This window comes from Ferdinandcohnia sp. FSL W7-1320, assembly GCF_038050315.1.
In the GTDB taxonomy this organism is placed as follows: domain Bacteria; phylum Bacillota; class Bacilli; order Bacillales; family Bacillaceae_L; genus Ferdinandcohnia; species Ferdinandcohnia aciditolerans.
Genome location: NZ_JBBPAM010000001.1, coordinates 230,687 through 288,357 on the forward strand (window position 1 = coordinate 230,687; position 57,671 = coordinate 288,357).

General features: G+C 39.1%; 50 protein-coding genes, 1 pseudogene and 1 other annotated feature (2 of these 52 running past the window's edge). Of the genes and pseudogenes, 41 read left to right on the forward strand and 10 right to left on the reverse strand.

The features are described 5' to 3' along the window. From NST91_RS01185 to manA, 10 genes are all read left to right on the forward strand, one after another. On the forward strand, window positions 1-274 hold the end of the coding sequence (locus tag NST91_RS01185; protein ID WP_341329674.1) for a sensor histidine kinase. Its footprint begins 1,523 nt before the window's first position; 274 of the gene's 1,797 nt are visible here — the last part of the coding sequence; the start codon falls outside the window, past its left edge; it ends in the stop codon at window positions 272-274. Further along, window positions 267-1,772 carry a response regulator transcription factor gene (locus NST91_RS01190; RefSeq protein ID WP_341329675.1) on the forward strand — a complete coding sequence of 502 codons (1,506 nt, stop codon included), beginning with the start codon at window positions 267-269 and terminating at the stop codon, window positions 1,770-1,772. The genes NST91_RS01185 and NST91_RS01190 overlap by 8 nt, the downstream gene beginning before the upstream one ends. Window positions 1,773-1,791: 19 nt before the next feature. Then, entirely contained in the window at window positions 1,792-3,204 is a 1,413-nt protein-coding gene (gmuD, locus tag NST91_RS01195; RefSeq protein WP_341329676.1) for a 6-phospho-beta-glucosidase GmuD, read from the forward strand. A gap of 381 nt (window positions 3,205-3,585) precedes the next feature. Further along, window positions 3,586-5,472: an endo-beta-N-acetylglucosaminidase gene (locus NST91_RS01200; RefSeq protein WP_341329677.1), complete on the forward strand. Its 1,887-nt coding sequence runs from the start codon at window positions 3,586-3,588 to the stop codon at window positions 5,470-5,472. Window positions 5,473-5,478: 6 nt separating this feature from the next. Continuing rightward, window positions 5,479-6,582, forward strand: a complete 1,104-nt coding sequence (locus tag NST91_RS01205) for an FIMAH domain-containing protein (RefSeq protein ID WP_341329678.1) — start codon at window positions 5,479-5,481, stop codon at window positions 6,580-6,582. A gap of 112 nt (window positions 6,583-6,694) precedes the next feature. Beyond that, window positions 6,695-9,817: an alpha-mannosidase gene (locus tag NST91_RS01210; RefSeq protein WP_341329679.1), complete on the forward strand. Its 3,123-nt coding sequence runs from the start codon at window positions 6,695-6,697 to the stop codon at window positions 9,815-9,817. Between the two features lie 45 nt (window positions 9,818-9,862). After that, a complete protein-coding gene (locus NST91_RS01215; RefSeq protein WP_341329680.1) occupies window positions 9,863-12,145 on the forward strand; it encodes a glycoside hydrolase family 3 N-terminal domain-containing protein in 2,283 nt (760 codons plus the stop codon). Window positions 12,146-12,278: 133 nt separating this feature from the next. Then, window positions 12,279-13,184 (forward strand): ROK family protein, encoded by a 906-nt coding sequence (locus NST91_RS01220; RefSeq protein WP_341329681.1) that lies wholly within the window; start codon window positions 12,279-12,281, stop codon window positions 13,182-13,184. Window positions 13,185-13,201: 17 nt separating this feature from the next. Next, a complete protein-coding gene (locus NST91_RS01225) occupies window positions 13,202-14,095 on the forward strand; it encodes an ROK family protein (RefSeq protein WP_341329682.1) in 894 nt (297 codons plus the stop codon). Between the two features lie 78 nt (window positions 14,096-14,173). Next, complete coding sequence (gene manA, locus NST91_RS01230) at window positions 14,174-15,118, forward strand: mannose-6-phosphate isomerase, class I (protein WP_341329683.1); 945 nt, start codon at window positions 14,174-14,176, stop codon at window positions 15,116-15,118. 459 nt (window positions 15,119-15,577) lie between these two features. On the opposite strand, the gene NST91_RS01235 is transcribed toward manA, so the two are convergent. Then, window positions 15,578-16,288, reverse strand: coding sequence for an MOSC domain-containing protein (locus NST91_RS01235; RefSeq protein WP_341329684.1), 711 nt, complete (start codon window positions 16,286-16,288; stop codon window positions 15,578-15,580). Between the two features lie 191 nt (window positions 16,289-16,479). Here NST91_RS01235 and NST91_RS01240 point away from each other — a divergent pair, with 191 nt between their 5' ends. The 4 genes from NST91_RS01240 to NST91_RS01255 all read left to right on the forward strand — a co-directional run bounded on the left by NST91_RS01240 (window position 16,480) and on the right by NST91_RS01255 (window position 21,253). Beyond that, window positions 16,480-17,457: an asparaginase gene (locus tag NST91_RS01240; RefSeq protein ID WP_341329685.1), complete on the forward strand. Its 978-nt coding sequence runs from the start codon at window positions 16,480-16,482 to the stop codon at window positions 17,455-17,457. A 320-nt stretch (window positions 17,458-17,777) separates the two neighbouring features. After that, window positions 17,778-18,632, forward strand: coding sequence for a pyrroline-5-carboxylate reductase (gene proC / locus NST91_RS01245; protein WP_341329686.1), 855 nt, complete (start codon window positions 17,778-17,780; stop codon window positions 18,630-18,632). Window positions 18,633-18,727: 95 nt separating this feature from the next. Continuing rightward, entirely contained in the window at window positions 18,728-19,849 is a 1,122-nt protein-coding gene (proB, locus tag NST91_RS01250) for a glutamate 5-kinase (protein ID WP_341329687.1), read from the forward strand. A 141-nt stretch (window positions 19,850-19,990) separates the two neighbouring features. Further along, window positions 19,991-21,253, forward strand: coding sequence for a glutamate-5-semialdehyde dehydrogenase (locus NST91_RS01255; protein ID WP_341329688.1), 1,263 nt, complete (start codon window positions 19,991-19,993; stop codon window positions 21,251-21,253). A 60-nt stretch (window positions 21,254-21,313) separates the two neighbouring features. On the opposite strand, the gene NST91_RS01260 is transcribed toward NST91_RS01255, so the two are convergent. Continuing rightward, on the reverse strand, window positions 21,314-22,138 hold the full coding sequence (locus tag NST91_RS01260) for a TetR/AcrR family transcriptional regulator (protein WP_341329689.1): 825 nt from the start codon (window positions 22,136-22,138) through the stop codon (window positions 21,314-21,316). A gap of 98 nt (window positions 22,139-22,236) precedes the next feature. Between NST91_RS01260 and NST91_RS01265 the strand changes: the two genes are divergently transcribed. The 13 genes and pseudogenes from NST91_RS01265 to NST91_RS01325 all read left to right on the forward strand — a co-directional run bounded on the left by NST91_RS01265 (window position 22,237) and on the right by NST91_RS01325 (window position 37,093). Continuing rightward, window positions 22,237-25,320, forward strand: coding sequence for an efflux RND transporter permease subunit (locus NST91_RS01265; protein WP_341329690.1), 3,084 nt, complete (start codon window positions 22,237-22,239; stop codon window positions 25,318-25,320). A 133-nt stretch (window positions 25,321-25,453) separates the two neighbouring features. Further along, a complete protein-coding gene (locus tag NST91_RS01270) occupies window positions 25,454-26,221 on the forward strand; it encodes a MerR family transcriptional regulator (RefSeq protein WP_341329691.1) in 768 nt (255 codons plus the stop codon). Window positions 26,222-27,543: 1,322 nt separating this feature from the next. After that, on the forward strand, window positions 27,544-28,389 hold the full coding sequence (locus tag NST91_RS01275; protein WP_341329692.1) for a 2OG-Fe(II) oxygenase: 846 nt from the start codon (window positions 27,544-27,546) through the stop codon (window positions 28,387-28,389). A gap of 162 nt (window positions 28,390-28,551) precedes the next feature. Continuing rightward, complete coding sequence (locus NST91_RS01280) at window positions 28,552-29,007, forward strand: flavin reductase family protein (RefSeq protein ID WP_341333458.1); 456 nt, start codon at window positions 28,552-28,554, stop codon at window positions 29,005-29,007. An 85-nt stretch (window positions 29,008-29,092) separates the two neighbouring features. Then, window positions 29,093-29,575: a DUF1189 family protein gene (locus NST91_RS01285; RefSeq protein WP_341329693.1), complete on the forward strand. Its 483-nt coding sequence runs from the start codon at window positions 29,093-29,095 to the stop codon at window positions 29,573-29,575. Between the two features lie 158 nt (window positions 29,576-29,733). After that, window positions 29,734-30,660 carry an ABC transporter ATP-binding protein gene (locus NST91_RS01290; protein WP_341329694.1) on the forward strand — a complete coding sequence of 309 codons (927 nt, stop codon included), beginning with the start codon at window positions 29,734-29,736 and terminating at the stop codon, window positions 30,658-30,660. Next, window positions 30,653-31,891, forward strand: a complete 1,239-nt coding sequence (locus tag NST91_RS01295) for an ABC transporter permease (protein ID WP_341329695.1) — start codon at window positions 30,653-30,655, stop codon at window positions 31,889-31,891. The genes NST91_RS01290 and NST91_RS01295 overlap by 8 nt, the downstream gene beginning before the upstream one ends. Before the next feature lie 28 nt (window positions 31,892-31,919). Then, window positions 31,920-32,207, forward strand: a complete 288-nt coding sequence (locus tag NST91_RS01300) for a DNA-binding protein (protein WP_341329696.1) — start codon at window positions 31,920-31,922, stop codon at window positions 32,205-32,207. 269 nt (window positions 32,208-32,476) lie between these two features. After that, entirely contained in the window at window positions 32,477-33,334 is an 858-nt protein-coding gene (locus tag NST91_RS01305; RefSeq protein WP_341329697.1) for an MBL fold metallo-hydrolase, read from the forward strand. Between the two features lie 202 nt (window positions 33,335-33,536). After that, complete coding sequence (gene cls / locus NST91_RS01310; protein WP_341333459.1) at window positions 33,537-34,988, forward strand: cardiolipin synthase; 1,452 nt, start codon at window positions 33,537-33,539, stop codon at window positions 34,986-34,988. Window positions 34,989-35,111: 123 nt separating this feature from the next. Further along, window positions 35,112-35,675: an undecaprenyl-diphosphatase gene (locus NST91_RS01315; RefSeq protein WP_341333460.1), complete on the forward strand. Its 564-nt coding sequence runs from the start codon at window positions 35,112-35,114 to the stop codon at window positions 35,673-35,675. Between the two features lie 109 nt (window positions 35,676-35,784). Next, window positions 35,785-36,091 (forward strand): annotated as a pseudogene (locus tag NST91_RS01320) (response regulator); the annotation flags it as partial. Window positions 36,092-36,250: 159 nt separating this feature from the next. Then, window positions 36,251-37,093 (forward strand): SAM hydrolase/SAM-dependent halogenase family protein, encoded by an 843-nt coding sequence (locus tag NST91_RS01325; RefSeq protein WP_341329698.1) that lies wholly within the window; start codon window positions 36,251-36,253, stop codon window positions 37,091-37,093. Window positions 37,094-37,129: 36 nt separating this feature from the next. Here the strand turns inward: NST91_RS01325 and NST91_RS01330 are convergent, their stop codons facing one another. Both NST91_RS01330 and NST91_RS01335 read right to left on the reverse strand, forming a co-directional pair. Further along, on the reverse strand, window positions 37,130-37,297 hold the full coding sequence (locus NST91_RS01330; RefSeq protein WP_165918242.1) for a hypothetical protein: 168 nt from the start codon (window positions 37,295-37,297) through the stop codon (window positions 37,130-37,132). 148 nt (window positions 37,298-37,445) lie between these two features. Further along, window positions 37,446-38,192, reverse strand: coding sequence for a metallophosphoesterase family protein (locus tag NST91_RS01335; RefSeq protein WP_341329699.1), 747 nt, complete (start codon window positions 38,190-38,192; stop codon window positions 37,446-37,448). A gap of 147 nt (window positions 38,193-38,339) precedes the next feature. Here NST91_RS01335 and NST91_RS01340 point away from each other — a divergent pair, with 147 nt between their 5' ends. Further along, window positions 38,340-39,227 (forward strand): polysaccharide deacetylase family protein, encoded by an 888-nt coding sequence (locus tag NST91_RS01340; protein ID WP_341329700.1) that lies wholly within the window; start codon window positions 38,340-38,342, stop codon window positions 39,225-39,227. 50 nt (window positions 39,228-39,277) lie between these two features. Here the strand turns inward: NST91_RS01340 and NST91_RS01345 are convergent, their stop codons facing one another. The 3 genes from NST91_RS01345 to NST91_RS01355 form a co-directional block, all read right to left on the reverse strand. Continuing rightward, complete coding sequence (locus NST91_RS01345; protein WP_341329701.1) at window positions 39,278-39,679, reverse strand: DUF6220 domain-containing protein; 402 nt, start codon at window positions 39,677-39,679, stop codon at window positions 39,278-39,280. A gap of 50 nt (window positions 39,680-39,729) precedes the next feature. Beyond that, the gene (liaG, locus tag NST91_RS01350) at window positions 39,730-40,581 is read right to left on the reverse strand and encodes a LiaG family protein (protein WP_341329702.1); all 852 of its coding nucleotides are present in this window, start codon (window positions 40,579-40,581) and stop codon (window positions 39,730-39,732) included. A gap of 154 nt (window positions 40,582-40,735) precedes the next feature. After that, window positions 40,736-41,053: a winged helix-turn-helix transcriptional regulator gene (locus tag NST91_RS01355; RefSeq protein WP_341329703.1), complete on the reverse strand. Its 318-nt coding sequence runs from the start codon at window positions 41,051-41,053 to the stop codon at window positions 40,736-40,738. A 133-nt stretch (window positions 41,054-41,186) separates the two neighbouring features. Between NST91_RS01355 and NST91_RS01360 the strand changes: the two genes are divergently transcribed. The 3 genes from NST91_RS01360 (at window position 41,187) to tyrS (ending at window position 44,572) form a co-directional block, all read left to right on the forward strand. Then, window positions 41,187-42,038 (forward strand): VOC family protein, encoded by an 852-nt coding sequence (locus NST91_RS01360; protein WP_341329704.1) that lies wholly within the window; start codon window positions 41,187-41,189, stop codon window positions 42,036-42,038. 248 nt (window positions 42,039-42,286) lie between these two features. Next, window positions 42,287-42,706 carry a GreA/GreB family elongation factor gene (locus tag NST91_RS01365; RefSeq protein WP_341329705.1) on the forward strand — a complete coding sequence of 140 codons (420 nt, stop codon included), beginning with the start codon at window positions 42,287-42,289 and terminating at the stop codon, window positions 42,704-42,706. A 120-nt stretch (window positions 42,707-42,826) separates the two neighbouring features. Beyond that, window positions 42,827-43,050: a binding site (T-box leader), on the forward strand. A gap of 277 nt (window positions 43,051-43,327) precedes the next feature. Further along, window positions 43,328-44,572: a tyrosine--tRNA ligase gene (gene tyrS / locus NST91_RS01370; RefSeq protein ID WP_341329706.1), complete on the forward strand. Its 1,245-nt coding sequence runs from the start codon at window positions 43,328-43,330 to the stop codon at window positions 44,570-44,572. A gap of 80 nt (window positions 44,573-44,652) precedes the next feature. On the opposite strand, the gene NST91_RS01375 is transcribed toward tyrS, so the two are convergent. Then, window positions 44,653-45,489 (reverse strand): CAP domain-containing protein, encoded by an 837-nt coding sequence (locus NST91_RS01375; RefSeq protein WP_341329707.1) that lies wholly within the window; start codon window positions 45,487-45,489, stop codon window positions 44,653-44,655. A 171-nt stretch (window positions 45,490-45,660) separates the two neighbouring features. Between NST91_RS01375 and kynB the strand changes: the two genes are divergently transcribed. Beyond that, complete coding sequence (kynB, locus tag NST91_RS01380) at window positions 45,661-46,290, forward strand: arylformamidase (protein ID WP_341333461.1); 630 nt, start codon at window positions 45,661-45,663, stop codon at window positions 46,288-46,290. A gap of 73 nt (window positions 46,291-46,363) precedes the next feature. On the opposite strand, the gene NST91_RS01385 is transcribed toward kynB, so the two are convergent. Next, on the reverse strand, window positions 46,364-46,510 hold the full coding sequence (locus NST91_RS01385; RefSeq protein ID WP_341329708.1) for a hypothetical protein: 147 nt from the start codon (window positions 46,508-46,510) through the stop codon (window positions 46,364-46,366). A 318-nt stretch (window positions 46,511-46,828) separates the two neighbouring features. Between NST91_RS01385 and nagE the strand changes: the two genes are divergently transcribed. The 5 genes from nagE to NST91_RS01410 all read left to right on the forward strand — a co-directional run bounded on the left by nagE (window position 46,829) and on the right by NST91_RS01410 (window position 53,426). Continuing rightward, a complete protein-coding gene (gene nagE / locus NST91_RS01390; protein ID WP_121448450.1) occupies window positions 46,829-48,274 on the forward strand; it encodes an N-acetylglucosamine-specific PTS transporter subunit IIBC in 1,446 nt (481 codons plus the stop codon). A gap of 1,568 nt (window positions 48,275-49,842) precedes the next feature. Further along, the gene (nagA, locus tag NST91_RS01395; protein ID WP_341329709.1) at window positions 49,843-51,012 is read left to right on the forward strand and encodes an N-acetylglucosamine-6-phosphate deacetylase; all 1,170 of its coding nucleotides are present in this window, start codon (window positions 49,843-49,845) and stop codon (window positions 51,010-51,012) included. 3 nt (window positions 51,013-51,015) lie between these two features. Then, entirely contained in the window at window positions 51,016-51,810 is a 795-nt protein-coding gene (gene nagB, locus NST91_RS01400) for a glucosamine-6-phosphate deaminase (protein ID WP_341329710.1), read from the forward strand. Next, window positions 51,767-52,492: a UTRA domain-containing protein gene (locus tag NST91_RS01405; protein ID WP_121448453.1), complete on the forward strand. Its 726-nt coding sequence runs from the start codon at window positions 51,767-51,769 to the stop codon at window positions 52,490-52,492. The genes nagB and NST91_RS01405 overlap by 44 nt, the downstream gene beginning before the upstream one ends. Before the next feature lie 16 nt (window positions 52,493-52,508). Then, window positions 52,509-53,426, forward strand: a complete 918-nt coding sequence (locus tag NST91_RS01410) for a DUF7916 family protein (RefSeq protein ID WP_121448454.1) — start codon at window positions 52,509-52,511, stop codon at window positions 53,424-53,426. A gap of 37 nt (window positions 53,427-53,463) precedes the next feature. Here NST91_RS01410 and NST91_RS01415 read toward each other — a convergent pair whose 3' ends face one another. Next, on the reverse strand, window positions 53,464-53,913 hold the full coding sequence (locus tag NST91_RS01415; RefSeq protein ID WP_341329711.1) for a VanZ family protein: 450 nt from the start codon (window positions 53,911-53,913) through the stop codon (window positions 53,464-53,466). Window positions 53,914-54,193: 280 nt separating this feature from the next. On the opposite strand from NST91_RS01415, the gene NST91_RS01420 reads away from it, so the two are divergent. The 4 genes from NST91_RS01420 to NST91_RS01435 all read left to right on the forward strand — a co-directional run. Then, complete coding sequence (locus NST91_RS01420; protein WP_341329712.1) at window positions 54,194-54,595, forward strand: rhodanese-like domain-containing protein; 402 nt, start codon at window positions 54,194-54,196, stop codon at window positions 54,593-54,595. Between the two features lie 280 nt (window positions 54,596-54,875). Further along, entirely contained in the window at window positions 54,876-55,277 is a 402-nt protein-coding gene (locus NST91_RS01425; RefSeq protein ID WP_099355750.1) for a MerR family transcriptional regulator, read from the forward strand. 368 nt (window positions 55,278-55,645) lie between these two features. Further along, on the forward strand, window positions 55,646-56,968 hold the full coding sequence (locus NST91_RS01430; protein ID WP_341333462.1) for a hemolysin family protein: 1,323 nt from the start codon (window positions 55,646-55,648) through the stop codon (window positions 56,966-56,968). Window positions 56,969-57,210: 242 nt separating this feature from the next. After that, window positions 57,211-57,671, forward strand: partial view of a D-alanine--D-alanine ligase gene (locus tag NST91_RS01435; RefSeq protein ID WP_341329713.1) — the 5' portion only. The gene runs 625 nt beyond the window's last position; the window shows 461 of its 1,086 coding nt (coding positions 1-461); it begins with the start codon at window positions 57,211-57,213; the stop codon falls past the right edge of the window.

Genomic DNA, 57,671 nt, shown 5'->3' on the forward strand with positions numbered 1-57,671 from the left:
TGAATTAATTATACGAGCTTCTAATCTGGGAGAAAAAATTGAAATATGTGTAGAAGATAATGGCAAGGGCATGTCTGAAGAAGAATTGAACAATATTGTACAACATATTAATCGTGAAGATGGTGATGAAATGCAATCTATTGGGTTGAGAAATATACATCAACGTTTGAAACTGAGATATGGGAACAAGTATGGTATTACCATAAAGAGTAGCAAAAACACGGGAACAATGGTCACTTTGTCTATTCCAGTGGAGGGGATTTCTTATGTTTAAGGTTCTATTGGCTGATGATGAACCCATCATCACAAAAGGATTATCAGCGATCTTGGACTGGGAGGATTACGGTTTTGAAATTGTTCATACAGCAGAAAGCGGAGAAGAGGCGCTCTCCTATATTAAACAGCATCCCATCGACATTCTGATTACAGATATTTTAATGGGGGAAATGTCCGGCTTGGACTTAATTCAAGAGGTTAAGAGTGTACGGCCAGAGGTTAAAAATATTGTCCTAACAGGTTATCAAGAGTTTGAGTTTATTAAACGAGGGTTGTTACTAGGGGTTGAAAACTATTTGGTGAAACCTGTCGATGAAGAGGAATTGTTGACAACGATTCAAGCCGTAGGACGAAAACTTAGGGCTAATCTGGCAGGAAGTCGGCCAGAGGGAACGACTACATTATTGGATAATACATTATGGCGCTTTCTGACAGGGGAAATAGATCAGCATGATTTTCTTGAAAAATTGGCATTATACAATATCGAATTAAACCAACCGTCATATAATGTTTCAATCTTAAATCTTGAACATTATCAGAAGTCTGAAGTGGTTAAGTACGTTAGACACTTTATTGCAGAGCAATACTCGGCAATATCTTTCTGTAGTCCTGATCAAGAGATCGTGGTTATTTTTGGAGGTGTAAGTGAAGAAGAGTTGGTAAAGCAAAACCAAAGTCTTCTTGATAAACTCTGTAATGAGCAAAAAGAGGCAGGCTTATTCTATTTGGCTATGGGCAAGCCGGTTTATGAGATTGATAAGCTAGAAGAAAGTTTTGCGATTGCTAGGGAACATAGCCTTCTGCAGATATATTCAGAACCAAATGTGCTGATCTCAGATAAAGAAATAATTGATCATCAGGAGGAGTTAAAACGGCAGCAGGAATTTAAGGGGAATATTGTTAAACAACTAATGAATGCAGAGGAAGAACCTTTAGAACTGATTGATTGTTATCTTAAGGATTTAACAAAGAAATCAAATGTTATCTCGCCCCTAGTGGTAAAAAAGTATGCACTGGATTTAATTTCTTATATCCATTATTCACTACAACCCGAGGATTTCTCCCTTTATACAGGTGTTGTCGAACGAATGTTTTATAGCTCGGATATCGCGCAGATAAGGGTCATTATAACCGAATATTTTTATGAATTAATCCTGACCATTCATAACCATGTTCATTTACGAAGTCCGATCGTACAAAATGTGCTTCAGTACACCCATGCCCATTATGTCCAAGGGCTATCATTAAAAACACTAGGGCAGCAGTTTCATGTAAATGCTATTTATTTGGGACAATTATTTCAAAAAGAAGTAGGGGTCGTCTATTCTGAATATCTGAATCGCTATCGATTGGAAAAAGCAAAAGAATTACTGAAAACCACCCATTTTAGGGCTGGAGATATTGGGAAAAAAGTAGGGTATTCTGATACCACTTATTTTTATAAGCAATTTAAAAAAATGATTGGCACGACACCGAGTGAGTGGAGGAAAATTTAAAAGAGTGAAGGTGAAATCTATGGGAAAAGTATTCGAAGAACAAAATATCCACTATCGTTTTCCTGAAAACTTTTGGTGGGGAAGTGCAGCATCCGGTCCACAAACGGAAGGCGCAGCACTGAGTGCTGGAAGAAAACAAAGTATTTGGGATTATTGGTACGGCATCGAGCCCGAATGTTTTCATAATGGAGTTGGCCCAGAGCATACATCGGATTTCTATCATCGATTTAAACAGGATATTCAGCTAATGAAGGAGACGGGCCATAACTCATTTCGGACCTCAATTCAATGGTCACGATTAATTCCGGATGGCACAGGGGAAATAAATGAGGAGGGCGTTTCCTTCTACAATCAAGTCATTGATGAGTTATTGGCTAATGACATTGAGCCGTTTATTAATTTGTATCATTTTGATATGCCAATGTGCATGCAGGAAAAAGGAGGCTGGGAAAGCAGGGAGGTAATCGATGCCTATGTAAATTATGCACAAAAATGCTTCCGCTTATTTGGTGACCGTGTGAAATATTGGTTTACATTTAACGAACCGATCGTGCCTGTCGAGGCAGGTTATTTATATAATTGGCATTATCCTAATGTGACAGATTTTAAACGTGGGGCAGTTGTTGCACATCATACCATTGTTGCCCATGCAAGGGCGGTAGAGGCATTTAAGGAATTGAATCTTGATGGCAAAATTGGTATCATTCTAAACTTAACTCCAACTTATCCAAGAAGCAGGGATGCGGAGGATGTAGCCGCAGCGCATATTTCGGACCTATTCTTTAATCGTAGTTTTCTTGACCCTGTCACAAAAGGGAACTATCCAAAGGACTTAGTTGATATTTTACTAGAAAGAGATTTGCTTCCAACCATAGAAACCGGTGATTTGGAAGTTATTAGAGATAATCCTATTGATATTTTAGGAGTTAACTACTACCAACCGCGCCGCGTTAAAGCCAAAGAGGAGTCTGAGCCGGAGAATGCACCGTTTATGCCGGAACATTTATTTGATCCTTACATCATGCCAGGGCGGAAAATCAATCCACACCGTGGATGGGAGATTTGCGAAGAAGTTATCTATGACATAATGGTCGATCTTCGTAAAAATTATGGTAATATTCCCTTTTTCATCTCAGAGAACGGTATGGGGGTTGAAGGCGAGGAGAAGTTTCGTAACGAAGAGGGATTTATTGAGGATGAATACCGGATTGAGTTTGTGAAGGAACATTTAAAATGGGTGCACAAAGGAATTGAGGAAGGGGCCAATTGCCTTGGGTATCATATCTGGACATTTATGGATAACTGGTCATGGACAAATGCTTATAAGAACCGCTATGGATTGGTAGAGGTAGATTTAAAAAATGGTTTGGAAAGAACCATTAAGAAATCCGGCAGATGGTATAAACTGTTAGCAGAGAACAATGGGTTTTAATCCTATCGAAATTAATAAAATATAAATAATTCCATGAATCAAAAACGTACCAACCTATGAAGTGGTACGTTTTTTTCTATGTATATATCAATCTTTTCTTGATCCACAGTGTTCTTTATTTTAACCAATGAATCTATGTTTTTACCAATAGGATGGACAGTAAAGTACTGCTAAAATGATGGAAGGGCTTACATCAATGTCGCTTAGGGCATTAAACGAATCTTTTATGTATAAAAGGACGGTGAAACTTATTAGTCATTCATTCGCGTGATGCATTACACAGAGAGTCATTTGTAAGGGTGCCATTGGTTAGAACAGAGTGAGATTAATTTACTTCTTTTGCGCAAACTACAGCAGTTTATAAATAAGGGAGGAAAAAGAATGTTTTCTCGATTGGGAAGAATAAAAAAAACATTAATCGTAACACTTTCTATGCTTCTTATCTTGCAGATTAGCTTTTCATCTACGGCTTTGGCAGGGGACACACTACCGTATACAGGCAAAAGTGCAACTGGATTAAATCAGCCTACACAGCATGGGTATACAGCAAATGACATTATCGAATGGGACCCGAAAACGGATAAATATGCCGAAATGCTAAGGGCGAAAGTACCATTACAAGAAAGAATTGAACCGTTTGCCTCTACACAGGCAAACCCTGAATTGAGCCAGGAAACACAAATGTTTAATCTTGCTGGTGATTATGGGAATTCCTTTATGGATAGTACGGCCTATACGAATAAATTTGGGGAATACACGTTTCCATTCTGGCAGTATACAGACTATTATTCCTACTGGCACGGAATGGCGTCGGCGGATGTTCCGAGAGACTTATATAATCCTAGCCTACCGTGGTATGAAAGATGGTTTGAATTTGGTGTATTAAACATTCCAAATCCTGCTTACACAAATGCCGCACATAAAAACGGGGTAAAATCTCTTGCCGTTATTTTCTTCTCAAGCAATGACAGGGGACCTCAAACCTATACACAAATGTTTGTTAAGGATGAGAATGGAAATTTCCCTGCTGCTGAAAAATTGATTGAAATTGCTGGTTATTTTGGTTTTGATGGTTATTTCTTTAACCAAGAAGAGATTACCGGGGTAGCGGTCGAGGATATCCCTACATATAAAGAGTTTTTAAAGGTGTTGAGAAATAGTGGTCTATATGTCCAGTGGTATGATTCCGTCCATAATGAAACTGGCAAAACGAGATACGAAAATGAGTTTACCGAGGTTAATAGTCCTTTTTTAAAGGACCCACAATATGGCGATCTTGCCCATTCAATTTTCTTAAACTACCTTTGGAATAATGACAAGATGAAAAATTCTAAAGCACATGCAGAGAGTTTAGGTTTAGATCCCCTTGAAACGGTATTTGCAGGTGTTGAGGCTGGCGGCGACCGATTTAAAAAACACCGGAATGATTTACGAAATAATTTAGATGAAAGTGGAAAACTGATGAATAGTATTGCAATGCTTGGCTCCGACTTTACACATCACGGATTAGATGAGGACCTTGGCGGAGAAGATACGATGCGGAGGAATAACAGCGATTATCAATGGATGTCGTTCATTCGTGATCGTGCATGGTGGACTGGTCCGAATCAGGACCCAACCCGTACTGGCAGAAATGCAGACGTTGACCTGTCTGATGTAGCAGCAAAAGGAGACAACTGGGATGGCGTTGCTGCATATATAGCGGAACGAAGTGTTATTCAAGGCTCCAATTTTGTATCCAATTTTAACATTGGCCGTGGGTTGGCCTATTATGTCGATGGAAAGGTCAGCAATTCTGAAGAATGGTCCAATATTAATATTCAGGATATTCCTATTACTTGGCAGTGGTGGATTGATACGACAGGTACACCACTACAGGTAGATTTTGATTTTGGTCCTAACTACAATGCAGGTCCACGCTACGATTATGAAAAGGTAGGTGCCTATAACGGAGGTAACTCGCTTGTAGTTAACGGTACATTAGATGCTGAAAACTACCTACGCCTCTATAAGACCGATTTGCAGGTAAAAGAGGGTTCCGAATTCTCACTTACGTATCAGAAAACCTCACAAGATGACACATCCGTTATGAGTATCGGTTTACACTTTAAGGACTCTCCTGAAGAGGTAGTAAAACTGGCAGTATCCAACTCGGGTAAACGGACCGATGGCTGGGTAACAGCAAAAATTGACTTATCTCAATATGCAGGTAAAGAGATTGCTGCATTTGGGCTAGTTTTTGAAAATGGCGATGTAGCGGTTGATTAGTACCAGATGAATATTGGGCAAGTAAAGATTACCGATGGATCGATTGCAAAACCAGAGGCACCAACCGGTCTGCAGATAACAAAAGCTCTCCGCGATTCCAATGAAATGTATATTTCATGGGATTTAAAAGGATATGATGAAGTCAATCAATACAATATCTATAATAACGGAGCTTATGTTGGTGGGATTTATGATGAAGTGTTTTATATCAAAAACCTGAAGGGATTATCAGGTGAGGTTTCTGTGACAGCCGTGAGTCAAGATGGTCAAGAAAGTGATCCTGCGGTTGTTCATTACGACTTAACTAAAGGAGTTCGTAACATTAAAGCTACCCAAACGGATAAGGGTGATATGGTAGTATCGTGGGAGAATCCTAAGGATGTCAATGGAAAGACTACTATAAATATTTCTACAGATTACGATTATGCCAAAGAAGTCAATAGGATTGTCACTGTTAGCAAAGGCAAAACAGAAGTAAAACTATCCAATATGCCAATTAACGGGGATAAATATCATTTGAAAATAAAAATTAACAGCCATGACTGGATAAGCTACCAGGGCACGTTTATTGACAAATATATAGAAGCATATTCGGCAGAAAAAGTCACAATTGAAGGGAATTCCGTTACGTGGGAGTTACCTGAAGCAAGAGATTGGCATTACCTGTATATTTATGAAAATGGAGAAGCCAAAACGTTTAATACAACTTACAGTCAAGGACGCAAACCTTATATTATTCGCGGACGCACACATTTAAATGAGCTCACATTCCAAACTCAATCAACGGACAGTATCCTTGAATTTGTGATGGAAGACTATACTGGCAATAGAGTCAGTACTGTTGTCAGAATTACCTTGGATGAGATTTATGGTGTAATCAACGGATTGGTTGAGAAAGAGGAATTGGCCGAAACAGCCGGCAAACAGTTAACGGGAACATTGAAGAGTGCGAAAAAACATTATGACAGCGGTCGCATGAAGCAAGCGGCAACTCACTTGGAAAAATTTAAGGATACCATTGACCGTAACCAAGTGAAAGATGTTTCTGAAGACACAAAGAATATGTTAAAAGCTAGTGCGGACTATTTACTAAGAACATGGTCGGAATAAACGGCTGCTAGCGTACGTTAAGTAAAGATTACTATGGTGCAGTATGGCAGATACAAAAATGGTCTGCCATACTCTGTATTTTTTAAGATTAATAGCTTGGGAGGAAACGACTTTGACATTGCAGACAATTCAGCGATTTATTCAATATTTATCAAATCACGAAAATCTGGAATCCATCCAGATCCAAGATTGGCGCGCAAAGCGCGGCAAATATATAGAGCCGGAAAAATATGAATTCGAATCTGAGGAACCCCTACTTATTAATGAAGGTGATTGGTTAGTCGATTCAGGCACAACCATGTTTTTGGAAAAAGAGGTATCAATCCCAATTGAATGGCGGTATCGACCAATGGGACTAACTTTTCTACCCGGTGCCAAGGGTCTTAGGACTCTTCATGAGGCATTGGTTTCGTTAGATGATATGCCTTATCATGGAATTGACCGTAACCGAAGCTATGTTCCTTTTCCGGAGAAAGCGTGGGGGAAAGAAAAAATCAACATTAAAATAGAACTATTTAACTATGCTGGCCAAACGCAAGACGAGTTAAATTATCAGAATGAACCAGCCGAATTTGATCCTCCCCCCCTCACCCTTCTTAAAGGAAGCATTGATCTTCCGAACACGGCTGTCCAAAGTCTGTTGGCAACTGTGAAGGCCTACTATGAGACGGCTAAATTACTGCCAGAAGGTGATATGGGAAGATTCAAAATCATCGATTCTTTGACAGAGGCAGAAAAAATAATCCTGATTGAAAAGCCAGAGGCTTTATTAAATAGTTCATGGGTTGAAGGTATAGAAGAAGGTATCAAGAAAAAGCTATCCGATTTGGCAGGCAACACCCATGGCCAAATCTTAATGGTAGGTCAGTCCCATATTGATCTTGCATGGCTTTGGCCAGTAAAGGAAGCCATTCGCAAGTGCAGCAGGACCTTTTCGACGATGAGTACCCTGCTGGAGGAGAATACAAACTTCACCTATGCACAGAGTCAGCCCCAAGCCTATGCTTTTGTAAAGGAACATTACCCTGAAATCTATAACAGAGTGAAAAAGCATATTGCTGAGGGGCGCTGGGAGGTTGTCGGAGGTATGTGGGTTGAGCCTGATTTAAATATGCCATCAGGTGAATCTTTAGTCCGTCAGTTATTATATGGGATGAAATTTTACAAGGATGAATTCGGGGTCCAGCCTAAAATTGAGTGGCTTCCGGATACATTTGGTTATTGTGCATCCCTGCCGCAATTATTAAAAGGTGCTGGAATTGACTATTTTATGACAACAAAAATGAATTGGAATGATACCAATTCATTTCCTTATGATTTATTTTACTGGGAAGGTATCGACGGAACTAGGATTCTCTCATATTTGAACCATGGATTAAATGAATATACGCATCCTCAAGAAATCCATGACCACTGGAATAGCTTTAAGCAAAAGAATGTCTATCCTAAACAAATGCTTCTTTATGGACATGGGGATGGTGGCGGCGGTGTTACACAAGAAATGATTGATTATATTGACCGTTCGGCCTCACTACCTGGCCTGCCAGAAGTGATAAACAGTACAGCACACGAATTTTTTGATGGGATCAGCGAGGTAAACACACAACTCCCTACATGGGTTGGAGATATGTATCTCGAGCTTCATCGCGGAACATACACAACACATGCCCGGAATAAGAAATGGAATCGTAAGGCGGAAGTCCTTTATCGAGATGCAGAAATTTGGAGCAGTTTAGCTGTACACTTCGCTGGAGCAAACCTTCCTTCGTCAATGGAAGAAGGGTGGAAATTGCTTCTTCTAAACCAATTCCACGATATTATTCCAGGCTCATCCATTCCAGAGGTATATGTGGATTCAGAGTCTGATTACAAGAAAGTTTTTGAATACGGGGAAAAGACGAGAAAGGAAGCTTTGCAGGCATTGGAGAAACAAATAGACACCAATGGTGACGGGTTACCAATCGTCCTATTTAATAGTTTATCCTGGAAGAGATCTGAAACAGTAAAAATTGTTGGCGGACCTGAATTAGTAGGAAAGGGAGCAGTAAATCTGGATGGTGAAGAACTTCCAGCGGACTTTATTCAAAAGGGGGATGGCCAAATCGAATTAACTGTTTACGTTCCTGATATTCCAGAACTAGGCTATGTAGTCATATGGCTAAAAGATTTGGAGAAACAAGTCATCGAAGAGCAAGAGGATATAGGCCGCGAGTGGGAAACAGAATATTATCTGGTCGAATGGAATGAAAAGGGGGAAATCTCCCGTCTATATGATAAAAAAGCCCAGCGTGAAGTCACATGCAATGGCGGAGCCGCTAACGAGTTCCAGCTATTCCATGACCGCCCGATGCTTTGGGATGCATGGGATATCGATCCCAAATTTGAAGATCAGCCTGCGGAGAAGGTTGTCCTTCTTGAACAAGGCATCCGAACAGGGGCAACGAAGGACGTCATTTGGTTTAAATGGCAGTTAGCACAATCAACCATTGAACAAGATATGGTTTTATACCACCACAGTAGGCGAATTGATTTCCAAACAAGAGTCGATTGGCGGGAGGATCACAAATTATTGAAGGTCGCTTTTCCTGTCGATGTGGTTAGTAATAAAGCCACGTTTGAGATTCCGTTCGGATCGGTTGAAAGAGCAACACATTCAAATACTAGCTGGGAGCAAGCACAGTTTGAAGTATGCGGCCATCGCTTTGCCGATCTTTCTGAACACAATTATGGAGTCAGTTTATTGAATGATTGCAAGTACGGGTATGACGTGAAACAAAATGTTCTGCGCTTATCATTGTTACGGGCACCAAAATGGCCTAACCGGGGGGCAGATCAGGGGAATCATGAATTTACCTACTCCCTTCTTCCGCATGAAGGTGACTGGAGAGATGCTGATGTAGTCAAGAGAGGGTATGAGTTGAATCACCCAGCTGTTGTTTTCCGTACTTCAGCCCATGAGGGGAGTCTTCCAAGTTCATATTCCTTTATTAAGACAGAGTCTAAACAGGTCATTCTTGATACGGTTAAGCAGTCAGAGGATGGTACGGGGCTTACGCTTAGAATGTATGAATCCAGCGGGGGCAGAGAGAAAGTTCAATTATCTATGTCAGGGCAGGTTCATTCCGCATATGAAACCAATCTGTTGGAAGAGAAACCGGTGGGAATTTCGGTACAAGGGAATAAACTAACTACATCACTGAAGCCATTTGAGGTAAAAACGATTCTATTAACCTAGTACAGTGGGGTAAGTTTGAAAATACTACAATAGTTAGGTGGAAAAATGGAACATTATAATACTGCAAACGAAAAAATAGATGATCAAGTAGAAACGTTACTGGCAGGCATGACTTTAAAGGAAAAGGTTGGACAGGTCAACCAAAAATTATATGGTTGGGAAGTCTACAGAAAAACTGACACCGGATACGAACTAACGGAGAAGTTTAAAGAGCATGTTCAACGGTGGGATGGGATCGGAGTCCTTTATGGGTTATTCCGTTCCGATCCTTGGTCATCAATCAATTTTGAAAATGGGATTGCCAAAGATTCAAGTGCCGAAGTGGCTAATATGATTCAACAATATGTAAAGGAACATACCAGGTTGGGGATTCCTGTCCTTCTTTCCGAAGAGTGCCCCCATGGTCATCAAGGATTAGATAGCATGATAACTCCTGTAAACTTGGGAATTGGTGCGACGTGGAATACCGAATTACATGAAAAACTGATAGCAGCTGTTGCAAACGAAATCAGAGCAAAAGGTGCTCATTTAGGACTTGTATCGACATTGGATATCCTTCGGGATCCTAGATGGGGAAGATCGGAAGAGTGTTTCAGTGAAGATCCATATCTTACTTCTCGATTAACAGAAGCGGTTGTAAAAGGGATGCAAGGGGAAGAAAGTGATATCATTCCGGAAGGTAAAATGATTGCTGTTCTTAAACACTTTACAGCTCAAGGTAATGGAATAGGGGGGCATAATGCAGCCCCTGCATCGATAGGAGAAAGAGAATTAAGGGAGATTCATCTTCCGCCAATGAAAGCAGCTATTAAATTAGGAGCTCTTGCTTGTATGGCTGCTTATAATGAAATTGATGGAATCCCATGTCATGCTAATGGGTATCTTCTCAACCAAATCCTACGCAAGGAATCAGGATTTAAAGGGGCTGTAATGGCAGATGGTTGTGCACTAGACCTTTTAGTCCCATTAACACAAAGTCAGGAAGCAGCTGCTGCGCTGGCTCTAGAAAATGGGGTAGATATAAGTCTTTGGGACAACGTGTATACTACTTTAGAAAAAGCCATTGGAGAAGGTCTTGTCAGTGAAGAAAAGCTGGACGATGCAGTTAGAAGGGTTTTGACACTTAAATTTAAAATGGGTTTATTTGAAAATCCTTTTATAGAAACAAAAACCCCAATAAGTCAGGAACAAGCACAAAAAATCAATCTTGAGTCGGCACGGCAGTCAATTGTCTTGTTAAAAAATCAAGGGATATTACCAATAAAAGGGAGTAATAAAAAAATAGCAGTTATTGGACCTAATGCAGACTCTGTTTATAATCAGCTAGGAGATTATACACCGTTTCAACAAGAAGGTAAAGTTGTCACTGTTCTACAGGGGATTACTGAATTAGCAAATGATGCAGAAGTTGCTTATGAAAGAGGATGCGGCATTCGTTCCCTAGATACGGAAGGGATCGAAAAGGCAGTTCATCTGGCTAACAGTTCGGATGTTGCCGTCGTCGTTTTAGGTGGTTCTAGTGCAAGAAATTTTGATGCACAATTTGACCTTAATGGTGCTGTAATCAATACAACCGGAGAAGAAGAAATGGATTGTGGTGAAAATGTTGACGTAGCTAATTTAGAATTAGGTGGCCAGCAACTACACCTACTACAGCGAATCATCCAGACTGGAACACCAACTGTTGTTGTCTTGATACAAGGAAGACCGCATGCCATTCCGTGGGTGGCGGAAAATGTCCCAGCTGTTTTAAGTGCATGGTATCCAGGACAAATGGGTGGCCAGGCAATAGCAGAGGTTTTATTTGGAAAAGTCAATCCAAGTGGAAGATTGCCTGTTTCAATTCCAAGATCCTCCATGCAAATTCCTGTATTTTATAATCACAAGGAGGGTGGATACAAGAGAGATTATTTTGATATGTCCGGGAAGGCATTATTTCCTTTTGGATATGGCCTTTCGTATACTACATTCACGTATGATAATCTTCGTTGCTCTATTCAGTCCATCCCAGTTTGTAAACTCTTAGCGGGGGAAACATTCAAAATTATGGTTGAAGTCACCAATAAAGGGGACCGTGATGGCTATGATGTAATACAGCTTTATATAAAAGGAAAGGGTTCAAGTATAACGAGGAGAGTAAAGGAATTAAAAGGATTTAAGAAGATTTGGATTGCAGCAGGAGAAACAAAAGAAGTAATGTTTGAACTGGGGACGGAAGAATTGGAAGTATTTAGCAGCCAAAATAAATATAGGATCGAGGAAGGATGTATTGAAATTGAGGTTGGAAATCCTATCGATTTTGTAAGTGCCGACTTAATAATTAGCTAATTAATTCCGGTTCACTTGGAACCACTGAGTATAAGGAGAAAAAAGTAACAATTAAAAAGAGCCAATTGTCTTGGGGAAATTAAGTTATCCAGGATCCGTGGAATCTATCAAAATAACAGGGGAAGTGGCAGATATGGAGAAGTATCTTCTAGGGATTGATTTGGGAGGAACTAACCTAAGAATTGCGGTTGTAACTTCTGAAGGTCAGTTAATGGAAGAAATAAATATAAAAACAGAAAGTGATAAAGGACCAAATTATATAATCGGTCAAATGATTCAGCATTGCGAGAAAATCCTACAAGACCGAAATATCGAAGCAATTGGAATCGGGTCCCCGGGCCCATTAGATGTGAAACAGGGATTAATCCTGAGTCCAAACAATTTACCTGGGTGGGATAATATTCCAATAGTATCTATGTTAGAAAAGGCTTTGAATAAAAAGGTTTATCTTGATAATGATGCAAATGCAGCTGCACTTGCAGAAGCCATCATTGGTGCTGGGGAAGGAAAAGAGTCTGTTTTTTATATTACTGTTAGCACAGGAGTTGGCGGAGGGTTTGTATTCCGCAAGCAATTGCTTCAAGGTGCACACTTCTGTGCAGGTGAAATAGGCAATTTAATTGTAGATTGTGAGGGACCGTCACATCATGCCTTGAATGTTGGTGCCTTAGAAACACTGGCAAGTGGAACTGCAGTTAAGCAGCGTGGAAGAGAACAACTAAGGATTACAGGCCATGCAGGTGAGGTAATTGAGATGGCAATGAATGGGAATGAGGAAGCAGGAAATATTGTCGATCAAATGATAGTCTCATTGGCAAAAGGCATTGCGAATATTGTTCATACTGTTGATCCACACATCATCGTTCTTGGTGGTGGAGTTATGCAGTCAAAAGACTATATTATGCCACTCCTTCTAGAAAGGGTTAATGACTTTTTATATCCACAGCTGCAGCATAAAGTTGAAATTGTAGATGCTTCATTAGGTACAAAGGCTGGTGTCATTGGAGCTGCTCTGCTTACTCAACAAGCATCTTTTTAGTAACAGGAGGGCTGACCATGAATTCTTATATGGTATTTGATATAGGTGGTACCTTTATTAAGTATGCAGTAATGAACGAGCGCGGATTGAAGCTGGAAGGCGGAAAGATCCCTACTCCGCAAGAAGGTTTAGAGAGTTTTCTGGAGACGATTACCGAAATCACCAATGAATATCGACAGGGCTTTGAAATTGAAGGGATTGCTATTAGTTCACCAGGTGCGGTTAATGTGATAAATGGATATATCGGTGGGTCAAGCGCAATCCCATATATCCACGGTATTAGTTTGACAGAATTGATAAAGGAGCGGACCGGTCTGGATGTGTCGATTGAAAATGATGCGAACTGCGCTGCATTGGCAGAGGGGTGGATTGGAGCAGCAAAAGAAATAGATTACTATATTTGTATAGTAATAGGTACAGGCATTGGCGGTAGTATCGTGATGAATCATACCGTTTTACGTGGTGCCACCTTACAAGGGGGCGAGTTTGGCTATATGATTATGGGCGACCCGTTGAGGAATCCCCTAAAATCAACCTGGAGCCTAGTTGCCTCAACAAATGCTCTAGCCAAAGAGGCGGAACATAAGAAATCCTTGGAAAATGGGACCTTGAACGGGGAAAAGGTATTCCGGATGGCTGAAGAGGGTGATCCCATTGCAAAAGAATGCATTACTCTTTTTTACAAGAGGCTTGCAGCTGGTATCTATAATATAAAATACGCACTTGACCCAGAGAAAATCCTAATCGGCGGGGGGATCAGCAAACGTCCGGATGTAATTGAAGGCATTAATAATGAGCTAAAACTATTAAAGAATGAGATCTCTACACCGGATATTAGTGTTGAACCTTGTCAATTTGATAATGACGCTAACTTGATAGGGGCTTTACATCACTTTTTAACCAGAAAATAAGATACTAAGCGTAATAAAAATTCAGTTAACACTGAATATTGAAAGACATGAACAAAATTCACTGGAGGTTTTTTCCCGATGGAACCATTATTATTAAAACCAATTTTTAAAGAGAGGATTTGGGGTGGTACCGCGTTACAAACGGAATATGGGTATGAAATTCCATTCCAAAATACTGGGGAATGCTGGGCAATTTCTGCGCATTCTAATGGACAATCTGTTGTCGAGAATGGTCCTTTTAAGGGAATGACATTAGACAAACTTTGGCAGGAACACCCCGACTTATTTGGTAACCCCGAAAGCGTGGTGTTTCCTTTATTAACAAAGATATTGGATGCGAATATGGATTTATCAGTACAGGTACATCCAAACGATGCTTATGCAATGATAAATGAAAATGGTGATTTAGGAAAAACAGAGTGCTGGTATATTCTTGATTGCAAACAGGATGCTCAAATGATTTTTGGCCATAATGCTAGTTCTAAAGAAGAGCTAGTTAAGCAAATCGAGGAAGGTAAATGGGACGAACTACTTCGTAAAGTGAAAATCAAGCCAGGTGATTTCTTTTATGTGCCAAGTGGAACGATTCATGCTCTTTGTGAAGGAACCCTTGTCTTGGAAACCCAGCAAAGCTCGGACACTACTTACCGGATGTACGACTATGACCGTAGGGATGCCGAGGGGAATTTACGTGAACTTCATTTAGAAAAGGCAATTGAGATAACGAATGTTCCACATGAAGATATGGGGTTTACCCCACATGTTGAGGAACTTGAAAATGTTACGATTACTACTTTTGTCGAGTCAGAGTTTTTTTCCGTATATAAATGGGATGTACATGGAGATGCCATGTTCTCATTCAATGAATACTATTTACTTCTAAGTGTTGCAAATGGTGAAGGAACCCTTTTACATAATGGAGAAGAATATAATTTGAAAAAGGGTATGCATTTTATTATCCCAGTTGGATTTGGTGAGTTTGAAATCAGCGGGAAATGCCAACTAATTGTTTCTCATCCTTAGTATCAACTAACTGTAATGCGAAAATAACTAACTGCTTGCTGTTGAAAAATCATATAAAGGGAGCACGGTTATGCCTGATTTTACGACAAATGACCTACAATCTGAAAAATTCAAACGATATTCTCCCATACCATGGGAAGTGAGGGATGAGTCTTCTTAAAGAAATTATCACAAATGAAGTCTCCGGACCTCCTTGAAACCCAAGAGGATCTATTCTACCAAGTAAATGACTTTGCCTTAATGCTACCGGATTATGGCTGAGTGGACTTAGGAAGACAAGGAGGAAGACGCGGAGAATATATGACCGTCTTTTATAAAAAAAGAACAGTTAGAAATCAGTGATTTTGGATTGAAATGGTCTTCATCGAGGTTATGAAGGACATTTCATCCATGATTTCACTTAGTAATGTCCTTCATTTTATCAAAAATTTGAGTCCCAAACTCACACTATGTTTACCCCTAAATATTTGGCCCGTAAACACGGCTTTCAATTGATTTTGATTCACCTTTTAGTCGTTTTGCTAATGTTTCTTTCCAGTTCGCTGCAAGGTGTATGCAGGCTGCAAGTTTGGCTGCTGCCTCTTTATCATCTCTCTTTTCATGCATAACTTCATTGCAACTGGCAATGGTCCATTCAGGGTATGGGCGTTCTATTAACTTAATTTTATCTTGTTCTTTAACAATGCCTTCTTTGATAACGCGGAAGTACCATCCGGTTCGACCACTTTTTTGAATTCGTAGTGCAAAATCGAGTATTTTAAAGCGACGGGCAGGCTTCCAGCACGGCTGACGTGGTTGTGAAACTTGAACCAAAGCCTCACCAACCTCATAAATATCCCCGATGCAAACATTGAATTCATCAAGACCCACAATTGAGAAATTTTCTCCCATTGCTCCTGCGACAATTTGATCATTGTTTAATTCACTTTGCCATTTTTCATAATGGATTGCTGCATAGGCAAGAACGGCTTTTTCAGGTCCGCCGTGATTTTTTAAATCAGCTTGACCATCCCCGGTTAGACCTTCTTTACCAAGCATTACCGGATAATGAATGGGCTCTTTAAAAATACCACTTGTCCATTCTTTATCCATGAGCTTTTTCGCATTTGGGTCACCCATTGTTTTGGGTTTGCCAATAAATAATTGGTTTATGTATGGTTGGTTTTCCATTTCGTTATCACCTCTGGTTTTAGTTTACCATGGTTGAAGAGAGGAATCTGTCCGATTATGGCTTAACGTGTTGGATACTGAAGAGATATTTACTACTTTCTTTTAATTCAAACTATTGAAACGGATAGAGGGGCACTATACTATTAAATTAATAGTTTCTAAAGGTTGTTTTAAATTGAAGGAGGGTAACCATGGATAAGAAAAGAATCATTATGTTAAGTACAGGAGGGACTATTGCCAGTAAACGAAATCCCGAAACTGGGTTATTAACAGCTGGTGTGATGTCTGGTGAAGAACTATCTGAAATGTGTGATCTCCCTTCATATATAGATGTTGATGTGATATCTGTCTTTCAGATACCTAGTAATCATATGACGTTTGGTCATTTAATTACATTGAAGGAAAAGATTGAAGAAGTCTTTGAAAGCCCAGATATAGATGGAGTCGTAGTCACCCATGGTACGGATACATTAGAAGAAACGGCATATTTCTTAGATTTAGTTATTGCTGATGAGAGGCCAGTTGTGATCACTGGTTCACAGCGGGGACCTCAAGTGAATGGAACGGATGCTTTTGTTAACTTGCGACAATCCATTCTATTAGCTGCATATCAAGAATGTAGGGGTCTTGGAACGGTTGCTATATTTAATGAGCGGATTTTTTCTGGGCGATACATCAAGAAAAAACATGCTTCAAACGTAGATGGATTTACTTCTTTTGGCTTCGGTTACCTAGGAATTGTGGATCAAGAGACAATCTTTATCTATCAAAAACCTGTGAAACGAGAAACATATACTTTGAAAACCTCATTACCTACTGTTGAGCTCGTAAAAACCTCACTTGGTTCAGATGGTAAGTTTATAGATTGTGCCGCTGATTATGGGGCTAAAGGAATTATTGTAGAAGCCCCTGGTAGGGGTCATGCACCACCTTATATCCTCGATAGTGTGAAAAGAGCGGTTGAAAAAGGAATATATGTACTCCTTACAACAAGTGCTGAGGAAGGGGAAGTAAAGACGGTTTATGACTTCCCAGGAAGTGCCTGGTCCTTACAAAATGCGGGGGTCCTATTAGCAGGTGATTATGACAGCAAGAAGGCCCGAATTAAATTAGCGGTTCTGATAGCTGCGGGCGTAAAAGAAATAAATGAAGATCATTTTCATCATTAAATTCTTAGAAGAGGATAGGTTCATTTGTAATTTGTGAAATTCGCAAAGAGGGTGGACCTGTCCTTTTTGTCGGTTTTAGTAGTAGTTTGTAACATTTTGGGATGAGGGACCTATCCCCCTGTCCCGCTAACTGGCAAATTATTGGCTCAGGCATGTTTTGAACGGATAGAAGGTGGTTTGATGTGATTAGCTTAGTTTGGTAGCGTTTACACTCACTAATTGAATCATATGCATATGACTTTCCGAGATACCCTTGATAATGGTTTTTAAGATGTTACGATAAATACGTTCTTAAATTTTTACCACAAGGGAGACATTTGATGTTACATGAAAAAACAATCGCCTTTATAGGGGCAGGTTCTATGGCAGAGGCAATGATATCAGGAATTGTTGCGGCTGGAAAAGTTCCTTCGAATCAGATTTTTGTTACCAACCGTTCGAATACAGCACGACTACAACAGCTTGAAGAAAATTATTATATTAAAGGTTTAACAAGCAAACATCTAAACCTACAAAATATCGATATTATCGTCCTCGCAATGAAACCTAAAGATGCAGAAGTTGCACTACAGTCCATCAAAGATTCACTTCAACCAAACCAACTCGTTTTATCCGTACTAGCGGGTATTACCACAACTTACATGGAGCAGCATTTACCAGCGGGACAACAGGTGATTCGTGTGATGCCGAATACATCTAGCATGATTGGAGAGTCTGCAACAGCCATTTCAGCTGGTTCCTCGACTACTACGGAAGATATGTTACTGGCTAAAGACCTGCTTGAATCAATTGGAGAAGTTTACGAGATTCCAGAGGACCAAATGGATGTGTTTACAGGAGTAGCGGGTAGTGGACCTGCCTATATTTATTACCTAATGGAGCATATGGAAGCAACAGTGAAAAAGGCAGGATTACAAGAAAAAGTGACAAGAGAAATTATTGCTCAAACGATTGTCGGAGCAGCAAAAATGATTCAGCAACAGAATGAGACACCGACCACATTACGGGAAAATGTGACTTCCCCAAATGGAACAACAGCTGCAGGTTTAGCAGCCTTAGAAAAAAATGGTGCCGGTAAGGCGATCTCACAAGCTATTAAACATGCGGCAAAGCGTTCCCAAGAAATCAGTTCACAGCTTGAAGGCACTACTGAGAAAAAAGTTCAAGCTGTTTAACATAAGCATAAAACCCTTTTACGGGCGATAAGCGCTTGTAAAAGTATTATCGTCCGGCAATCAAATCAAAAACAAAACAGATAAGGATTGATCGGATGTCCATAGAAAAAAGAGTTGTTATAAAGGTCGGAAGTAGCTCGTTAACGAGCCGTCATGGAGAAATTAGTAAGATAAAACTAGAAAAATTGACGAATGAAATTGCTGAGTTGAAGGATGCAGGGCACGAGGTTGTTCTAGTATCATCAGGGGCCGTCGCTGCTGGATATAGAAAGCTCGGCTGTCTTAAACGCCCAGATTCATTGTCAGAAAAACAAGCAGCTGCATCGATTGGTCAAGGATTATTAATGGAGTCCTATTCCCACCTATTTTTATCACACGGCTATGTGGCTTCGCAAATCTTGATTTTAAGAAGCGACTTTTTGGATGAATCACGTTATCAAAATGTGCGCAACACATTGAATGTTTTATTAGACCGAGGGATTATTCCAATCGTTAATGAGAATGACACGCTTTCGACAGAGCGTTTGAACTTTGGTGATAATGACACATTGGCGGCTAAAGTTGCTGGTTTAGTGGATGCTGACCAACTGGTCATTTTATCTGATATAGATGGTTTATATGATAAAAACCCAACTGTACATGAGGATGCTAAGTTAATAGAGCAAGTGTCTGAAATTACGGATGAAATCGAGAATGCTGCAGGTGGTTCTGGAAGTACTGTTGGTACAGGTGGCATGAAGTCTAAAATTGAAGCCGTGAAAATTGCAATGGCGTCTGGGATTTCAACTTTTTTAGGAAATGCAAATAAAGAAAATATCATCGTGGATGCCGTGGAAGAAAAGGCGACCGGTACGTTTTTTTCTTGTAAAAAATCAGTGACAATACTTAATCAAAAGAAAAAGTGGATTGCCTTTCACTCAGGATCCAAGGGAGAAATAATCATCAATGCCGATGCAATAGAGAGAATTGTGAAGAATCGGAAGAGCTTGCGGCTAAAGGAGATTCTTCAAGTCGAAGGTAGGTTTGAAAAAGGCGCTGTTGTCCGTGTAGTGGATACGGGCGAAGAAGAAATTGCCAGAGGTTTGGTGAAAATCTCTTCAGATGAGTTAGAACGGATGCTACAGTCTCAAAGAGATCAAGTAATAGATTCCACTGTCATTATGGAAATAGGAGATTTTGTTTGCCATATAGATGCACCAATCACAATTGGAGTTTGACTTTATTCAGTAGATAACCCAACTGAGTAAAGTCAAAGCCTCCGGCGTTGCCACAGATTTTTAGAAGTAGTTTTTCGAGCAGGCTCGAATAGCTCTGGGCATCAAATACGCCAAGGCGCAATTGATTAAAGGAGGAATTAGGTGACTTTAGTAAAGGAAAATGTAGATATTAGAAATCAAGCACGTGAAGCAAAAAAAGCTGCCAAACAAGTGAGTATTCTATCAACTGACGATAAAAATAGAGCATTGTATATAATAGCTGAACATTTAGAAGCAAGCTTTGAAATTATCTTAGAAGCTAATAAGGTTGATTTGCAAAAAGGTAAAGAAGCTGGATATACGCCAGCATTCATGGATCGGCTAACACTTTCAAAGAAACGTATTTTTGATTTTGCAGAGGGACTTCGACAAGTTGCTGCTTTGGAGGACCCGACAGACCAAGTTATTTCAGATTGGACATTGGAAAACGGCCTACAGGTGAAAAAAGTAACGGTACCTTTGGGTGTTATCGGGATGATTTATGAGGCACGACCAAATGTAACGGTTGATGCAACAGGGCTCGCGTTAAAGTCAGGAAATGCAATCATCTTAAAAGGCGGCTCATCAGCGATTCACACAAATAAAGCAATCGTTGAGGTTATTCAATATGCGCTAGAGCATACGATGATACCAAGGGAAGCTGTTCAATTTATTGCAAGTACGGATCGAGAAGCTACCGGGCAGCTATTTACGATGAAGGAATATATTGATGTGCTTATTCCACGCGGCGGGGCCTCTTTGATTCAAACGGTTGTTAAACAAGCGACAGTTCCTGTACTCGAAACAGGTGTTGGAAACTGCCATGTCTATATTGACTCTGAAGCTGATGTCGACAAGGCATTACCTATCCTTGTGAATGCAAAAACGGATCGCCCGGCTGTTTGTAATGCTGCGGAAACAGTCCTTATACATAAGGATTGGTTGCTAAAACATAAGGATGCGCTTGTGAAAACATTGCAAGAACATTCTATTACAGTGCATGGGGATGAGCAGTCACTATCAATTATCCCAAACGCTATCCCAGCAGGTGAAGAGGATTGGGCAAATGAATACTTAAGTTTGCATATTGCGATGAAGATTGTTGATGATGTCCATGAAGCAATTGACCATATTGAAAAATATGGGACAAAGCACTCAGAAGCAGTTATTACAGAAAATCAAGAAGTAGCAGATGTGTTCATGAAGCTGGTTGATGCATCTTCTCTTTATCATAATGCTTCAACTCGATTTACAGACGGTGGAGCCCTAGGGTTTGGTGCTGAGATTGGCATTTCAACTCAAAAGCTTCATGCACGTGGACCGATGGGACTACCGGCCCTAACTACAGGAAAATTTCTAATGACCGGAAATGGACAAATAAGATGATAACGAAACACGGCAGAATGATTAGGATTCTGCCGTGTTTTTTCGAAATGGGCAAATTTATTATTTCTTAAAATAGGAACTGAGTAAATGAGCGATCCATCTACAATGTGGATGGTTCCGGACGTTTAACAGGAGTCCGTTTATAATTGCAGGGCTATATGTTCGTTCATCCACCTGTTCTTGCAATAGCAGGAGAGATTCCTTTTCAACTGAATCCTCCATTTCTTTTATTCTCTCCTCAATTAACGAAATCAATTGTTCCTTCGTGACCTCACCTTGCCCGGACGATTCCATAAGTTCTTTTTTTAGAAAAGGATGAGTCATGCCATGAGCTAATAAATCTGTTTTTTCCACTAGGGACTGACAAAGGAGGTCAATGTCCAAAGGAACAAGCTGATACAGAAAGAGCTCTGAATACATTCTCATAAAACCTTTTATACAATAGAGTAGATCATATTTTATATGCTCCGCTTTTTCTCCATAAATGCGCTCAATCATCAAGAGAATCACTGTATTACCTAGTTTGTCATAATAATGCATTTTATGAATTAATTTTTCGTTAAGAGATTGGGTATACTCTTTCATTAAGATATTCGCAAAATATGAGTGTTCTTTAAATGACTGGAAGCTTACATAATAATATTCAAACAGAAGATTTTCTGTATCTTTTTTGTTTCTGACTAAGTGGTCAATATTAGAAAAAATTTGCTCCATAAACTGGTCGATTAGGGCGATGATTAATTCATCTTTTGATTTGAAAGAGAGGTAGAAAGCTCCCTTTGAAATCCCACACTGATCAGTTATTTGCTGTACGGATGTTGCCTCAAAACCTTGCTTTGCGAAAAGCTCTAGCGCTTTTTCCATTATAAGTTGTTTTTTCACCATTTCGTGGTTCTCTCCCGTTTTCTTTCATTGACAAATGACTGATTGGTCATTATTATAAATAAATGGGTTTAATAAGTCAATCTAGGGTAGGTGTAAGTGTGAGAGGTATAGCCAACTTTGTATTAAAAAATAAACTAGCAGTTTGGTTATTAACAATTATTATAACGGTATCTGGGATTTATTCAGGTACTCAAATGAAGACAGAAACGATTCCTGATATATCCATTCCTTTCCTAATGGTTATGGATGTATATCCAGGTGCAACTCCTGAACAGGTGATGGAAGATGTCTCAATGCCAATTGAAAAAGCGGTAGAGGGACTTGATGGGGTTAAATCTGTTTATTCCAATTCCTATTCGAACATGGCTAATATTCAAGTTGAATATGAGTATGGCGAGGATATGGACGAGGCGAAGCGTGCACTTCAATCCGCGTTAGATGCAGTAACATTGCCAGAAGCTGCACAAGAGCCTGTTATTACTGCCATTAGCATGAATATGATGCCGGTTGTGGCATTAAGTGTAAGTAGTAAAACAGAAGATATTGTGGAATTAACATCAACAGTTGAAGATGTTTTACTTCCAAAGATTGAAAAGCTTGATGGGGTTGGATCGGCAACGATCACAGGTCAGCATATTGAAGAAGTACAACTTACTTATAATACTGAAAAAATGGCTGAACTTGACTTAACAGAGGACTCAGTCAAACAGATGATCCAAGCAAGTGATATGTCAGTATCACTAGGACTTTTTGAGTTTAAAGAAGGTGAACAAGCTGTTGCGATTGACGGAAAGTTCATGACAGCAGATGAGTTAAAGGAAATGTTAATTCCTGTTACACCTACTGAAAATAATCCACAGCCATTCGTGAAACTTAGTGATATTGCGACAATTGAAGAAGTTGGACGCGTTCAATCCGTATCTCGTACGAACGGAAAAGACGCTATTGCCATTCAAATTGTTAAAGAGCAACGAGCAAACACAGTGGATGTGGTAAATGAAGTAAAGGATCTTATTGAAGACGAGCAGGAAAGAATTGAAGGTCTCGTTATCGATGTTTCACTAGACCAAGGAGAGCCAATTGAAAAATCAGTTGCAACAATGGTAGAAAAAGCACTATTTGGTGGTTTAATCGCGGTCTTAATAATTCTACTATTCCTTCGTAATTTTAGATCAACAATTATTTCGATTGTATCCATTCCGGTTTCCATTTTTATGGCATTATTGTTACTGAAGTGGATGGACATTACATTGAACTTAATGACACTAGGGGCAGTTACGGTTGCAATCGGACGTGTAATTGATGACTCCATTGTCGTTGTTGAAAATATTTATCGAAGACTACATTTAAAAGAAGAAAAGCTAAATGGCCGTGCCTTAATACGTGAAGCAACACTTGAAATGTTCAAACCAATCCTTTCCTCCACGTTAGTTACGGTTGCGGTATTTGCACCGTTAATTTTTGTAGGTGGTATGGTTGGAGAATTGTTCATGCCGTTCGCATTAACAATGACTTTTGCCTTAGGTGCTTCCTTGTTAGTTGCGATTACGATCGTTCCTGCTTTATCACATACTTTGTTTAAAAAACAGCTCTATGTTGAAAAAACAGAATCAAAGCATAAAGAAGTAGGTAAGCTTGCAAATTGGTATAAAGGTATTTTAAATTGGTCGCTAAATCATAAAATTATTGTGTCAGTACTGTCAGTATTATTATTAGTCGGTAGCTTAGCATTAACACCGCTTATTGGTTTTAGTTTTATGGGTAGTGAAGAAGAAAAGGTCATGTATCTAACTTATACGCCAGGAACTGGTGAGTTAAAAGATGAAACCTTGGATAATGTTGCAACAGTTGAAGAAGAGTTATTAAAACGAGAAGATATTGATATTCTTCAGGTTTCTGTTACAGAAAGCGGCGACCCAATGGCCGCAATGATGGGAGGCGGCGGTGACGGTGCGCTCATGTACCTCATTTTCGATCCGGAAATGGAGAACTTCCCTGAAGTCCGCGAAGAAGTTGAAGAATACGTGTTTAATATTGGCCAATCGGGTGAGTGGAAGAGCCAGAATTTCTCTTCTATGTCAATGAGCACAAATGAAGTTAGTTATACATTATATAGTGAAGATTTAGATAAGCTTTATGATGCAGTTGATATGGTTGAAGGCGTCATGAATGATGCAGACGGTTTAGAGGATGTATCGTCAAGTGCTGAGGATGCATATGTCGAGTACACATTCAATGTTGAACAGGATGAATTATTACAATATGGACTTACAACTGGTCAAATTGTGATGATGCTAAATCCAGACCGCTCACAAGAGGTTATCACAACTGTTGAAAAAGATGGAAATACATTGGAGGTTATTGTTCAGCAGGAAGAAGTAGCTACACCAGAGTCAATAGATGATCTTCTTGCAACTCAAGTACCAACAGCAATGGGTGCAACGATGCCTCTTTCTGATTTAGTAACGGTTAAAGAAGGTACTACCTTAAATACACTTGCTCGTAGTAAAGGTGAGTACTATGCTTCCGTTTCAGGATCTATTATTGGGGATGATATTTCAAAAGTAACAGCTAAGGTTGGAGAAGAAGTAGAAGAACTAGACCTTCCCAAAGGAGTAACACTTGATATTGCCGGTGTTCAAGCAGATATGGTTGAAACATTTACCCAACTAGGTCTTGCAATGCTCGCAGCAATTGCAATTGTGTACTTCATCCTTGTTGTGACATTTGGTGAAGGAGTTGCACCATTTGCAATTCTGTTCTCCTTGCCATTTGCAATTATTGGTTCGTTTGTTGGATTATTGATTGCAGACGAAACCATTTCGGTATCGGTTATGATGGGTCTGTTGATGTTGATCGGTATAGTGGTTACAAACGCCATCGTTTTAGTAGACCGAATCATTCATATGGAACGTGATGGACTAACAATGCGTGAAGCTGTTCTTGAGGCTGGTGCCACACGTTTACGTCCAATCTTAATGACGGCAATTGCCACAATGGGTGCACTAATCCCGTTATTATTTGGCGAAGGTGGCGGAGGTTTAATTTCGAAAGGGCTTGGTATTACCGTTATCGGTGGACTCGCAAGTTCAACTCTACTAACACTTCTAGTCGTACCAATCGTCTACGAAATTTTGTCTAAAATGTTTAAGAAAGACCGTAAAAACATTCAAGAAAACTAATCAATCCGGCCCCACAAGGTTATACATATCTTGTGGGGCTTTTATATTCACACCTTAAAAATTTTTTCGTAATTTTGTATTGACCTTAACGTTGCGTAAAGGTGTAAATTGAAATTATCAAGGGGGTGATGAGGTGGAGTATACGGTACAAAAGCTAGCGAAACTAGCAGGAGTAAGTACAAGAACTCTAAGGTACTATGATGAAATTGGGATTCTTAAGCCGGCAAGAATCAATTCATCAGGTTACCGAATTTATGGCCAAGATGAAATCGATCGTCTACAACAAATTCTTTTTTACCGTGAACTCGGGGTCAATCTAACAGATATCAAACAAATTATGACCAATCCTGCCTTTGATGAGCCTAAAGCACTCAAAGAACATCGAGAGCAGCTCCTTGATAAACGAAAACAAATCGATCTACTCATTGCCAATATTGAAAAAACCATTGCGCAAAAAGAAGGGAGAGTTATTATGTCTGATCAAGAAAAATTCGAAGGCTTTAAAAAGAAGGCACTCGAAGAAAATGAGAAAAAATACGGAAAAGAAATCCGTGAAAAATATGGTGAAGAAACAGTTAAACAATCAAACGAGATGTTCATGAATATGTCCAAAGAGGATCATGAGGCGGTAACCCGTCTTTCTGAGGAATTAATGGAGACCTTAAGTGATGCGATGAAGACTGGCAATCCAGCTGGAGAACTCGGCCAAAAAGCGGCAGAGTTGCATAAGCAGTGGCTCATGTATTTTTGGCCAAAATATAGCAAAGAAGCGCATGCAGGCTTGGCGCAAATGTACGTCGATGACGAACGATTCACAGCATATTATGACAAACAACAGCCAGGAACCGCAGAATTCTTGAGAGATGCAATAGTTGTGTATACAGGGCAAAAGGCTGAATAAGGTGGATGAGTTTTTTTGGGGGTGAGATCTTAGAGGTCTCGCTCTTTTTTTGAGAGAGTAATGTTTCAGTTCGCACGTTATTGTGTAGGAATTTGTCTAAGTGTTACCAGATTGTAGTGTTGCCATCCGGACAGAAAGTGTGGGTATCAACTGTTTGGTATCCGAGAAGAACACTACTTGCTACAGCAAGAGTGGGAAGTTGTCTGGTTGAGTCAGAATAGAGCGTTTATTGCGAAGCGAGGGCAAGAAAACGTCTGTGATGAGTCGGAAAGAAGTGTTGATTATGACAGAGAGAGCAGAAAATTGACAGAGTTGAGTCAGAATGAGGTGCTGATTGTGACAGAGCGAGTAAGGAATCAGCTGAGTTGAGTCAGAATAGAGTGCTGTTTGCGAAGCGAGGGCAAGAAAACGTCTGTGATGAGTAGGAAAGAAGTGTTGATTATGACAGAGAGAGCAGAAAATTGACAGAATAGAGTCAGAATAAGGTGTTGTTTGCGACAGAGGGAGTAGGAATCAGCAGAGGAGAGTCAGAATAGAGTGCTGATCGCGACAGCGAGAGCAGGAAATTGACAGAATTGAGTCGGAATAGAGTGTTGATTGCGACAGCGAGAGTGGGAAATCGGCAGAGGAGAGTCAGAATAGAGCGCTGATTGCGACAGCGAGCACTGGAAAATGGCAGAGTTAAGTCAGAATGAGGTGCCGATTGCGACAGAGAGAATGGGAATCAGCTGAGTTGAGTCAGAATAGAGCGCTGATTGCGACAGCGAGCACAGGAAAATGGCAGAATTGAGTCAGAATAAGGTGTTGTTTGCGACAGAGGGAGTAGGAATCAGCAGAGGAGAGTCAGAATAGAGTGCTGATCGCGACAGAGAGAGCAGGAAATTGACAGAATTGAGTCAGAATAGAGTGCTGATTGCGACAGCGAGCACAGGAAAATGGCAGAATAGAGTCAGAATAAGGTGTTGATTGCGACAGAGAGAATGGGAATCAGCAGAGGAGAGTCAGAATAGAGCGCTGATTGCGACAGCGAGCACAGGAAAATGGCAGAGTTAAGTCAGAATGAAGTGCCGATTGCGACAGAGAGAATGGGAATCAGCTGAGTTGAGTCAGAATAGAGCGCTGATTGCGACAGCGAGCACTGGAATAAGGAGGAATTGAGTCGGAATGAAGCACTAATTGCGACAGAACTCTGGAAATAAAGTAATTGCTACCACAAATTTACTTATATATATTACAATAGAATGTAAGGGATTACACAGAGCGGAAGAGATAGGACTCCTTGTCCCTTTCGCTCAATTAAGGGCTATAAAGGAGAGGAAGAAATGGAGAAAGTGAATAAAATTCCAGGTGCACTCATGGATTGGATTATTAAAACGTTAAACAGTGGCGTTAACCCTGAAGCGATTGTCGATGCAATGATTCGAAAAGGCTATGATCCTAAATTATCATATACCACTCTGTTTCGAATCGTTGGAAATAAACCAATAAACACACCAGGTGTGCAAGCTCCATATGAATATGAACAGCCCGAAATCGCGAAAAAGGGAAGTACTTTACATACAAGTGACCGTGAAATTAAGGTCCTCTCAAAAGTAGAAAAGCCTTTTATTTTACATTTGGATAATTTCCTAAGTTATGAGGAATGTGACCAGTTGATTGAAATGTCGCGAAACCGCCTTAAGCCTTCAACTGTCATTGATCCAAAGACTGGTGAAGAAAAAGCAGCTACTGGTCGAACTAGCAAAGGTATGTATTTTTATTTGCGAGAAAATGAGTTTATTAAAAAAGTAGAAAAAAGAATTGCGGAATTAACGGAGTTTCCTATTGAAAATGGAGAAGGGCTACAGGTACTGAATTATGGCATTGGTGAGGAATACAAAAGTCACTTTGACTATTTTCCACCAAGTAAGGTAGACCCTGCTAAAGGTGGTCAGCGGGTGGGGACGTTCCTCATCTATTTAAATGATGTACCTGCAGGAGGAGAAACTGTTTTTCCTAAAGCTGGAGTTTCGATTGTTCCAAAGATAGGATCTGCTGTCTATTTTCAGTATGGAAATAGTAAGGGTGAGGTAGACCGGATGTCCCTTCATTCGAGTATCCCCGTATCCGAAGGTGAAAAATGGGTTGCAACGAAATGGATTCGCCAAGGGAATATATATAGGCACTAAACGAAATGCATTCAATTAGAATTGTCATTGTAATCATGATATAGTTAAACTAATAAATTTAAGTAAGCTGAAATTAGAGATTTTGAAAATACTAAAATGAAGTGTGTCAGTGCATAGAAAGGTGTGTGAACTTTGGATAAAGTACAAACTTTTAAAGACGTCATGGGGAATTATCCGACGGGTGTAACAGTTGTAACGACGACGGATGAAAATGGAGTACCACTTGGACTCACAGTAAACTCATTTGCCTCTGTTTCATTAGATCCATTATTGATTTTATGGTCAATTGATAAGCGAGTATCAACTTACGATATTTTTACAAATGTGGATAAATTTGCGGTTCATGTATTAGCTGGGGATCAGGGAGATATCTGTGCCCTATTTGCAAGTAAGGGAACAGATCGATTTGGTAATTGTGAATGGGAAATGTCTGATAACAACCTTCCAATCCTTAAGGGAACTTCGGGAGTATTACATTGTAAAACTCATAAGACGATTGAAGCGGGTGACCACACAATCCTAATCGGTGAAGTGGTAGAGATTGAAAATTATAATAAGCCGCCACTTCTTTATCACAACCGTAAATTCGGCAATATTCCTGCTGAGTTTTATAAATAATCATGTGGGTACCTTTCCTTATGTGGAAAGGTATCTTTAAGTTAAAATAACTCTTAAATGAAGCGAGTGGCTTTATGTGAAACTCATGTCAACATTTATGGATAGTTTGCGATTGCCGAATAAGGCAGCAATGAAACGTCTGAATAAGCTGGAAATGAGAAATACAATTCTTTTCCTTCTTTTATTATTGTTTATCGTCGCACTTCCAATTGAAATTAACTTACTTTTGGATGATTCCTATATGGAAAGCGAAATTCCTCAAAATATTTATATCATTCAAGTCCTCCTTTTTTACCCGTTTTTAATGCTTTTTTTAGGTATCGCAGGGATTTCGACTTTAGCGGGAGCGGGTGTAGGAGTCAGTAAGGTTACACATCGCCATTTGAAATTTCAATTTCTATGGAAGATGTGTGCGTTTGCGTTAACAAAACCAATTATCATTTTTGCGGTTGCCAATATCCTGATTGGTACCCATTGGATTGTGAATACAATTATATTTATATTGTTATTTTACACGATTCTACGGATGATTTTTCATTATCCGAGCCGAGTAAAGAAGCATAAGTAAAGAACCGGTGAGCCGGTTCTTTTTTTGTTTGTTACAGGAAAATATTTGAAACCTTTTGTGTGAAATATCGTACATACTTAGTGGGTTAGATTAAGAGATTTGTCTTCAATTTGTTTGCCAGTCTCCTAGGGGATTGATAAAGGAGGAGGAATATCATTATGGATGCTTTTCTGAAAGTAGATTATTTAAAGAAGTCTTTTAAAAATGTAGAGGTGCTAAAGGGTGTTTCATTTGAAGTCTATAAAGGAGAAATTATGGCGATTCTTGGTCCAAATGGCGCTGGGAAGTCAACCACGATCAGGAATATCATGGGGATCATGTATCCGGATGAAGGATCTATCACTTTCCAAGGACATACGGAAATACCTCGGAATAAAATCGGATATTTACCAGAGGAACGTGGACTTTATAAAAATGTCAAGGTAATGGATATTCTTCTATATTTAGCTGAATTAAAGGATTATCCCATTAAGAAGGCCAAGGAACGTGCTCTTACCTACTTGAAGAAATTCGGGTTAGAGGGGAAAGAGAATTCTTCGGTTGAGGAACTATCAAAAGGTATGGGTCAAAAGGTACAATTTATTGCATCCATCTTACATGAACCTGAGTTTCTCATTCTGGACGAACCATTTTCAGGACTTGATCCAGTAAGCCAAGAGCTATTTAAAGAAGAGATCAGGAATCTGGCTAAAGGCGGCACTGCGATACTATTATCCTCTCATCAAATGAATCTAGTTGAGGAAATGTGTGATCGGTTATTTCTGATTCACCGTGGACAAAAGGTCATCTATGGATCGATGGATAATGTAAAGAAAGAATATGCCAATTTTAAATGTACCATTCGCGGTAAGAACAATTTGGAAATTCTGCATGGCCTTCCTGAGGTTCAACGGGTAGAACAACAGGAGGAAACATCAATCTTGTACCTGACAAAGGATGTTAATGTTGCAAGTTGGTTAAAGCATTTACCGGAGCAACTGGAGATCAATGAGTTATCCATTGATCGAATCTCCCTTCATGAAATATTTATTGATATTGCAACGGATAAGAACATGCTGCGAGAGGAGGTTGCGATAGATGCGTAATGCCATGAAAGTAGCCAAATGGGAAGTAAAAAGAAATTTGAGAAATAAGTCCTTTTTGATTGGCTTATTTTTAACTCCTGTTTTATTCTTAGCTTTTATGTTCTTAGGAAGTATTTTTGGCGGATCAGAGCCCGAAGAAGAAGTTTCGACACGTGTTTTAATCAGTGATGAGCTTGGAGTTACTGATGTCATAGAAGAAACAGTCGCCGCACATGATCTGAATTGGGAACTCGAAACAACAGAAATAGGGTACGAAGAAATCCTAGAAGTACTGAAAGAGGCAGAAAATACAGCGTATATCGTGTTCGAGCAGGAGGGCTTTGAAAATGGAGTGGTTCCTGTTCATACAAGTGAAGAAATAAGTCCATATTTTATGAATCAGGTTCAAGTATTAGAGGTTCCACTAAAGACCTTACAAATGAAAAAACTCGGGCTTACAGAAGAACAATTAGCAGCATTCTCGAAACAGCTAACGTTTGAAGAAAAACTCATTGATGAAACAGAGGAAACTGCTGAAGAGGAGTCTAACTTAGTAGGAACGGATCCTCTTGAACGCATTATACCAGGCGCGTTTGCAGGAATTATTCTACTTTCAATTATTTTTTCAGGAATGTACATTTTTCAAAGTGCATCTCAAGAGAAGAAAGACAAGGTTGCGGAAATTGTATTATCGTCCCTTACTGCAGCTGAGTTGATGCAAGGAAAGATTATCGGATACTTTATATTGGGTATGATTCAAGCTGTTGTATTTCTTGGCTTTGGAATACCGATTGCACTTTGGAAGCTGGATATACCTATTTTTGACTACTTAGTGGGACCAGAGATTTTATTATATGTTTTAATTGCAATTTTAGGGTATCTCTTATTTGCTGCACTGTTTGTAGGTGTTGGCGCAACGATGGCTGATATGTCGTCAGCAGGAAACTTTCAAGGTATGGTTATGATGCTGCCATTTCTACCTTTTGTATTTATTGGGCCAGTAATTAGCGATCCAAGTGGTCTAATTGCACAAATTGGAACCTATATCCCGTTTACAGCTCCGGGTGTGTTATTATTGCGTCTCACGTTTTTAGAGGAATGGCCGTGGATTGAAATTGTTATTTCTTTAGTCATTTTAATTGTGAGTATATGGCTATTTATGAAACTCGCAGGGAAGATCTTCAAAACAGGTATTCTTATGTATGGGAAAAATGCAACTCCGAAGGAAATTTGGAAGTGGATTCGTTCCTAAGTGAAATACTAAAAAGTGGGGTGTGAAAATGGATCTTTTATTTTTGGGCATAGGCATTGCAGTCGCAGGATACTTCATCGGTGATGGTTTGAAAAATTTTAAAAATCCTGAAGCGAAGAGTGTAATGGATAAGCTTGAAGAAGATGATTTATACGAACTGATTAAAGAAAAAGATATCGCGTATCATATTGGAGTATCTAAAGAAGACGCCAAAGAATTAGTGAAGGAATATCCAAATATTCCTCATGTTGTAATAAATGGTACAGTGTATTACCCGAAGAGTAAATTAAAGCAATGGGTTATCAAACCTGGGTGAATAGCTCAAAGGTCCTTCTCGATAGGTTTCTTTATGGCCCGCTGATTGTTAGCTGAGGCGCATAGGATGTGTGTCACAAAGGTTTGCCACAGACCGCGGCGCTCTTAGTCTTTGCTCTGTGATAGCTTTTTACGGACCGTTTTCCCGTTTGAACTTCTATGTTTTCACTAAGTTTTTAGTGTGGATATACTGCCCGCTAATGCGGGATAAATAAATTCCCAATCCTGTGAAACACTATCACTAGGCGAATGTGTAAGGGGAGGATCCTAATGGAAAAGGACATGCAGTACGGAAGTGATTATAAGTTTATCCCTGCCACTTCGATTGGCAGTGGGGTTGGAATACAGGTAGTATCGGATATTTATTCTCATACCATCCAAATCGTAAACTTTATACTAGTGGGTGAGCCTGGTACATCAGATTATGTGATTGTAGATGCAGGAATGCCGGGTTCAGCGGAGGAAATAATTGCTGTATGTGAGGAACGCTTTGGCAAAGAGAGTCGACCGAAGGCGATTATCTTAACTCATGGCCATTTTGATCATGTCGGTGCAATCATTGAATTAGTTGAACATTGGAATGTCCCTGTTTACGCTCATGAGTTGGAAATGCCATTTTTAACAGGGCGAACAAGCTATCCTGAACCAGACTCGTCGGTTGAAGGGGGAATGGTGGCGAAAATATCACCGTTATTTCCGAATGAGCCGATTCAGTTAGGGAGTCATGTGGAAAAGCTGCCAGAGGACGGAACCGTTCCTCATTTGCCAGAATTTCGTTGGATTCATACGCCAGGCCATGCACCGGGCCATGTATCCTTTTTCCGAGAAAAGGATCGCGCTCTTATCGTTGGTGATGCATTTGTGACTGTGAAGCAAGAGTACTTATATAAGGTGTTTACCCAAGAATTGGAAATCAGCGGCCCTCCGAGATATTTAACAACTGATTGGCAGGCAGCGAAGAAATCTGTTGAAACACTAGCAAAATTAGAACCAAGTGTTGCCATTACGGGACATGGTTTGCCGATAACTGGCGAACTGCTAAAAGAATCCTTAACAAGACTAGTTAAAGACTTTGACCAAATTGCAATTCCGGACTATGGCCGCTATGTAGATAAAACTATCCATTAGAAAGGAAACCTGGCTGTCTAAAAAAGCCAGGTTTCTTACACTTAGCTGGGACACGGGGACAGGTCCATTGTCCCAATCCTAGATAAAAATTGGTGGGACAAGGAACCTGTCCCTCTGTCCCGGAATAAGTTAATTGTTTCATAAACAATCTTTTATATAGTATATTTTAAAGTAGAATGATTTGGTGAGAGAGGGGAATATGGTGAATATCTCTTCGTTATTATTAGGGTTGGTTATGGTCTTAAACATTGTTTTCGCCGTAGTTGTTATCTTTCGTGAAAGAAGAGATGCCAGTTCAACTTGGGCATGGTTATTAGTACTTTTCTTTATACCAGTAGCCGGCTTCATTTTGTATTTACTATTAGGTCGAAATTTAACACGCGACCATCTCTTTCAATGGGATGATTTAAAGAAAAGCGGGATTGAAGAAGTTCTAGAAAAACAAAAAGAACTGATACGTACACAAAAATTCCTCTTTAATAATCATGTTACAAAGGATAATCAAGACCTCATTTATATGAATCTTAAAAATGATCAGGCCTTGTTCACAAAAAACAATGTTGTGGAAGTTTTTACAGATGGGCAACAAAAATTCAGGCGCTTATTTCAAGATATTGAGGACGCAAAGGAATCCATTCATTTGCAATATTATATTATTAAAAATGATAACCTTGGTCGAAAACTAATCGCGCATTTAACCAAGAAGGTTAAAGAAGGTGTTATGGTCCGCGTTCTTTATGATGAGCTAGGATCTAGAACATTAACGAAACGTTTTTTTAAAGAGTTTCGTGAGGCGGGAGGTCTAGTCGAGGTCTTTTTCCCTTCGAAGCTACGGTTTATAAATTTACGGATGAATTTTCGAAACCATCGGAAATTGGTCATTATTGATGGAAAGATTGGATACGTAGGTGGATTCAATGTTGGTGATGAGTATCTAGGTTTGAATACGAGGTTTGGGTATTGGCGAGATACACATTTACGCATAAGGGGTAATGCTGTTGACACCATGCAGGCTCGCTTCATTTTAGACTGGAATCAAGCATCACGTGATTATGATATCATGTATGATCCAGAACTTTTTCCGATTGAAAATGTCAGGTTAGGCAATGTCGGGATTCAAATTGTTACAAGCGGGCCGGATTCGGAGTTTGAGCAGATTAAGAATGCGTATATCAAAATGATCTATTCAGCGAAAAAATCGATTTATATGCAGACGCCATACTTTATTCCAGATAAAAGCCTGCTTGATGCACTTAGGGTGGCATGTCTTTCAGGAGTTGAAGTGAACATCATGATTCCTGATAAACCGGACCATCCATTCGTTTATTGGGCTACCATCTCGCATATCGGAGAATTGCTACCGGTTGGAGCAAATGTCTATATATACAGCAATGGCTTTATTCATTCAAAAACACTTGTTGTTGACGAAGAAATTTCTTCAGTTGGTACAGCGAATATTGACGTAAGAAGCTTTAGGCTAAACTTTGAGGTCAATGCATTTTTATATGATGAAAATATTTCTAAAGAGTTGACAGCTATTTTCAAAGAAGACATAAAGCTTTCTAAATTACTGACATTTGATGAATACGGAAAAAGAGGCGTTAATATTAAATTCAAAGAATCCATATCAAGACTTCTATCTCCAATCCTATAGTCGTAAAATGATCGATGTGTCTTACAACTTTGAAATGAAGTGTAAGTTGCATCGATTTTTTTATATTTTCAATTGCCTAATATTAAGGTAGGATTTATTCTGGGGGGAGTTTCTTTGAATTTAATGGATATGAATACAGAAGTGTTTTACAAAATTAATGGGTTAAGCGAGGAGTTACCGTTATTAAATCAGCCAATGATTTATATAGCGAGTTATACCTTGTATGTCCTTATCCTAGCTGTAGTGTATTACTTAATAAAAGGCTCACAAAACCGTATCATGGCGGTTAGTGCTATGCTTTCGGTAGGGGTTGCAGTACTACTAGGAAGAGTGGCGGGAATATTTCATTCCAATAATCAGCCTTTCGCTGAACTGCCAAATGTCAATCAACTGATTGAAAAAGCTGTCAATAATTCATTCCCAAGTGACCATACGATGATCTTTTTTGCGGTTTGTTTTACTTTTTTCTTGTTTAAAAAACCTGGAAGATATCTTTGGATGGCACTTGCATGCTTAGTCGGTTTTTCACGTATTTGGGTGGGGGTACATTATCCCGGAGATATTATCGTAGCAACAATTTTAGCCATGCTTTCAGCGTATCTTTTATTCGTGACTGTATCAAAGCTCAAATTACGAAATCGAAAAGAGCAACTTGAGCTTCCGATAACAAAAGAAAAAGACTTTTAATAAGGAATTGGTTCCTTGAGGGGCCAATTCTTTTTCGTGCTTTCCTTTAATTTCCTTATTCTATAAAATTTAAGATAGCATAGTGGTGGAGGAGAAACGTATGTTTTAAATAATCATTGTTGAAGATGACCGTCAGTTGGTTCGTTTGCTTTAAGAGCATACGCAACGATTTGGTTTCGAAACAAAAGCAGTTGAGAAGTTTGAATCGGTATTATCTGAGTTTTGAGGAGTTTACTCCACATCTTGTTCTTTTAGATGTAAACTTGCCAAGGTTTGACGGCTATTATTGGTGTCATCAGATTCGCAGTAAGTCGACTTGCCCAATATTATTTATATCAGCACGTGATGGAAAAATGGATCAAGTGGATCAAGTAATGGCGCTCGAAATTGGGTCAGACGATTATATTACAAACCCAATTTATGCGAAATTTGAAAAAGTCTATGATTTAGAACCTAATTCAATACAATATGTTTTGCCTGTTACTGATGGAGAATTGCGACAGGGATTTTTTTACAAAGGCTACTATACTTTGTGACTTCCCAGGATAGACTATTACAATAATGGAGGAATAGGTATGAATAATCATTTAGTATTGCAGACCGATTTTGGAAAGAGTGATGGGGCTGTAAGTGCAATGTATGGTGTTGCTTTATCGGTTCACCCAGCGCTACCGATCTTTGATTTAACCCATGACATATCGCCATTTAATATCTGGGAAGGCTCTTATCGACTATTTCAGACCATAAAGTATTGGCCGGAAAGGACTGTCTTTGTTTCTGTCGTGGATCCAGGTGTTGGGTCTGATCGTTTAAGCATCGTGGTGCAGACTGAGACGAACCAATATATTGTGACACCTGATAACGGAACAATCACTCATATCAAACAGAGGTTCGGAATTAAAGAAGCGAGAATGATTGATGAAAGTAAAAATCGTCTGCCATTTTCAGGTGAATCATACACCTTTCATGGAAGAGATGTTTATGCCTATACAGGGGCTAGACTTGCTTCTCGAGTTATCACTTATGAAGAGGTTGGGCCAACAGTTCCGGTAGAGTCCTTGGTGGAATTGCCTATTTTTGAAGTGGAAATTGATAATAACACAATTATTGGAAATATTGATATCCTGGATGTCCGCTTTGGTAACCTTTGGACCAATATTGACAAATCCCTTTTTAATCAACTTAGTAATAGGTATGGTGATTTCTTCGAAGTCATCATTGATCGTGAAGGAAGCAATGTATATAAAAGTACGATGAAATATGGACGTTCTTTCGCTGACAGTGAACTTGGGGATCCTCTACTCTATGTAAATTCTTTAGACAAAATAGGAGTTGCCCTTAATCAGGAGTCCTTTGCTGAAAAATTTAAAATTGGTACTGGTGCAGAATGGAAAATTAAAATCCGTAAAACAAATTAAAACACCGTTCAGGTAATGAACGGTGTTTTTTGCGTATTATGTTAAAGGCTTGTTTTGCTTTAATAAGTTTGAAGCGGGAAGCGTAATGATTTTTCCTCCGATTTGTACATGGATGGAATCATTAAATATTGCTTTTACTATCCCTTTTAACTGGACAGTTGAATTAACCGCGATCTCTTTTTTGGATTCATTATTGGTAGTCATGGCAATTCCCCTCTCAGGTTTTTATATTTAGAGGCATTAAAATAAAAACATTATATCCCATAATTATGAAAACTATACGTGTAAAATTATTATTTTATATTATTTTACCTTGAAAATTTTGTCTTGTGCAAGTTTGATGAATTGGTTTTTATTTCTTTTTTGGCGACCCTCGATAAACTGCTTCTCTAAGCTCTAAAGCATACTTATCAAAGTACGGCACTCCCATTTCGGCAGCAATACGTAATTCTTTTTCAATGTCATAGGGAACACGAACAATTTCGATTGAAAAAGGTGCGACTTCCTTTGATTGATATTCCCCGTGAAGAATTGCAAAGGTTGCTTGTGTCGTATCAAGCGGGTTACCGACACTTCCTACATTTAATAGAGTTTGCTCTGTATTCATTGGTTCAATCAAGGCAGCATGAATATCTCCGAAACCAATAATGTCTGGTGTCTTTTCCTCTAAAGGAATAATCCATTCAGTGTGATCAAACATTGCCCTTTTCTCCTCGTCGGAATGAATCATGGGGACAACACGGTGGTGGACGCTTTTTGCAGAGGCATGGTACAACCGAATGTATTTCCCACTCATATAAAAATCAAAATGAAAGGGAAGGGTTCCTAAGTATGAAAGGCGTTCTTTACCAAGCTGATTTCGGTGCCATCTAATTCCGTCATCAGGATGTTCATTTTGAATAAAGTCATCCCAATTTCCCAAAAGCACAACCTCACACACGTTTTGTATCCGGTCAACCGCGGCGGCTGAGTTTGGCCCTTTTCCTACAAGGTCTCCAAGACAAATGATGGTCTTGATTTCACGAGCTTTTATATGTTCCAAGACAGCTTCTAGTGCTGTAATATTTCCGTGTATATCGGAAATGAGCGCAATGCTCATGCTAAGGCCCCCTTGGTTTTAGTTATACTAATCTAATAATAAAATAGATTGAAAATTTTGTCATTATTAAATTAGCTAAAATTACTAAATATTCTTTCCATATATGTTTTGTCTGTTTAGAATGAAGAAAAGGGGGAGAGCGCTGTCATGGTTCAAAGGATGTTTTTATTATGTATGATATGTTTGGTTTTTATGTTAACTTCTTGTTCATCTCAAGAAATGAAGGAAGTTGGGGGAGTTGCATACGGGAATCACAACATTGAACAGAAAGAAGAAACGATTCCGAACGCAAGATTTTCTGTTGATTCATCCTGGAAAAATGAATACCTTCTTGAAATAAAAGGGGAATCTCCTTACCTAGAAAAAAAGACCGTAGCGTCCATGCAAAAATGGCGGGAAGAGATTATTGAATTCTCAAAAACTCAAGAAAATGTGTATATCAATGGTCCTAATAAAAAACAAGTGGCTTTAACGTTTGATGATGGGCCAGATAGTACGGTGACATCAGCTGTGATTGGGGTTTTGGATAATTATGGAGTCAAGGGGAATTTCTTCTTTCTGGGAAGTGAAGCCGAGAAGCATCCAGAGGTAGTGAAAGAAGCCTATGAAAAGGGGCATCTTGTTTTAAGTCATAGCTACCATCATGTTCAATTAGATAAGTTGTCCGAAGTTGAAATTCGTAATGAAATAGAAATGGCAGGGACTGCGATTGAAGAGATCATAGGTAAAGAGCCCGCATTGGTAAGAACGCCGTACGGCTCAACAAATGAATTGGTGGTAGAGGTAGCAAAAGAAAATAATGTCTCAATCATTATCTGGTCAATTGATTCACTTGATTGGGCTCAAAGAAGTACGGATGTCATATACTCCAATGTATTTTCAAACATTCGAAACGGTGACATCATACTCATGCACACAGACTCTGATGAGTACGATACATATGAGGCCTTACCACGTATCATTGAGGAATTACAAGAGCAGGGCTATGAAATAGTGGATTTAGAAACTTTGCTTGGCCAACCAGCCTATCAATAGAGGGAAGAATCGTAGGGACCAATCTAAATGAAACCTACGATTCTTTTTATCTATTTTTTCATAATTAATTTCCACGTATCGATAACAACACTAACGGATACTATGAATAAGACCATTGCCAAGACGGGATGCAAGGCCCCAACCCACGGTGCAACCCTTGTAAAGTTTGCGCTAAAATACATACTGAAGACGAGTACTGCAAGTCCAATTACATATCCATACCCCCACCGAGGCAATTTTCCAACGAAAGCTGCAATCAGCATAAGAACAAGTATATTAAATCCAAAAATATGAACAAGTGTTGTATGTTTCAACCAATTTTCGGCGCCTACAAAAATGGCCATCCCAGCTGAAAATACTTGTCCGATAATGAATAGCGCAAAAATTGCAGCAAATAAGAAGTAAATTCCTCGTCCAATTCGGATTCGAGTAGACGGTGTAGATTGTTCCATTCGTAAAACCTCCTTCCTTAGGAAAAGCGCCCGTATTCGAGCGCTTTGCATTATCTGATGTCCACTTTTCCGCTACTCACTTCAATTTTCACATCATAGGTACCTGCACCATGTTTACCTTCAATACTGCCTTTATTTCTTGTGGATTCATCAAGGGAAAAATCATTAGAAATATATCCGCTATTTGCTTTACCTTCTAATGTAAAATCAGCATCATTTGGTAAGTCAAGGTCAAGTAAGCCGGATCGAACATCTGCTTTAATCGAATCAGTAAGTTTTGAAATGCTTGCTTTTAATCGTCCAGAACGCACTTCAGCTTCAAGTTTTCCCTCATATTCATCAATGGTTACATTCCCGGAACGAACATCAATCTCACCACTTTTTGTTGTAAGATTCTTAATTCTAGAATTTCCAGAAGCTACATTGTGTGTAAAGTGTTCAGCAGAAAGGTTTTCCAAACGTACATTTCCAGATTGGACTTCGGTTGAGAGTTCGTTCATTTTCATAGGTGAACCATCGAATTCTAAATGGCCAGATCCTACTCTTAGTGAGAGTTCCTTTTCAAAGTCTTCCGGGATATAGACGGTAAGTTTCGTATTGTCAAAGAAAGGGAACCAGCTCCAGTTGAAGAATCCACGTTCATATGTGACTTCTATTGAGTCACCGCTTTTTGTAACATGTACTTCACCTTTACCTTTTAACTCTGCTTTTACGTCATCACGATTGTCAGGGATGACCGTCGTACTGATTGATGTTATATCAATTTCGATTTCATCAATTCTTTCCGTAACCTTAGCTGAGTCTCCAGAATTCCCAAAAGGAAGTCCAGGAATTCGGTAGAGGTTTGTCATTACGAGATAAGCCCCAATAAGAATGAAAAATATAATTAAGATTTTCTTCATTTTCTAACCTGCCTTTATCATTTATTCTAACCCTATCTTAAAAGAGGATTAAGAATTAAGTAACGCACCACCGATATATTTTTAATTAGGACCTGAGGCGTATTAAAAGAAAAAAGCAGATTGCTTCTAATACAATCTGCTCTACGTTGGTGATTTATGATTCTATTTTAACCCAGTCCTGCGACCATTTTTGAATTTCATCCATCAAAGGTTTTAAGGCCCGCCCTTTTTCGGTTAACGAATATTCAATGCGTACAGGGGTTTCTGGGTACACATGCCTTTTTACAATACCTTGATTCTCAAGATCTTTGAGTCTTTCTGAAAGAACTCTTCCACTAATTCCTATCGATGATTCAATTGTACAGAAACGCTGTGGACCTGAAAGAAGTTGATAAATCACGAGTCCTGTCCAGCGTTGGCCAAGTAAACTCATAGCTTTTTCAAATTTAGGACAAATTACACTTGAATCCATATTTCCCTCACCCCTATTTCTATATTATAGCGTATTGTAAGAAATTATAAACTTACTTGACATAATTTAATTACGAAAATATAATTACTTACATAAAGTAAGTTAGTAATGCGAAATTTAGGAGGCATAAAATATGAAATATCAACGCCCACCATATACATTTGTAGAGCTTGTAGAATTAAAAGTAACCGACTTACAGCGTTCCTTAACGTTTTATCAAAATATAATTGGATTTAAGGTATTAGAACAATCGGGTAGAAAGGCGCTTTTAACTGCAGATGGGAAAACAGCATTGTTATCAATCGAACAGCCTGAAAACATAGTTCCTAAGGAACCGCGTCGTACAGGACTTTACCATTTTGCATTGCTTTTACCATCCCGTGCAGAGCTAGGAAAAGTACTTTATCATTTAGTCCAAAATAATATACCAATTGGCGCGTCTGATCACGCAGTGAGCGAAGCCCTCTATTTAGATGATCCAGATGGAAATGGCATTGAAATTTATGCAGACCGCCCTGATACAGAATGGGAATGGTCAAATGGCGAAGTGAAAATGGTGACAGAGCCTCTTGATGGGCAAGGTGTACTGGCTGCTGCGAATGGCGAAAAATGGACCGGACTTCCAGAAGAAACGGTCATGGGTCATATTCACATGCATGTATCTGAACTAGCAAAGACAGAGGAATACTATACCAAAGGTCTTGGTTTTGATGTTGTAACTCGCTACGGAGGGATGGCATTGTTTATCTCAACAGGCGGGTATCATCACCATATTGGTCTAAATACATGGAATGGTGTAGGGGCACCTGCGCCATCTGAAAATAGTGCAGGGATTAAGCGGTTTACACTTGTATTACCAACCGAAAATGCATTACAAACAACCATTGAAAACCTAAAGAAAATTGGGGCATATGTCCAAGAAGAAGATGGAGTCATGGTAACAAAAGATCCTTCTGAAAATAAAATAAAACTTATTGTTGCATAGGTGACAATGGATAAAGTAGCTATCTTCGGGTAGCTACTTTTTTATTAGGGTGACAAAAGATACAGCTGAACAACTACTAGGTTGCTAGTTTTGTAGGAATGGATATGGTATAATTGGAAATGTGTGGTAGGCCTTTCTTTGTATAAGGAAGGCCTATATTTTTATATAAAAAAGGGAAGGGGAAACAAAAATGAAGGTGAAAATGAAATTTTGCAGAGTGTTTAATCCTAGCAAGGAGGATATCTACTATGAGCCATAAGGATTATTTTAATGATCAGCTCCAGTATATCGACCAAAACTTGCCAGAATTAAACAATCTCTATTCATCCTCCACACCATTTAATGAAAGGAATCGGACGTTCTTTAGTTCTTATGTCAATGAACTTAAAAGCTATGTGGATAGTGGTGCGGTAGAACCCATACCTAAGGTTTTTATTGGAACAAAGGTAACGGTTATGTTTGATGGAGAAGACGATACAGAGGATTATTATATATGTTTACCGAAACAATCTGACCCGGATACCGGATGTATCTCATTTTTATCTCCGGTTGGAAGACAATTGTTATTGTGTAAAGTAGGCGACAAAGTATTGCTGAGTACACCAGCGGGTGGCCTTCCGGTGATGATCCAAGATATAGCATTTGCAGGAAATTTAATTTTGCAGTAATAGTGTTGAAAATATAATTAAGCGCTTACAATCCACTTCCCTTTATATGCGTATAAAACGGAAGTGGATTTTTGCTTGTTAAATAGTGAATTATTCGTTAAAATAGCCTTTATATTGAATAGTAAAGTGATGATAGGAATCAGTAGCAGCTTATCTCCCTGTATTAGAGAGCCGGTGGTTGGTGAAAACCGGAACAAAGATAAATGTGAATTACCTCCTTGAGCTTTCTTTGTGAACTCATATTTAGTGAAAATTAGCAAAGAACGGACGAGCCGTTATTCGAATGAAGCGGAAGATACATATCTTCAATCAAGGGTGGTACCGCGTGCAACCACGTCCCTTTTTAGGGGCGTGGTTTTTTGTGTTTTCATCAGATTATTGGTGATCACGGACAAAGGTAGGTCAAGATTTGTACGAAATGTCTTTGAGAGGATGTCTCGAAGACAAAAGAAGTTTGAATTTAGGTTTGAATGTCTTTGAGGCGGTGTGTCGTGGACAAAAGTGGTCTAAGAATAGGCTGAAATAGCTCTGAGGCTGCATGACACAGACAAAAGCGGCAACAGATATGAAAGAAAAACCTAGAAATAATTTTAGTAAATGAACAAACCGGAGGGAAACCAAATGGAGAATTTTATTGAACAGTTAACAGGCGAACAAAAAATAGAACTGGAAAGACAATTTGCTATTTACACAAATGGGGTACAAGAGGTTGTCCCAGCACATGAATTAAAACAAAAAATTGCAAAGTCTATTGTGACCAACCAGCCATTAAAAGTGAAGCTCGGGCTTGACCCATCAGCGCCAGATGTTCACTTGGGACACACAGTGGTATTAAATAAATTAAAACAATTCCAGGAAAATGGTCATGTGGTCCAGCTTTTAATCGGTGACTTTACAGGGAAAATTGGGGACCCAACTGGAAAATCTGTTGCCCGTAAACAATTGACAGATGAAGAAGTGAAACATAATGCGAAAACATATTTTGAACAATTTGGAAAAGTATTAGACATGGAGAAGGTTGAGCTTCATTATAATTCCAAATGGCTATCAACGCTAAATTTTGAGGATATTATTAACTTAGCGGCAAGTATTACGGTTGCTCGTTTACTTGAAAGGAATGACTTCTCTGAGCGTTTAGAAACAGGAAAGCCAATTTCTCTTCATGAATTTTTCTACCCACTTATGCAGGGGTATGACTCTGTTGCCCTTGAAAGTGACATTGAACTAGGTGGAAATGACCAGCATTTTAACGTGTTAATGGGAAGACATTTACAAGAGCATTTTGGTAAAGAAAAGCAGGTTGTGATTCTTCTTCCACTATTAGAAGGACTTGATGGCGTTGAAAAAATGTCTAAGTCAAAAGGTAATTACATTGGTGTGGATGAGGCACCAAATGATATGTATGGCAAAACAATGTCCATTCAGGATGAAATGATGGCCAAATACTTTGATTTAGTGACAGACCTTGCTTTGGAAGAAAAGAATGAAATCAAGGCTACAATAGAAAATGGCACTCTACACCCACGTGATGCAAAAATGCTTCTTGGAAGAACAATTGTAAGAATGTACCATGGTGAGGATGCAGCTCAACAGGCGGAAGAACATTTTAAGACAGTCTTTCAAAAAGGTGTCATTCCAGACGATATTCCAGAAGTAATTTGGTCAGGAGAAAATAATATTTCGATCATTGATTTACTTGTTCAATTGGATTTACAAAAGTCTAAAGGAGAAGCTAGAAAAATGATCCAAAATGGTGGAGTCAAACTAAATGGCGAAAAAGTCGAAGATATACATCTTGAGCTTGAAATAACAAACGACATGATTGTTCAAGTCGGAAAACGTAAGTTTGTAAAAATTAATAAATAACAAGTAAAAGCGGGGCGACATCCATAGATGTCAGCCCCGTTTTTTTTTAAGAGCACCCAGTTAAGTCAGGGATTCTCTCTTTATTTTCCAATAAACATTTGTGACCAGTAGTTACCGCTAGCTTGGTGCCCAACTCCGATATGAGTAAAGTTTGGATTTAGGATGTTTTTACGGTGTCCTTCACTGTTCATCCAAGCGTTTACTACTGCCTCAGGTGATGCTTGTCCTTTTGCGATATTTTCACCTGCTGTCTTGTACGATACACCGAAATCCCTCATCATATCAAACGGAGATCCGTAAGTCGGACTTGTATGAGAGAAATAATTTTTTTGTTGCATATCATTAGCTTTTGTTTTCGCAACTTTACTTAAAGATGTATCGGCTTTAAGAGCAGATAAGCCATTTTTCGTACGCTGTGCATTCGTAAGGTCAATAACCTGTCTTTCAAAATTACTAATTCCAGCTGCAGGGGCTGGGGCAGGAGCAGGCTGCTGGGTTGCAGGCTGACGGTTTTGTTCAGGCGCTGTGTCACCTGCTGGGTAATCAGGCGCCGGAGTTACATTATTATTCGGTGCTGGTACAGCATTATTTCCATTACCACCTATAAAACGATTAAAATCGTTTGGAATTGCGTTTGTACCGTCAGGAGTACGAACAACAATTTTTTTATTGATAAATCGAGAATACTGTTGTTCTCCTCTTGCATGTTGTACGCTTGTAGTATGTGGATATCTATCACTTGACATTGTCGTGCGATAGGGACGGTCTTGTTTAATGATATAGCCGTTATTCACACTTTCAACGTTTGCTGAACGGTTATTGTCATCTGCAGCATTGTCGTTATTATTGTTACATGCGGACATTAAAAGCATTGCAGAGCCAAGAATCGCGATACCTGTTTTTGTAAATCTTTGCAATGTGAATTCCTCCTTAGCATGATTCGATTTACTTTTATATTTTGCTCTGCAGTAGCGAAAGTATTGGTGGTAATAAAAGAGAATCGGATTGGCAAAAAGCCATCGTACACCTTAACGAAAGTATCAACTTCCATTAAAATAAAGGAAGAAAGCAAATACAAAACCCAAGAGGTGAAAGCAATGAAAATCATTGATATTTCTCAGCCTTTAAGTCATACAACACAAGAGTGGCCAAATGATACCCCATTTAACTACGCTCTCACATGGTCCATTGAAGAAGCTTCAACAGTAAATGTCGGACAAATCACAACAAGTACTCATATTGGAACTCATATTGATGCTCCATTTCACTTTGACAATGAAGGGAAAAAGGTGCATGAACTAGACCTTGACTTATATGTAGGAAAAGCAAGAGTTATTGAGGTGTCAGAAAAAAAGGAAATCGAGATTGAGGATTTAAAAAGGTTTGACTTATCTGGTGTTAAACGGCTCTTAATACGTACAAATTCATGGAAAAATCGGGACCGATTTCCGACCGCCATTACAAGTGTAAATCCAGAAATTGCATTTTACTTGGCTGAAAAAGGGATTAAATTGATTGGAGTGGACACTCCTTCTGTCGATCAATTAGATAGTAAAGATTTACAGGCTCATCATCAATTGCATAAGCATGGAATCAATATACTTGAGGGAATCATCTTAGAACATGTAGAACCTGGAGATTATGAATTAATTGCGCTGCCACTCCCAATTGAGGGTGCTGACGGTAGTCCGGTTCGTGCGGTTTTGAAGAAGTTTTAGGAATAAAGAAAAATCCATTGTCATAAGAACAATGGATTTTTTAAACCTCTAAATGGAGGAAAAACAAGCGGGTTTAACAAGCAGCAGGTATGAGCTTCCTATTAACAAGCTCTACCTTAAATAGTAATTCCATTTGTTTGATCTCATACATTCCATTTTCATAAACGTACAAAACTTCATACAAATCGTTTTTATAAACGACTTTATCACCCAATTTCATGGAATACTACCTCCTAATTAATGCTTATCCTCAGTTTAATATATATAAATTTCAACTTCTATACACCTTTAGTAATATTCTGGTAGATAAAAGTGCGGATTTTCATTTGAATAATCGAAATATTTGATGTAAAACAACTTTTAAGAGTGGTATAGACAACTACACAGCCCGGTGATAAAATGAGTTGCAGTAATTAATCTGACTATCCTTTGGTTACACTAACGTGTAAGCGTTAAACATAATGAAATCATTCTTGAAATATTAATAGTTAAAACCGAAGAATAGCAGAAAATCACAAAAATAAAGGAGGAAATCATCATGATGAAATATCTTCAAAAACTTGGTCGTTCATTAATGTTACCGGTTGCAGTATTGCCTGCAGCGGCTATCTTGATGGGGATCGGTTATTGGATTGACCCACAAGGATGGGGTGGGGGAAGTCCGATCGCAGCTTTCTTAATAAAAGCAGGAGGAGCCATCATTGACAACATGTCGATACTCTTTGCAGTAGGTGTCGCATTAGGAATGTCGAAAGATAAAGATGGTTCCGCTGCATTAAGTGGGTTAGTGGGATACCTAACAGTCACAACCTTACTTGCTACAAATACGGTGGCAATGCTTCAAGGGGTTGATCCAACTGAGGTAAATGCAGCATTTGGAAAAATTCAAAACCAATTTATTGGGATTATCTCAGGTATTATTGCTTCCATCATGTACAATCGTTTCAGTGATGTACAATTACCTGACGCACTAGCATTCTTCAGTGGAAAAAGACTTGTTCCAATTCTAACATCTGTTGCAATGCTAGTAGCATCACTTGTGTTGTTATTTGTTTGGCCAGTTATTTACTCAGGATTAGTTGCGTTTGGTAAAGGTATTCTTGATTTAGGTGCAGTAGGTGCCGGATTATATGGATTCTTTAACAGACTTCTAATTCCAACTGGTCTTCACCATGCATTAAATTCTGTATTCTGGTTTGATGTAGCAGGTATTAATGATATAAATAATTTCTTAAGTGGTGCTGGCGAAAAAGGTATTACTGGTAGATATCAAGCCGGATTCTTCCCAGTTATGATGTTTGGTTTGCCAGCCGCAGCTCTTGCGATGTACCATACAGCAAAATCCACAAGAAAGAAACAAGCAGCATCATTACTAATGGCAGCGGCTTTCGCGGCATTCTTCACTGGTGTTACCGAACCATTAGAATTTGCATTCATGTTCTTAGCACCAGGATTATATGTGGTGCATGCTGCATTAACCGGTATTTCTTTATTTGTGGCAGCTACATTCCACTGGACTGCTGGTTTTGCATTTAGTGCAGGCTTTGTTGACTTTTTCCTAAGTCTTCGAAACCCAATCGCAAACCAACCATGGATGCTACTAGTACAGGGACTTATCATAGCGGTTATTTATTATGTGCTATTCCGTTTCCTAATTGTTAAATTTAATCTTAAAACACCTGGTCGTGAAGATGAGGAAATTACCGAAACAACTACACAGTCAGATGGTAAATCTAGATTCGCTAGTATGGCCGCTCAAATCTATGAAGGTTTAGGTGGAGATGAGAACGTAACATCGGTTGATAACTGTGTAACTCGCTTGCGTTTAGAAGTTAAAGACATGGATAAAGTTGATCAGAAAAAAATTAAAGCAACAGGGGTTCCTGGAATCAATATTGTTGGTAAAAACAGTATTCAAGTTATTGTAGGAACAAACGTTCAATTCGTTGCAGATGAAGTCCATAAAATTCGTAAAGAGAAATAAGAATGAAAAAGAGGCTGTCCTAAGTTGGACGGGTCAGAGTTCCAAAACGGTATATTTCAATACACTTTTAGCGTGAATTCACATACGAATTCACGCTTTTATTTTTTAAGAAACTGTTATTTGCTTAAGGGAAAGTCACTTCGGACACATACTTCTTGGGCATACCTTCGCTTGTCTGAAGTTAGAGTAACTTCAGACAGAATTGAGCAGAAAAAGCCCTTATCTTGTCTGAAGTAAGTTCACCTTCGGACAGACCTGAGCAGAAAAAGCCTTTGTTTGTCTGAAGCCAGCTCATCTTCGGACAGAACGGAGCTGCAAAAGCCCTTGTGTGTCTGAAGTCAGCATAACTTCGGACTCAACGGCGATGAAAATGCCTCTGCTTGTCTGAAGTAGGCCCACCTTCGGACAGACCTGAGCAGAAAAAGCCTTTGTTTGTCTGAAGCTAGCTCATCTTCGGACAGAACGGAGCTGCAAAAGCCCTTGTGTGTCTGAAGTCAGCATAACTTCGGACAGACCTGAGCTGAATATACCTTTGCTTGTCTGAAGTCAGCTCACCTTCGGACAGACCTGAGCTGAATATGCCATTGCTTGTCTGAAGCCAACTCACCTTCGGACAGACCTGAGCTTAAACTGCCCTTGTTTGTCTGAAGTCAGCTCACCTTCGGACAGAACTGAGCAGAAAAAGCCTTTGTTTGTCTGAAGCCAGCTCATCTTCGGACAGAACGTAGCTGCAAAAGCCCTTGTTTGTCTGAAGTCAGCATAACTTTGGACTCAACGGCGATGAAACTGCCTCTGCTTGTCTGAAGTAAGCTCGACTTCGGACTCAACCACGCTAAAAAAGCCTCTTCTTTTCTGAAGCCAGCTCACCTTCGGACAGAACTGAGCAGAAAAAGCCTTTGTTTGTCTGAAGCTAGCTCATCTTCGGACAGAATGTAGCTGCAAAAGCCCGTGTTTGTCTGAAGTCAGTATAACTTCGGACTCAACGGCGATGAAAATGCTCTTGCATGTCTGAAGCTAGCTCATCTTCGGACAGAACGTAGCTGCAAAAGCCCGTGTTTGTCTGAAGTCAGCATAACTTCGGACTCAACGGCGATGAAAATGCTCTTGCATGTCTGAAGCTAGCACATCTTCGGACAGAACGTAGCTGCAAAAGCCCTTGTGTGTCTGAAGTCAGCATAACTCGGACTCAACGGCGATGAAACTGCCTCTGCTTGTCTGAAGTAAGCTCGACTTCGGACTCAACCACGCTAAAAAAGCCTCTTCTTTTCTGAAGCCAGCCAACCTTCGGACTCACCCGCAATGAAATTCCTTCCGCTTGTCCGAAGTTTATCTGAATTGCTCAATAGCTTTTTTGCTAAGGTTGTTATTAACAAGATAATTGGTATGTTTGCGACCCCAAATAAGCCGTTTATCCAAGTTGGACGGTTCTTTTATTTATTATAAAACACAATAATTTTAGGATAAGAGGGGAAAAGTAAGGTAAAAATAACAAAGTATTGAGTGGTATAGACAACTAGCCTTCATTCAAGATATAATGAATGAGATGAAACATAAAAGGAGTCCTTGACATGTTTATTACTAACCTAACTATATACGCAGAAGACGGTATCATCGAAAAAGGGTTTATTGAAATCGATGGGGAAAGGATTAAGAGAGTAGCGCCAATGGCTGACTTCCAAGCAAGTGATCAAGATGAAGTTGTCAACTTTGATGAATCTTACTCATTAATCCCAGGTATGATTGATTTACATATACACGGGGCAAGCGGGGCAGATGTTATGGACGCAACCCCTGATGCATTAGAAACAATGGTAAAAGCATTGCCTAAGGAAGGTACAACAAGTTTTCTTGCAACAACGATGACGAAGTCGAAGCAAGATATAGAGCATGCAATTGGGAATATCGCTGATTATATGCCAAAACAAAGTACAGGTCATGCAGAAATTTTGGGGGCACATCTAGAGGGGCCATTTTTATCTCCGAAAAGAGCGGGAGCACAGCACCCAGATAATATTATTAACCCCGATGTGGAACTGTTTAAACAATGGCAAACCTTATCAGGCAATAATATACGTCTTGTTACATTGGCACCAGAAGAACCAGGAGGTCTAAAGCTAACAGCCCATTTGAAAAATACAGGTGTAGTTGCTTCCATTGGCCATTCTGATGCCGTATACGATGAGGTTGAGGCTGCGATAGAAGCTGGAGTATCTCATGCTACCCATTTATTTAACGGGATGCGTGGAATCCATCACCGTGAGCCGGGTGTAGCTGGTGCTGTTCTTTTACATGATGAAGTAAAATGTGAAATGATTGTAGATGGGATTCATATAGCGCCAAAAATGGTTAAGTTTGCCTATAAAGTTAAAGGGAGTGAAGGCTCCATTCTTGTAACCGATGCGATGCGTGCGAAGTGCCTTGGCGCAGGCACATATGACCTAGGTGGACAAGAAGTAATCGTGAATGGAGAACGTGCAGTATTAAAAGATGGAACCTTAGCAGGAAGTATCTTAAAATTGAATGATGCAGTTCGAAATATGATGAGATTCGCAGATTGTTCATTACAAGACATTATACAAATGACAGCTGTTAATCCGGCAAAGCAAATAAATGTGTTTGATCGAAAAGGTAGTATTAAGGCTGGAAAAGATGCTGATGTTGTGATCGTGAATGATCAATTAGAAGTAATCATGACAATTTGTCGTGGAAAACTTGCGTATTCAAATAGGGAGGAATAACAGATGAAAGTTGTAGCAGTTAAAAATTTTGACGAAATGAGCCAATATGCTGCGGCCGTCATTTCACATCAAGTAAAAGAAAAACCAAACTCGCTATTAGGTCTTGCAACTGGTGGAACAGTTGTTGGAACCTATAAGGAGTTAATTAAGGACCACGGACAAAATAAGACGTCCTATGAGCAAGTTCATACTGTAAATCTCGATGAATATTTAGGAATTGAAAAGAACCATCCTAATAGTTATCACCATTTCATGATGGAAAACTTTTTTTCACATATCAATATTAATCAAGATAATATCCATATTCCTAACGGATTGGCAGAGGATTACGAAGAAGAGTGCCAAGTATATGAAAAGGTGATTTCGGAATTAGGTGGGGTCGATCTTCAACTTCTTGGAATTGGAGTTAATGGCCATATTGGTTTTAATGAACCTGGAACATCTTTTAATGCAAAAACACATGTTGTTGAGCTTGAAGAATCGACACGCCAAGCGAATTTGCGCTTTTTTAATAACATTGATGAAGTACCAACACATGCAATTACAATGGGAATTTCCACGATAATGAAAAGTAAGAAAATCCTTTTACTCATATCAGGAAAATCAAAAGCAGAGATTCTCGAAAAGGTAATCAACGAGGGAGTTACTGAAACGATTCCAGCAACTGTTCTTAAGAATCACCCTGACGTAACAATTATTGCGGATGAAGAGGCACTTTCATTGGTGGATGCTGAAGTGAAGAGGGGCTTTGCTCATGATAAAGAAGAATTCACCCGTACCTATTTACTTTCAGATTGAGCAATATATTCGTGAAAAAATCGATAAAAAAGAGCTTAAGCCTGGTGAAATGATCCCATCTGAAAGGGAATTTGCGGAGAAGTACCAAATCAGTCGAATGACAGTACGACAAGCTATCACTAATCTTGTGAATGAAGGTTACTTACAAAGGGAACGAGGAAAAGGGACCTTTGTAGCAGTTAAGAAATTTGAGAAGAATGTACGGGGCTTAACGAGCTTCTCTGAGGATATGCGTTCTAGAGGGCTTGAGCCAGGAACAAAGGTCTTAGATTTTATAGTAATTGAAGCAGATTCACTGATTGCCTCTAAACTACAGATAGAAGAAGGGGCTAAGGTTTACCAAATAGAACGTTTGCGACTAGCAGACCAGCAGCCGATTGCGTTTGAAGTTTTTTACATGTCAGAAGATCTAGTGCCCGGCTTAACAAAAGAAGTGGCGGAGCACTCTATCTATCGGTATGTGGAGAGTGAAATTGGATTACATCTTACTTCTGGGGTCCAGGAGCTTGAAGCAACTACTGCCTACAAGCGTGAGGCGGCTGCTTTAGGAATTAAGGTAGGAGCACCTGTTCTTTACATTCAGCAAATTTCATACCTAGAGGGTCAGCAGCCGCTCGAATTTGTAAAATCCTATTATAGAGCTGACCGATATAAATATAAGGTCGAAATGGTTCGAACATAATTTAGGAGGTAACATCTTGAAACGTCTATTAGATTGCACAGCCTCAGACTTCAAAAAAATGAACGGCCAGGACTTAAAGCAAGCCATAAAAGCCTCAGAGGGAAGAGTCATTTTATCAGAGGTGATTGGTTCCTTCCAACCCATGTATCCGGCAGTGACGAATGCAGAAATGGCCTCAGCATTTGGCGCCGATTTGTTAATCTTTAATTATTTTGATGTGTTTTCTCCTTTTGTAGAAGGTTTTCAAGCACAAGAGGGAGAATCAATTGTCGAGAAATTAAAGGAGTTAACAGGAAGACCCATCGGATTGAATTTAGAGCCAGTTGACCCAAATGCGATGCAACTTGAAACGTTAAGTAAGCTTCCGAAAGGGCGTTTAGCAACAGAAGAATCTTTACGTGAAGCAAAAAAGCTTGGCTTCGATTTTGTTTGTTTAACGGGTAATCCAAAAACAGGCGTTACAAATAATGAAATTGTTGTTGCTATAAAGAAGGCTCGTGAGGTACTTGGAAGTGAGGGCCTTATCATCGCTGGCAAAATGCATGGTGCAGGTGTTGCTAATGAATCGGGCAGTGGAATCATTTCAGAGCAAACGTTAGAAAGTTTTATAGAAGCAGGGGCAGACGTCATCTTAATGCCAGCGCCTGGGACGGTTCCGGGAATTACTCTTGAAGCAACCGAGAAAAATGTACGTTTTGTTCATTCAAAGGGAGCAATGGTGATGCTGACAATCGGTACGAGCCAAGAAGGTGCTGATGAAGCAACTATCCGTCAAATTGCATTAACTAGTAAAATGGCAGGTGCGGATATTTACCATATTGGAGATGCCGGATATCATGGAATTGCTGTCCCAGAAAACATAATGACCTATTCAATCGCTATCCGCGGAAAACGTCATACATATATAAGAATGGCTGCTTCCGTTAATCGATAAAGGAGATGAGGTTCCAAATACAAGGGTGTATTTGACCTCATCTCCTTTTTTTGCGTGTTGCTTTACGAATTCTCATGATTTGCAATAAAATAAAGCCAATTACAGCCCCAACTGTATTCAGAATAATATCATCTACATCAAAACTACCTAGCATACTAAAAAGCTGCAGAACCTCAAGGGATGTGATCCCAATGACAAAAGCGAAGATAAATAAAAAGAAATTTGAAAGCTTTGGAAAAAGAATCGGCAGCACGATTCCAAATGGTATAAAAACTCCTATATTTCCTGCAATATTAATGATCCAAATATGAAAAGGGAAATGATCATAATACGTAAAGTAATTTTTGATTGTTGTAAAGGGTGTGAAATTATACCTGAATTCCCCTCCTTCTGTCCGGGAAAATGCAAAAAACATCCAATATATTAGAAATAATGAATAAGTGATAAACACAATACCAGCCAAAAATCGTTTCATTGCTTGTCCCAATTGTATAAAACTCCAATCTTATCAAATGCGCCTTGGCTATTTGCGCCCGATTTTCGGACCTCAGGAAGTGGCGTGTTCTTATGATTAAAAAACTCTCATTGGAAAATCGTGGCATCGCCGGAGGCTTTAACTTTATTTGTCGGGTTTAAACCGCTACTGGATAAAGTTAAACTATTACCCCATCTACATTAACGCAAAAAGAGTACGATGTCACATAGGTTTTTCGTTTCTATTATTTTTCGCTTATAATAGGATTAACTTATGAAAAGGATGTTGGAAAATGGATACGATTACAATGCTTCAAATAGGTTTAGGCATTATCTTCATTATTTTAATTTATGATACCTTTAAACCAGTAAAGGACCTCAAACAATTATCGGAAGCTGATTTTAAAGAAGTACTGAAAAAGCAAAAGGATATTGCAATCATTGATGTGAGAAACCCTTATGAATACCAAACAAATCATATAAAAGGTGCCATAAATTTCCCATTGTCTAAAATTAAACGAAACAAAGTTGAGATTCCAACCGATAAAGACATTATTTTATATTGCCAAACAGGAATACGTAGTAAACAAGCCGCCAAAGTCTTGAGAAGAAGACATAAGAACCTGCCTCTTGCACATATAAAAGGGGGCCTCTATAGCCTAAAAGCAAAAGAAACCCCAAGGGAGAAAAGGTAATAAAAACATTGGGTCAAAACCGTACCGAAAAACCATCACGTTTGACTGTACGGTTTATTATACATATAATAGAAGAGTAGAAGACTGATAGAAGGGTGTTCAAAAAGGAGGATGAAAAGGACCAAGAAGTTCTAGGCGGCGCAGTTTTGACTAGCGGAGCGTATGTAGTTAATACGTAAGCAACGGAAAAACAAGCCAACGAAGAAATTCGATGTGTCATTTTCACCGGACTTATTGAACTTCTTATAGAAGGGGTGAAGCCGTTGGGAAGTTATACCGTATTGGAGAATTAGCAAAAGAAGCAAATGTATCAAAGCGTACGATTGATTATTACACACAACTAGGTATTTTAACTCCTGAACGCTCAGACTCTAACTATCGATTCTATGGTGATGAAGCTGTGGAAACCCTTCATCTTGTAGCACAGTATAAGGAGTTAAACATCCCTTTACTTGAAATCAAGGAAAAGGTAGAGCTATTTAAAACAAACCGTGTAGAGCAAGAGAAAGTCTTAAAATACACACAGGATTTATCAAAGCGAATGGAATACCTAGAAACTGAACTTAAAGAAATAAAGCCGATGCTTGAGGGATTATCCGCAGAGCAACAAAAATCGGTATTGAATAAGATGTCTTCACAAAGCATGGCACTTGCAAAGTTAATTATGGTTCTGTTTACTTGAGTTAAAGAATCATATAGTTATGAAACTTGCAGAATAAAAATTCATTCTAAGAGAATAAAAAATCATTGTCATAAATACTTTATATAAACAACATTTCATGTAATCTAATTGAAAGAATACTAAAAAACTGAAATGGAGTTTCAAAAAGGAGGGTAAAAAGGACCGAGAATTTCAAGGCGTTGCAGCTTTGAGTACCGGAACGTATGAGTAAATACGTGAGGAACGGAGAAGCAAGCCAACGTAGAAATTCGATGTGTCATTTTCGGCCGACTTTTTGAACAACATCTAAAAACTTACCTATTTAGGAGGTGTAATCCTTACTCGTTTCGGACGTGTAAGGAAACTATTTGGAGATATTTAATTTGGTCATGGTTGCAATTTTGATTGCGTTAACTGCCTTTTTCGTAGCGTCGGAGTTTGCGATTGTAAAAGTAAGAAGCACTCGCATCGACCAGCTCGTAGCAGAAGGGAGGAAAAGCGCAACTGCTGCTAAGACTGTCATCTCAAACCTGGATGAATACCTGTCTGCATGTCAATTAGGTATAACAGTAACAGCTCTAGGACTTGGTTTTCTTGGAGAATCAACTGTGGAGGCTTTACTTCATCCATTATTCGGTATTTTAAATATACCGGATTCGTTTTCAACTGTTTTATCAATCGCATTAGCCTTCTTGACCATTACGTTTTTACATGTAGTTGTCGGGGAGCTCGCACCTAAAACAATTGCGATTCAAAAAGCGGAACGAATAACCTTGTTTTTTGCTAGACCATTAATCTTTTTCTATAAATTGATGTTTCCGTTCATTTGGGTATTAAACGGCTCTGCTCGTTTGTTAACTGGATTATTCGGCTTTAAAAGAATCTCAGAACACGATATTGCCCATACCGAAGAGGAATTGAGACTTATTTTGTCTGAAAGTTATAAAAATGGTGAAATTAACCAGTCTGAATATAAATATGTGAATAATATTTTTGAATTTGATGATCGTGTAGCCAAAGAAATTATGGTACCTCGTACCGAGATCATCGCGCTTGAAAATGACAAATCTGTCCAAGAAATTTTAACGATTATGACGAGTGAAAAGTATACACGTTATCCGGTCCTTGACGGGGATAAGGACCATATCATTGGATTGGTTAACCTAAAAGAACTACTAACCGATGTTGTGACAGGTACAGGAGCAGATGGGAAAACAATAGAGGATTATACGAGACCAATTATCCATGTGATTGAGTCAATTCCAATTCAGGAATTATTAGCAAAAATGCAAAAAGAACGCGTACACATGGCAATATTAATAGATGAATATGGTGGAACTTCTGGATTGGTTACGGTTGAGGATATTATCGAAGAAATCGTTGGGGAAATCCGCGATGAATTCGATACAGATGAAAAACCGGCCATCCAAAAAATTAACGATACGACTACCATCTTAGATGGTAAGGTCTTAATCGGAGAAGTTAACGATTTGTTTGGTTTACAAATTGACGATACAGATGTGGATACGATAAGTGGTTGGATTTTAACAGAGCAAATCGATGTTCACCCTGGTGACAAAATTCCATTTGGGGATTATGAGTTTAGAATTATCGAAATGGATGGTCACCATATCAAGTCACTCGAAATTAAAAAAAACATCCAACAAGAACACATCTACACCATTGGCCAAAGCGCTAGTGCATTAGAATAGTTGTAAAGCCTTGACGACTTTTTCGTCAAGGCTTTTTATGTTGTTGGCTAAGGTTGGTATTGTGCAATTTTTTCTGGCTACAGCAATTCCACACACTTCATCATTCAAAAATTAGGTTCAAGCCTAGACAGACACATTTCTAGACACATGTAATAAATTATAGAAATGTTATGTAATTGTTATATAATATAAAAGCGTTAATGTTAAAATAAAGGGTATACGAATTTTTAGGAGGAAGCTTAATGAAGGTAAAACTAGGCTTGCTATACGGAGGGAAATCAGCTGAGCATAAGGTTTCCTTACAAACCGCATTAGCTGTTATCAAAGCATTAGATCACTCAAAATATGATATTCATCCCATTTATATATCAGAACAAGGCGAATGGATTCGTGGGAATCAATTGACAGGTCCAGTTGATGACGTGAAGAAGTTAGTATTAAAAGAGACCGGAACAGCCATTTCACCTGTTTCGTTAAATTCAGAACTTTTTCCTGCGCAGCAATCAGCTCAGAATGAATCAATCGATGTTGTGTTCCCGTTGTTACATGGACCAAATGGTGAGGATGGAACGGTTCAGGGACTGCTTGAGCTTATGAACATTCCATATGTTGGAAATGGTGTGCTTGCTTCATCAGCTGGCATGGATAAAGTCATTATGAAAAACATCTTTGGTCAAGCTGGGTTGCTTCAAGCGAAATATGC

Excerpts from the sequence above, each read along its gene's own strand:
- NST91_RS01190 (WP_341329675.1), top strand. The coding sequence starts at position 267 with ATGTTTAAGGTTCTATTGGCTGATGATGAACCCATCATCACAAAAGGA.
- gmuD (WP_341329676.1), top strand. The coding sequence starts at position 1,792 with ATGGGAAAAGTATTCGAAGAACAAAATATCCACTATCGTTTTCCTGAA.
- NST91_RS01200 (WP_341329677.1), top strand. The coding sequence starts at position 3,586 with ATGTTTTCTCGATTGGGAAGAATAAAAAAAACATTAATCGTAACACTT.
- NST91_RS01205 (WP_341329678.1), top strand. The coding sequence starts at position 5,479 with ATGAATATTGGGCAAGTAAAGATTACCGATGGATCGATTGCAAAACCA.
- NST91_RS01215 (WP_341329680.1), top strand. The coding sequence starts at position 9,863 with ATGGAACATTATAATACTGCAAACGAAAAAATAGATGATCAAGTAGAA.
- NST91_RS01220 (WP_341329681.1), top strand. The coding sequence starts at position 12,279 with ATGGAGAAGTATCTTCTAGGGATTGATTTGGGAGGAACTAACCTAAGA.
- NST91_RS01225 (WP_341329682.1), top strand. The coding sequence starts at position 13,202 with ATGAATTCTTATATGGTATTTGATATAGGTGGTACCTTTATTAAGTAT.
- manA (WP_341329683.1), top strand. The coding sequence starts at position 14,174 with ATGGAACCATTATTATTAAAACCAATTTTTAAAGAGAGGATTTGGGGT.
- NST91_RS01235 (WP_341329684.1), bottom strand. The coding sequence starts at position 16,288 with ATGGAAAACCAACCATACATAAACCAATTATTTATTGGCAAACCCAAA.
- NST91_RS01240 (WP_341329685.1), top strand. The coding sequence starts at position 16,480 with ATGGATAAGAAAAGAATCATTATGTTAAGTACAGGAGGGACTATTGCC.
- proC (WP_341329686.1), top strand. The coding sequence starts at position 17,778 with ATGTTACATGAAAAAACAATCGCCTTTATAGGGGCAGGTTCTATGGCA.
- proB (WP_341329687.1), top strand. The coding sequence starts at position 18,728 with ATGTCCATAGAAAAAAGAGTTGTTATAAAGGTCGGAAGTAGCTCGTTA.
- NST91_RS01260 (WP_341329689.1), bottom strand. The coding sequence starts at position 22,138 with ATGGTGAAAAAACAACTTATAATGGAAAAAGCGCTAGAGCTTTTCGCA.
- NST91_RS01275 (WP_341329692.1), top strand. The coding sequence starts at position 27,544 with ATGGAGAAAGTGAATAAAATTCCAGGTGCACTCATGGATTGGATTATT.
- NST91_RS01280 (WP_341333458.1), top strand. The coding sequence starts at position 28,552 with ATGGGGAATTATCCGACGGGTGTAACAGTTGTAACGACGACGGATGAA.
- NST91_RS01285 (WP_341329693.1), top strand. The coding sequence starts at position 29,093 with ATGTCAACATTTATGGATAGTTTGCGATTGCCGAATAAGGCAGCAATG.
- NST91_RS01290 (WP_341329694.1), top strand. The coding sequence starts at position 29,734 with ATGGATGCTTTTCTGAAAGTAGATTATTTAAAGAAGTCTTTTAAAAAT.
- NST91_RS01295 (WP_341329695.1), top strand. The coding sequence starts at position 30,653 with ATGCGTAATGCCATGAAAGTAGCCAAATGGGAAGTAAAAAGAAATTTG.
- NST91_RS01300 (WP_341329696.1), top strand. The coding sequence starts at position 31,920 with ATGGATCTTTTATTTTTGGGCATAGGCATTGCAGTCGCAGGATACTTC.
- NST91_RS01305 (WP_341329697.1), top strand. The coding sequence starts at position 32,477 with ATGGAAAAGGACATGCAGTACGGAAGTGATTATAAGTTTATCCCTGCC.
- NST91_RS01315 (WP_341333460.1), top strand. The coding sequence starts at position 35,112 with ATGGATATGAATACAGAAGTGTTTTACAAAATTAATGGGTTAAGCGAG.
- NST91_RS01325 (WP_341329698.1), top strand. The coding sequence starts at position 36,251 with ATGAATAATCATTTAGTATTGCAGACCGATTTTGGAAAGAGTGATGGG.
- NST91_RS01330 (WP_165918242.1), bottom strand. The coding sequence starts at position 37,297 with ATGACTACCAATAATGAATCCAAAAAAGAGATCGCGGTTAATTCAACT.
- NST91_RS01335 (WP_341329699.1), bottom strand. The coding sequence starts at position 38,192 with ATGAGCATTGCGCTCATTTCCGATATACACGGAAATATTACAGCACTA.
- NST91_RS01340 (WP_341329700.1), top strand. The coding sequence starts at position 38,340 with ATGGTTCAAAGGATGTTTTTATTATGTATGATATGTTTGGTTTTTATG.
- NST91_RS01345 (WP_341329701.1), bottom strand. The coding sequence starts at position 39,679 with ATGGAACAATCTACACCGTCTACTCGAATCCGAATTGGACGAGGAATT.
- liaG (WP_341329702.1), bottom strand. The coding sequence starts at position 40,581 with ATGAAGAAAATCTTAATTATATTTTTCATTCTTATTGGGGCTTATCTC.
- NST91_RS01355 (WP_341329703.1), bottom strand. The coding sequence starts at position 41,053 with ATGGATTCAAGTGTAATTTGTCCTAAATTTGAAAAAGCTATGAGTTTA.
- NST91_RS01360 (WP_341329704.1), top strand. The coding sequence starts at position 41,187 with ATGAAATATCAACGCCCACCATATACATTTGTAGAGCTTGTAGAATTA.
- NST91_RS01365 (WP_341329705.1), top strand. The coding sequence starts at position 42,287 with ATGAGCCATAAGGATTATTTTAATGATCAGCTCCAGTATATCGACCAA.
- tyrS (WP_341329706.1), top strand. The coding sequence starts at position 43,328 with ATGGAGAATTTTATTGAACAGTTAACAGGCGAACAAAAAATAGAACTG.
- NST91_RS01385 (WP_341329708.1), bottom strand. The coding sequence starts at position 46,510 with ATGAAATTGGGTGATAAAGTCGTTTATAAAAACGATTTGTATGAAGTT.
- nagE (WP_121448450.1), top strand. The coding sequence starts at position 46,829 with ATGATGAAATATCTTCAAAAACTTGGTCGTTCATTAATGTTACCGGTT.
- nagA (WP_341329709.1), top strand. The coding sequence starts at position 49,843 with ATGTTTATTACTAACCTAACTATATACGCAGAAGACGGTATCATCGAA.
- nagB (WP_341329710.1), top strand. The coding sequence starts at position 51,016 with ATGAAAGTTGTAGCAGTTAAAAATTTTGACGAAATGAGCCAATATGCT.
- NST91_RS01405 (WP_121448453.1), top strand. The coding sequence starts at position 51,767 with ATGATAAAGAAGAATTCACCCGTACCTATTTACTTTCAGATTGAGCAA.
- NST91_RS01420 (WP_341329712.1), top strand. The coding sequence starts at position 54,194 with ATGGATACGATTACAATGCTTCAAATAGGTTTAGGCATTATCTTCATT.
- NST91_RS01430 (WP_341333462.1), top strand. The coding sequence starts at position 55,646 with ATGGTTGCAATTTTGATTGCGTTAACTGCCTTTTTCGTAGCGTCGGAG.